This window comes from Kitasatospora sp. NPDC058218, from assembly GCF_042882445.1.
Taxonomy (GTDB): domain Bacteria; phylum Actinomycetota; class Actinomycetes; order Streptomycetales; family Streptomycetaceae; genus Kitasatospora.
This window is the reverse complement of record NZ_JBHVWC010000077.1, coordinates 1-49,148: the sequence shown is the minus strand read 5'-3', so window position 1 is coordinate 49,148 and position 49,148 is coordinate 1. Positions and strand designations below refer to the sequence as shown.

At 74.3% G+C, this 49,148-nt stretch carries 40 protein-coding genes; 17 read left to right on the top strand and 23 right to left on the bottom strand.

What is annotated here, in order from left to right:
* A partial coding sequence (locus tag ACFVYI_RS36415; protein ID WP_387893565.1) for an amino acid adenylation domain-containing protein occupies positions 1 to 5,629 on the top strand: 5,629 nt, incomplete at its 5' end.
* Positions 5,630 to 5,671: 42 nt separating this feature from the next.
* On the opposite strand, the gene ACFVYI_RS36410 is transcribed toward ACFVYI_RS36415, so the two are convergent.
* From ACFVYI_RS36410 to ACFVYI_RS36330, 17 genes are all read right to left on the bottom strand, one after another.
* Positions 5,672 to 6,319: a response regulator gene (locus ACFVYI_RS36410; protein WP_387893564.1), complete on the bottom strand. Its 648-nt coding sequence runs from the start codon at positions 6,317 to 6,319 to the stop codon at positions 5,672 to 5,674.
* Entirely contained in the window at positions 6,307 to 7,593 is a 1,287-nt protein-coding gene (locus tag ACFVYI_RS36405) for a sensor histidine kinase (protein ID WP_387893562.1), read from the bottom strand. Before ACFVYI_RS36405 ends, ACFVYI_RS36410 begins: the two co-directional genes overlap by 13 nt.
* A 115-nt stretch (positions 7,594 to 7,708) precedes the next feature.
* Positions 7,709 to 8,257 (bottom strand): YbaK/EbsC family protein, encoded by a 549-nt coding sequence (locus ACFVYI_RS36400; protein ID WP_387893560.1) that lies wholly within the window; start codon positions 8,255 to 8,257, stop codon positions 7,709 to 7,711.
* Positions 8,258 to 8,283: 26 nt separating this feature from the next.
* On the bottom strand, positions 8,284 to 9,372 hold the full coding sequence (locus ACFVYI_RS36395; RefSeq protein ID WP_387893559.1) for a zinc-binding dehydrogenase: 1,089 nt from the start codon (positions 9,370 to 9,372) through the stop codon (positions 8,284 to 8,286).
* Positions 9,373 to 9,400: 28 nt separating this feature from the next.
* Positions 9,401 to 9,673 (bottom strand): acyl carrier protein, encoded by a 273-nt coding sequence (locus ACFVYI_RS36390; protein WP_387893557.1) that lies wholly within the window; start codon positions 9,671 to 9,673, stop codon positions 9,401 to 9,403.
* Positions 9,674 to 9,731: 58 nt separating this feature from the next.
* The gene (locus tag ACFVYI_RS36385) at positions 9,732 to 10,643 is read right to left on the bottom strand and encodes an alpha/beta fold hydrolase (protein WP_387893569.1); all 912 of its coding nucleotides are present in this window, start codon (positions 10,641 to 10,643) and stop codon (positions 9,732 to 9,734) included.
* A gap of 37 nt (positions 10,644 to 10,680) precedes the next feature.
* Positions 10,681 to 12,093: a condensation domain-containing protein gene (locus ACFVYI_RS36380; RefSeq protein WP_387893556.1), complete on the bottom strand. Its 1,413-nt coding sequence runs from the start codon at positions 12,091 to 12,093 to the stop codon at positions 10,681 to 10,683.
* A gap of 31 nt (positions 12,094 to 12,124) precedes the next feature.
* Complete coding sequence (locus tag ACFVYI_RS36375) at positions 12,125 to 12,898, bottom strand: enoyl-CoA hydratase/isomerase family protein (RefSeq protein ID WP_387893555.1); 774 nt, start codon at positions 12,896 to 12,898, stop codon at positions 12,125 to 12,127.
* Positions 12,899 to 12,955: 57 nt separating this feature from the next.
* Positions 12,956 to 14,674, bottom strand: coding sequence for an acyl-CoA dehydrogenase (locus tag ACFVYI_RS36370; RefSeq protein ID WP_387893553.1), 1,719 nt, complete (start codon positions 14,672 to 14,674; stop codon positions 12,956 to 12,958).
* Positions 14,671 to 16,431: an acyl-CoA dehydrogenase family protein gene (locus ACFVYI_RS36365; RefSeq protein ID WP_387893551.1), complete on the bottom strand. Its 1,761-nt coding sequence runs from the start codon at positions 16,429 to 16,431 to the stop codon at positions 14,671 to 14,673. The genes ACFVYI_RS36370 and ACFVYI_RS36365 overlap by 4 nt, the downstream gene beginning before the upstream one ends.
* Complete coding sequence (locus ACFVYI_RS36360; protein ID WP_387893550.1) at positions 16,428 to 18,179, bottom strand: fatty acyl-AMP ligase; 1,752 nt, start codon at positions 18,177 to 18,179, stop codon at positions 16,428 to 16,430. The genes ACFVYI_RS36365 and ACFVYI_RS36360 overlap by 4 nt, the downstream gene beginning before the upstream one ends.
* Before the next feature lie 99 nt (positions 18,180 to 18,278).
* Positions 18,279 to 19,067 carry a thioesterase II family protein gene (locus ACFVYI_RS36355; protein WP_387893548.1) on the bottom strand — a complete coding sequence of 263 codons (789 nt, stop codon included), beginning with the start codon at positions 19,065 to 19,067 and terminating at the stop codon, positions 18,279 to 18,281.
* Positions 19,068 to 19,197: 130 nt separating this feature from the next.
* Positions 19,198 to 20,019 carry an integrase gene (locus tag ACFVYI_RS36350; RefSeq protein WP_387893546.1) on the bottom strand — a complete coding sequence of 274 codons (822 nt, stop codon included), beginning with the start codon at positions 20,017 to 20,019 and terminating at the stop codon, positions 19,198 to 19,200.
* A gap of 342 nt (positions 20,020 to 20,361) precedes the next feature.
* Entirely contained in the window at positions 20,362 to 21,705 is a 1,344-nt protein-coding gene (locus tag ACFVYI_RS36345) for an amidase (protein ID WP_387893544.1), read from the bottom strand.
* Between the two features lie 24 nt (positions 21,706 to 21,729).
* Complete coding sequence (locus tag ACFVYI_RS36340) at positions 21,730 to 21,960, bottom strand: hypothetical protein (RefSeq protein WP_387893542.1); 231 nt, start codon at positions 21,958 to 21,960, stop codon at positions 21,730 to 21,732.
* Between the two features lie 65 nt (positions 21,961 to 22,025).
* On the bottom strand, positions 22,026 to 23,114 hold the full coding sequence (gene alc / locus ACFVYI_RS36335; RefSeq protein ID WP_387893540.1) for an allantoicase: 1,089 nt from the start codon (positions 23,112 to 23,114) through the stop codon (positions 22,026 to 22,028).
* 59 nt (positions 23,115 to 23,173) lie between these two features.
* Complete coding sequence (locus tag ACFVYI_RS36330; RefSeq protein WP_387893567.1) at positions 23,174 to 24,082, bottom strand: LysR family transcriptional regulator; 909 nt, start codon at positions 24,080 to 24,082, stop codon at positions 23,174 to 23,176.
* Positions 24,083 to 24,241: 159 nt separating this feature from the next.
* Between ACFVYI_RS36330 and ACFVYI_RS36325 the strand changes: the two genes are divergently transcribed.
* Positions 24,242 to 25,195, top strand: coding sequence for an LAETG motif-containing sortase-dependent surface protein (locus tag ACFVYI_RS36325; protein WP_387893538.1), 954 nt, complete (start codon positions 24,242 to 24,244; stop codon positions 25,193 to 25,195).
* A gap of 58 nt (positions 25,196 to 25,253) precedes the next feature.
* On the opposite strand, the gene ACFVYI_RS36320 is transcribed toward ACFVYI_RS36325, so the two are convergent.
* Entirely contained in the window at positions 25,254 to 25,892 is a 639-nt protein-coding gene (locus ACFVYI_RS36320) for an ATP-binding protein (RefSeq protein ID WP_387893537.1), read from the bottom strand.
* Positions 25,893 to 26,177: 285 nt separating this feature from the next.
* Between ACFVYI_RS36320 and ACFVYI_RS36315 the strand changes: the two genes are divergently transcribed.
* The 10 genes from ACFVYI_RS36315 to ACFVYI_RS36270 all read left to right on the top strand — a co-directional run bounded on the left by ACFVYI_RS36315 (position 26,178) and on the right by ACFVYI_RS36270 (position 38,546).
* Positions 26,178 to 27,020, top strand: coding sequence for a hypothetical protein (locus ACFVYI_RS36315; RefSeq protein WP_387893536.1), 843 nt, complete (start codon positions 26,178 to 26,180; stop codon positions 27,018 to 27,020).
* Positions 27,021 to 27,212: 192 nt separating this feature from the next.
* A complete protein-coding gene (locus tag ACFVYI_RS36310; protein WP_387893534.1) occupies positions 27,213 to 27,974 on the top strand; it encodes a YcnI family protein in 762 nt (253 codons plus the stop codon).
* Between the two features lie 81 nt (positions 27,975 to 28,055).
* Positions 28,056 to 28,724 (top strand): SCO family protein, encoded by a 669-nt coding sequence (locus tag ACFVYI_RS36305; RefSeq protein WP_387893533.1) that lies wholly within the window; start codon positions 28,056 to 28,058, stop codon positions 28,722 to 28,724.
* Positions 28,721 to 29,221: a copper chaperone PCu(A)C gene (locus ACFVYI_RS36300; protein WP_387893531.1), complete on the top strand. Its 501-nt coding sequence runs from the start codon at positions 28,721 to 28,723 to the stop codon at positions 29,219 to 29,221. Before ACFVYI_RS36305 ends, ACFVYI_RS36300 begins: the two co-directional genes overlap by 4 nt.
* A 13-nt stretch (positions 29,222 to 29,234) precedes the next feature.
* Complete coding sequence (locus ACFVYI_RS36295; protein ID WP_387893529.1) at positions 29,235 to 31,346, top strand: FixH family protein; 2,112 nt, start codon at positions 29,235 to 29,237, stop codon at positions 31,344 to 31,346.
* 5 nt (positions 31,347 to 31,351) lie between these two features.
* A complete protein-coding gene (gene efeB, locus ACFVYI_RS36290; protein WP_387893527.1) occupies positions 31,352 to 32,689 on the top strand; it encodes an iron uptake transporter deferrochelatase/peroxidase subunit in 1,338 nt (445 codons plus the stop codon).
* A gap of 140 nt (positions 32,690 to 32,829) precedes the next feature.
* Positions 32,830 to 33,765, top strand: a complete 936-nt coding sequence (gene pheA / locus ACFVYI_RS36285; RefSeq protein ID WP_360636448.1) for a prephenate dehydratase — start codon at positions 32,830 to 32,832, stop codon at positions 33,763 to 33,765.
* A 636-nt stretch (positions 33,766 to 34,401) separates the two neighbouring features.
* Positions 34,402 to 35,676, top strand: coding sequence for a serine--tRNA ligase (gene serS / locus ACFVYI_RS36280; RefSeq protein WP_387893525.1), 1,275 nt, complete (start codon positions 34,402 to 34,404; stop codon positions 35,674 to 35,676).
* Between the two features lie 49 nt (positions 35,677 to 35,725).
* The gene (locus ACFVYI_RS36275) at positions 35,726 to 36,574 is read left to right on the top strand and encodes an HAD family hydrolase (RefSeq protein ID WP_387893523.1); all 849 of its coding nucleotides are present in this window, start codon (positions 35,726 to 35,728) and stop codon (positions 36,572 to 36,574) included.
* Between the two features lie 178 nt (positions 36,575 to 36,752).
* Complete coding sequence (locus tag ACFVYI_RS36270) at positions 36,753 to 38,546, top strand: LCP family protein (protein WP_387893521.1); 1,794 nt, start codon at positions 36,753 to 36,755, stop codon at positions 38,544 to 38,546.
* 59 nt (positions 38,547 to 38,605) lie between these two features.
* Here ACFVYI_RS36270 and ACFVYI_RS36265 read toward each other — a convergent pair whose 3' ends face one another.
* A complete protein-coding gene (locus ACFVYI_RS36265; protein ID WP_387893519.1) occupies positions 38,606 to 39,373 on the bottom strand; it encodes a sporulation protein in 768 nt (255 codons plus the stop codon).
* A 165-nt stretch (positions 39,374 to 39,538) separates the two neighbouring features.
* Here ACFVYI_RS36265 and ACFVYI_RS36260 point away from each other — a divergent pair, with 165 nt between their 5' ends.
* Both ACFVYI_RS36260 and ACFVYI_RS36255 read left to right on the top strand, forming a co-directional pair.
* On the top strand, positions 39,539 to 40,279 hold the full coding sequence (locus ACFVYI_RS36260; RefSeq protein WP_387893517.1) for a FadR/GntR family transcriptional regulator: 741 nt from the start codon (positions 39,539 to 39,541) through the stop codon (positions 40,277 to 40,279).
* Between the two features lie 59 nt (positions 40,280 to 40,338).
* Entirely contained in the window at positions 40,339 to 41,673 is a 1,335-nt protein-coding gene (locus ACFVYI_RS36255) for a CynX/NimT family MFS transporter (RefSeq protein ID WP_387893515.1), read from the top strand.
* Between the two features lie 63 nt (positions 41,674 to 41,736).
* On the opposite strand, the gene ACFVYI_RS36250 is transcribed toward ACFVYI_RS36255, so the two are convergent.
* The 4 genes from ACFVYI_RS36250 to ACFVYI_RS36235 all read right to left on the bottom strand — a co-directional run bounded on the left by ACFVYI_RS36250 (position 41,737) and on the right by ACFVYI_RS36235 (position 45,349).
* Positions 41,737 to 42,453 (bottom strand): ABC transporter permease, encoded by a 717-nt coding sequence (locus ACFVYI_RS36250; RefSeq protein ID WP_387893513.1) that lies wholly within the window; start codon positions 42,451 to 42,453, stop codon positions 41,737 to 41,739.
* Positions 42,454 to 42,518: 65 nt separating this feature from the next.
* Positions 42,519 to 43,466 (bottom strand): ABC transporter ATP-binding protein, encoded by a 948-nt coding sequence (locus ACFVYI_RS36245; RefSeq protein ID WP_387893511.1) that lies wholly within the window; start codon positions 43,464 to 43,466, stop codon positions 42,519 to 42,521.
* Between the two features lie 25 nt (positions 43,467 to 43,491).
* The gene (locus ACFVYI_RS36240) at positions 43,492 to 44,394 is read right to left on the bottom strand and encodes an ABC transporter permease (RefSeq protein ID WP_387893510.1); all 903 of its coding nucleotides are present in this window, start codon (positions 44,392 to 44,394) and stop codon (positions 43,492 to 43,494) included.
* A complete protein-coding gene (locus tag ACFVYI_RS36235) occupies positions 44,378 to 45,349 on the bottom strand; it encodes an ABC transporter ATP-binding protein (protein WP_387893509.1) in 972 nt (323 codons plus the stop codon). Before ACFVYI_RS36235 ends, ACFVYI_RS36240 begins: the two co-directional genes overlap by 17 nt.
* 190 nt (positions 45,350 to 45,539) lie before the next feature.
* On the opposite strand from ACFVYI_RS36235, the gene ACFVYI_RS36230 reads away from it, so the two are divergent.
* The 3 genes from ACFVYI_RS36230 to ACFVYI_RS36220 are packed head-to-tail and all read left to right on the top strand — an operon-like array spanning position 45,540 to position 48,953.
* Positions 45,540 to 45,968, top strand: coding sequence for a hypothetical protein (locus ACFVYI_RS36230; protein ID WP_387893508.1), 429 nt, complete (start codon positions 45,540 to 45,542; stop codon positions 45,966 to 45,968).
* 13 nt (positions 45,969 to 45,981) lie between these two features.
* Positions 45,982 to 48,270 (top strand): hypothetical protein, encoded by a 2,289-nt coding sequence (locus ACFVYI_RS36225; protein ID WP_387893506.1) that lies wholly within the window; start codon positions 45,982 to 45,984, stop codon positions 48,268 to 48,270.
* Positions 48,267 to 48,953, top strand: coding sequence for a hypothetical protein (locus ACFVYI_RS36220; protein ID WP_387893504.1), 687 nt, complete (start codon positions 48,267 to 48,269; stop codon positions 48,951 to 48,953). Before ACFVYI_RS36225 ends, ACFVYI_RS36220 begins: the two co-directional genes overlap by 4 nt.
* Positions 48,954 to 49,148 lie beyond the last annotated feature (195 nt).

Genomic DNA, 49,148 nt, shown 5'->3' with positions numbered 1-49,148 from the left:
CCTCGCCACCATCTGGGCCGACGTCCTCGACCTGCCCCAGGTCGGCATCGACGACAGCTTCTTCGACCTCGGCGGCGACTCCATCCGCGCCGTCCGCCTCGTCGGCGCCCTCCGCTCCGCCGGCCACGACGTCACCATCCGCGACGTCTTCCAGCAGCGCACCATCGCCGCCATGGCCAGCGCCCTCCCGGGCAACACCACCGGCGCCTCCCTGATCACCGCCGTCGAGCCCTTCGCCCTCATCGGCGACGAGGACCGCACGGCCCTCCCCGCCGGCGTCGTCGACGCCTACCCGCTCTCCCAGATCCAGACCGGCATGCTCGTCGAGATGCTCACGGCGGACGGCGGCAACAGCTACCACAACATCAACTCCTTCCGCCTGCCCGACTCGAAGCCCTTCGACGCCCCGGCGATGACCGAGGCCATCGCCATCCTGGCCGGCCGTCACGAGATCCTCCGGACCTCGGTCGACCTGACCGGCTACAGCCGGCCGCTCCAGCTCGTCCACGCCACCGTCGAGATCCCGTTCGCCGTCGAGGACCTGCGCGGCATGACCGGGGCCGAGCAGGACGCCCACGGCCGCGCGTTCGTCGCCGCCGCCCGGACGGCCGGGTTCGACCTGGTGAACGGTCCGCTGCTGCACCTGGCGGTCCACATCGAGTCGGCCGAGGCCTGGCGCCTGACGGTCAGCCACCTGCACGCGGTGACCGACGGATGGACGATCAACTCCTTCCTGATGGAGCTGGTCGGCTGCTACCAGGCGCTGCGGGACGGCCGCGAGCCGGCTGCCTACGAGGCCCCGGCGGTCCGGTACGCGGACTACGTCGCCGCCGAGGAGGCCGCGCTGGCGAGCAGCGAGGAGCAGGCCTTCTGGCAGGACGTCGTGGACGGGCACACCCCGCTGCGGATCCCGGCCACCTGGGCCGGCGCCGAGGACTCGGAGCAGCGCCACGCGATCCGCGTGCCGTTCGCCGACCTGGAGGACGGCCTGACCCGACTGGCCGCCGAGGCGAAGACCTCGATCAAGAGCGTCATGCTGGCCGCGCACCTCAAGGTGATGGGCAGCCTGACGGCCGAGGACGCCTTCCACACCGGCGTGGTCTACCACGGCCGCATGGAGGCCCCCGGCGCCGACCGGGTGCTCGGAATGCACCTCAACACCCTTCCCTTCCCCGCCACCCGTGGTGCCCGCACCTGGCGCGAACTGGTCGAGCAGACCTACGCCACCGAGACCGCCATCTGGTCCCACCGCCGCTACCCGCTGCCCGCCGTCCAGCGCGCCGCCGGGAACACCCGCGACCTGCTCACCGTGCTCTTCGACCACCAGGACTTCCACCAGGTCGACACCGGCACGGTGGACACCAGCGGTGGTCTGAACGACGGCCGCAACGAGTTCGGCCTGATGGCGATCGCCGGGGTCGGCCAGCTCAGCCTCGGGGCCGCGGTCTCGACGATGAGCCGGGAGAACCTGGAGCGGCTGGGCGCGATGTACCGGCTGGTGCTGGAGGCCATGGCCGCCGACGCCGACGGCGACGCCCTGGTCGTCCCGCTGGCCGAGGCCGACCGTCGGCTCGTCCCGGTGCGCCGGGCGCAGGCCGAGCAGCCTGCCCAGCCGTCGGACGAGCAGCAGGCCGCCCGTTGCCTGCACGAGCTGTTCGCCGCCCAGGCTGCCCGCACCCCGGACGCCATCGCCCTGACCAGCGGCGACCAGAGCCTGACCTACGCGGAGCTGGACGAGCGGGCCAACCGCATCGCCCACCACCTCATCGCCCTGGGCGCAGGCCCCGAGCGGATCGTCGGCCTCTCCCTGGAGCGCGGCCCCGACCTCATCCCCGCCCTGCTGGGCATCCTGAAGTCCGGCGCGGCCTACCTGCCGCTGGACCCGGCCAACCCGGCCGACCGCCTCGCCTACATGCTGGCCGACGCGGGATCGCCGATCCTGATGACCCACTCCGCCCTGGAGCCGATCGAGTTCGCGGGCGCCCGCGTCCTCATCGACGCCGACCAGGGCGCGATCGCCGCCCGCCCGGCCACCGCCCCGGTCACCGGCGTGCGCCCGGACAACCTGGCGTACGTCATCTACACCTCCGGTTCGACCGGCCTGCCCAAGGGCGTCGGCACCGCGCACGCCAACGTGCCGCGGCTGTTCACGGCGACCCGTGCGGACTTCCCGTTCGCCGCGGACGACGTGTGGGCGCTGTTCCACTCCTACGCCTTCGACTTCTCGGTCAAGGAGATCTGGGCCCCGCTGCTGCACGGCGGCCGCCTGGTGGTCGTCCCCGCGATGGTCGCCCGGTCGCCGCAGGAGCTGGTCGAACTGCTGGTGGCCGAGCGGGTCAGCGTGCTGTGCCAGACCCCGTCCGCGTTCCGCTCGCTGACCGGGCTGGTGCAGGAGGGCGACCCGCGCGTCGACCGACTGGCCCTGCGCGCGGTCGTGTTCGGCGGCGAGCGCCTGGACATGTCGCAACTGGCGGCGTGGACGGCGAAGTTCGGCGTGCAGCGGCCGGCCCTGATCAACATCTACGGGCCGACCGAGACCACCGTGCACTCGATCTACCACCGGGTGACGGAGCCGGACCTGACCCGGACGGCGTCCCCGATCGGCCTGCCGGTCGCCGACACCGTGATCCACCTGCTGGACGCCAACGGGCACCTGGTGCCGGACGGCGTGCCGGGCGAGATCCACGTGGGCGGCCCGGGCGTGGCCCGCGGCTACCTGAACCGCCCCGAGCTGACCGCCGAGCGGTTCGTGCCGGACCCGTACGGCCCGGCCGGCTCCCGCCTGTACCGCACCGGCGACCTCGCCTGGCGCCTGCCCGACGGCCGTTACGAGTCGCTGGGCCGGATCGACGGCCAGGTGAAGGTCCGCGGCTTCCGCATCGAGCTGGGCGAGATCGAGGCCCGGCTGCGCGAGCACCCGCTGGTGGCCGAGGCGACCGTGATCGTGCACCAGAACGAGGCCGGCGAGAAGTCGCTGGTCGCCTACCTGGTGCCGGCCGGCTCCGACACCCCGGACCTCGCGGCGGTGCGGTCGGACCTGGCGACGGCGCTGCCCGGCTACATGGTCCCGGCGGCGTTCGTCACCCTGGCGCAGATCCCGCTGACCACCAACGGCAAGGTGAACCGCCGGGCGCTGCCCGCGCCGGAGCAGGCGGTGAGCGTCGTGGGCGAGCACCACGTCGCGCCGCGCACCGAGCTGGAGGCCGCTCTGGCGGCGGTCTGGGCCGAGGTGCTGGGCCTGCCGCCGGTCGGCGTCGAGGACAGCTTCTTCGACCTCGGCGGCGACTCGATCCGCGCGGTGCGCCTGGTCGGCGCGATGCGCGAGGCCGGCCACGACGTGACCATCCGCGACGTGTTCGAGCAGCGGACGATCGCGGCCCTGGCCGCGGCACTGCCCGGCGGCGACGGCCGGTCGCTGATCACCGCCGTCGAGCCGTTCGCCCTGATCGACGAGGAGGACCGCCGGGACCTTCCGGCCGACGCGGTCGACGCCTACCCGCTCTCCCAGATCCAGACCGGCATGCTGGTCGAGCTGATGACGGGCGAGGGCGGCACGGCCTACCACCACATCAACTCCTTCCGGATCCCGGACACCCTGCCGTTCGCCGAACCGGCGCTGCGGCGGGCCCTGGAACTGCTGGCGGACCGCCACGAGCTGCTGCGCACCTCGGTGCACCTGACCGGGTTCGGCCGGCCGCTCCAGCTGGTGCACGCCGCCGCCGAGGTCCCGGTCACCGTGCACGACCTGCGCGGCCTGACCGAGGCCGAGCGGGCCGAGCGGGCGCGCGGTTACGTGGCCGAGGAGCGGGCCCGCGGGTTCGAGCTGACGGCCGCGCCGCTGCTGCGGATCGCCGTGCACGTCGAGTCGGACGAGGCCTGGCGGGTCACCGCGAGCCACATCCACGCCGTCACCGACGGCTGGACGCTCAACTCGCTGCTGATGGAGCTGCTCGACACCTACCGGACGCTGCGCGACGGCGGGACGCCGGCCGCCCACCAGGCCCCCGCGGTCCGGTACGCGGACTACATCGCCGCCGAGCTGACCGCCCTGTCCGACCCGGCCGACCAGGCCTTCTGGCAGGACGTGGTCGACCGGCACAGCCCGCTGGAGCTGCCCGCCACCTGGCGGGACCGGAGCGCCGGGTCGCAGCTGCTCAACGTCGAGTACGCGGACCTGGAGGAGAGGCTGCGGGCGCTGGCCACCGGCGCGAACACCTCGCTCAAGACGGTGCTGCTGGCCGCGCACCTCACGGTGATGGGCTCGCTGAGCACGGCTCCGGCCTTCCACACGGGCGTGGTCTACCACGGCCGTCTGGAGGCGCCGGGCGCGGAGCGGGTGCTCGGCATGCACCTCAACACCCTGCCCTTCCCGGCCGCCCGGGGCGCGAGGACCTGGCGCGACCTGGTGGCGCAGGTCTTCGGCACCGAGACCGAGCTCTGGTCGCACCGCCGCTACCCGCTGCCCGCCATCCAGCGGGCGGCCGGGCACGGCCGGGCGGCGCTGAGCGTGATGTTCGAGTTCCTCGACTTCCACCAGGTCGACCGCGACACGGTGGACGTCCGGGCCTCGCTGAACGACGGCTCCAACGAGTTCGCCCTGACCGTGATCGCCGCCGGCGGCCGGATCGGGCTCAGCACCGGGGCCGGCGCGCTCGGTCGGACGCAGCTGGAGCAGCTCGTCGCGATGTACCGGCTGGTGCTGGAGGCGATGGCCGCCGACCCGGACGGGGACGCGACCGCCGGCTACCTGCCGGCCCCCGCGGTGCCCGTGCGGGCGCCCGCAGCCGAGGTGGAGCAGCCGATGCTCGTCGGGCTGATCGCCGAGCAGGCGGCCCGCACGCCGAAGGCGGTGGCCGTGGTCACGGGTGAGCGCACGCTGAGCTACCGCGAGGTGGACGAGTACGCCAACCGGATCGCGCACCACCTGACCGCCCTCGCGGTCGGTCCGGGTGCGGTGGTCGGGGTCCTGCTGGCCCGCGGGGCCGAGCTGGTCCCGGTGCTCCAGGGCGTGTGGCGCGCCGGCGCCGCGTACCAGCTGATCGACCCGGCCGCCGCGACGGAGCCGGTCGACCCGCGGGTCACCTTCCTGATCACCGATCGGGCGGTGGCCGGGGGCTTCACCGGCGGGGTGCTGCGGCTGGACGCCGAGGCGGCGCAGCTCGCCGCCCGACCGGCCGGAGCGCTGCCGGTCGCGGCCTCGCCGGAGGGGGCGGCCTGCCTGCTGGACGGCGTACTGGTCGACCACCGCGAGCTGGGCCGGCTGCTGGAGAAGGTCCGGGCCGAGCTCGGCGGGATCCGGCGCGGCGCCTGGCTGGCGGCCGCTCCGGGGGCCGGGGTCCGGGCGGCGGCGGAGCTGCACCTGCCGCTCACCGGCGGCGCCCGGGTGGTGCTGGCGTCCGAGGCCGCGGCCGCGGACCCGGCGGCGCTGGTCGCCCTGGTGGACGCGCAGCGCGTCACCCACGTCCAGGCCACGCCGGAGGACTGGCGGCAGCTGCTGGCGGCGGGCTTCGACAGCCACACGGTGACCGCCCTGGTGGCCGGCGGGTCCGCGCCGGACTCCGAGGACGTGCTCGACGAGCTGCGGACCCGCGCCCAGCGGGTGGTGGCCGGCGTCGGCACCGTCCACTAGCGGTGGAAGGCCCGAGGGCCGGACAGGCTTCGGAGGGGCCGGTCAGCGGCCTTCCAGGAAGCGCAGCACGGCGCGGACCCGGCGATGGCCGCCGGCGTCCTCCCGGGGCAGGTCGAGCTTGGTGAGGATGCTGTTGATGTGCTTGCCGACGGCGCTGTCGCTGATCCCCAGCGCGGAGGCGATCGAGGAGTTCGACTGGCCCTCGGCCATCAGCGCGAGCACCTCCCGTTCCCGCTCGGTCAGCCGGTCGAGCGGGCCGCTCTGCCGGCGCAGCAGCAGCTGGGAGACGACCTCGGGGTCGAGCGCGGTGCCGCCGGCGGCGACCTTGCGCAGCGCGTCCACGAACTCCTCGACGTGCGCGACGCGTTCCTTCAGCAGGTAGCCGATGCCGCTGGGGTTGGTGGCGACCAGCTCCGCGGCGTAGCGCTCCTCGACGTACTGGGAGAGCAGCAACAGGGCAGTGTCCGGCCAGCGACGGCGGATCACCAGTGCGGCCCGCACGCCCTCGTCGGTGTGCGAGGGCGGCATCCGGACGTCGAGGATGGCGACGTCCGGCCGGTGCTCCTCGACGGCGACGAGCACCTCCTCGGCGTCGCCGACGGCGGCGGCCACCTCGAAGCCCATCGTCTCCAGGACGTTGGTCAGGCCGACTCGCAGGAGGACGGAGTCCTCGGCGATCACGACGCGCACGGCAGCTCCACGGTGATGGTGGTCGGGCCCCCGACGGGGCTGGTGATCTGGAAGGTGCCGTCCACCGAGCGGGCACGACGGCTCAGGCCGGCGATGCCGGTGCCCCGGCTCTGGTCGGCGCCGCCCACGCCGTCGTCGGTGACGACGATGCGCAGCCGGTCGGTGACGCGGTCCACCCGCACGGCGGCGCGTTCGGCGCGGGCGTGCTTGGCGACGTTGTTGAGGGCCTCGGCGACGACGAAGTAGGCGACGGACTCGATGGCCGTCGGGGGGCGGCGGTCCACCGCCACCTCCAGGTCGACGGGCAGCGGGGCGCGGGCGGCGACGCCGGACAGCGCGGCGTCCAGGCCGCGGTCGTCCAGCACCGCCGGGTGCAGGCCGCGGACGAGGTGCTTCAGCTCGGCGATGGCCTCCAGCGCCTCCTGGTGCGCCTTGACGATGACGCCCGCGGCGTTCGGCCCGGCGTCGGTCAGGGTGGCCCGGGCCAGGCCGAGGTTCATCGCCAGGGCGACCAGGCGCTGCTGGGTGCCGTCGTGCAGGTCGCGCTCGATCCGGCGCCGTTCGGCGTCGGCGGCGGCCACCATGCCGTTGCGGCCCTCGGTCAGGTCGTCGACGCGCTCGGCGAGGCGCTCGGCCCGGCTGGGCCCGAGCAGTCGACGGGCCAGGTAGCCGTCCGCGCCGACCACCAGCGCCGTCACCCAGGGCATCGCGAGGACGAGCAGCAGGCCGCCGACGGTGAACGCCGCGGCGCGCGACCGGACCTGGTCGGGCAGCGCCCAGATCCAGCCGTAGGCGCCGGCCAGGGCGATGCCGTAGAGCCAGCCGGCCAGGACGGCGAGTCCGGCGAGCCCGAGCACCGGCCCGGCCAGGACGTGATAGCCGAGCTGCCGCCAGGCGGCCTGCGAGCGGAACGAGGTGGCGACCCCGCGCCAGCTGAGCCGGATCGTGCTGTGGCCGGCACGCGGGATCGACTGGCCGAGCAGGTAGCGGAACCGGCGGTGCTGGGCCTCGTTCAGGGCGGTGACCGAGAGCAGCAGGAAGGCGAGCGGTCCGACCACGGTCAGCATCAGCTGGGTGATCTCCAGCGGCCAGTAGAGCCAGTCGTCCGCGGGTTCGACGAACAGCAGCCAGGGCACCGCCACGAGCGAGAAGGAGACCAGCTGGAGCGGGACGCCCAGGCAGAGGAACACGATGTCCCGCCAGACCAGCACCGACCACGGCGCGCGGCCGAGCGCGAGGGTGAGCAGCCGCCGCGGGGCTGTGCCGGTTGTCATGCGCCCACCGTAGTTGGCAGGCCGAAGGAGTGTCATGTCGCGCCTGTTCCGGGGAAAGGGGAAGGTGGCACCCCTTGTCGAGAAGGAGTGCCACCTGTGTGGAGCCCTGTGGTGATCAGGTGATCGGGACCACCTGGGGGCGGGCCAGCCGCAGGTAGTCGGCCGACCTGATCGCGACCGACCGGTCCAGCCGGGCGGCGTTGAAGTACAGCTCCGGCACGTCGAAGAGGGCCGGGTCGGCGAGGACCTGGAGGTCCGGGTGGAAGGAGAACGGGGTGATCGTCCCGCTCACCGTCGCGCCGAGCGCTTCGGCGGCGTCCTGTTCGGCGAACCGTGCCTTGCCGCCGCCGGCCACCCGGGCGACCTGCTTGAGGTCGACCCGGCGGTCGCCGGGTATCACGGCCAGCACGTGGCGGGCGGGCCGGCCGCCCTTGGTGACGGTGACCACCATGCACTTGGCGGCGGCGGAGAGCTCGTGGCCCCGCAGCTCGCTGGCGAGCGTGGTCTGTCCCTCCGGCGGGTGGTCCATCAGCCGGTAGGCGATGTCCCCCTGGTGGAACAGGTCGAGGAGTCGTCGGTAGGTGGACGGCGGGGCGAGGTCGGCCGGGTCGGGGCGTTCCAGCAGGCCCACCGCCGCGGACTGTTCTGACGTGTCGACGAGCATTGGTCCTCCACGCTTGGTTGGCTGGGTCAGACGACGGGCCGGTCCAGCGAAGGATCGACGATGATCTTCGCGTGCCGGTCCGGCTCACTGAGTTCTGCGATCGCCCCGGTCAGTCCGTCCAGGCCGGTCACCCCGGTGATCACGGCACCGGCGTCTATCCGGCCTTCCGCGATGTCGCGCAGCGTCTGGCGGTACTCGGTCGGGCTGCCGCCGAAGGAGCCGCGGATGTCCAGCTCCTTGCCGACGGCCACCCCGGGGTCGAAGGTGTCCGGGCGCAGGCAGACGCCGACGAGCACGATGCGGGCGCCGGCCGGTGCCCCGTCCACGACCCGGGCGAGCATGCCGGGCGTGCCGACGCACTCGAAGATGACGGCGTCCTTGATCCGCACGCCCCGGTACTCGGCGGCCATCCGGTCCATCATCCCGGGGATCACCCCGAGCGAGGTCCAGCGGTCGTACGGGGACTCGACGGCCGGGTCGATCAGGATGTCGGCGCCGAGGCGCTCGGCCAGTGCCCGGCGGCGCGGCGAGAAGTCCACCGCGACGACCGGGCCCAGGCCCCTGGCCTTGAGCACCGCGACGATGCCCAGGCCCACCGGGCCCAGGCCGATCACCACGGCGACCGAGCCGGGGGCCGCCTCGGCCCGTCGGACGGCCCGGGCGGCGATCGAGAACGGCTCGGTGAGCGCGGCCGTCTTCGGGTCGAGCCCGTTGGGCACCGGCATGGTGAAGGCCTCGGAGAGGATCATGTACTCGCCGAAGCCGCCGGGGAAGGCCGGCGTGTAGCCGATGATCCCGCTGCCCTGCGGTCCGAAGCCGATCGGCGGTCCGCACACCACGGTGCCGGTCGGCAGAGCCCGGACGGTGCCCGGGCCGTAGTCGACGATCTCGGCGGCGAACTCGTGGCCGAGCACGAGCCCCTCGCGGATGTCGTGGGTGCTCCCGCCCGTGCGGCGCATGACGTCGCCGAACGCGTCGGGGTCGTCGAGGGCGTGCAGGTCCGAGCCGCAGATGCCGCAGGCCAGGGTGCGGACCAGCACCTGTCCGGCCTGCGGCACCGGGTCGGGGACCTCCTCGACGACGAGTGCGCCCCCACGGGTGATGGCGGCACGCATGGTCGGTCTCCTCTCTGTCGGTGCGGGGTCAGGCCTGCTCGGCGATCTTCTCGGCGAGCAGGCCGGAGAGGGCGTCGATGGTGGGGTAGTCCCAGGCCAGGGTGGGCTCCAGCTCGACGTCGAACTCGTCCTCCGCGTCGCCGCACAGGGCCAGCGCGTAGACCGACTCCAGGCCGTACTCGACCAGCTTGACGTCCGGCCGGATCTGCTCGACCGGGATCTCCAGGTAGAAGGCCACCCGGTCGGTGAGCCAGGCGCGCAGCTCGGTGAGGTCCTGGGTCTGCTCGATGGACGTGGTCATGGTGGTAACTCCTCGGGAAGGTCGGAAATCGTGGGAAGGCGTGGTGACGGATGTCGGGTCAGTCCAGTGCGGCCGCGAACTCGGCCAGGGCGGCGGTGACTTCGGCCGGCCGCTCCTGCTGGGTCCAGTGGCCGCAGCCGGGCAGCAGCACGCTGCGGTGCAGCCGGGGTGCCCAGCGCCGCAGTTCGTCCTCCAGCCGGTCGGGGTCCTGGCCGCGGATGACGAAGTCGTCCGTACCGGCCAGGTAGAGCGCCGGGACCTGGATCGCGGCCTTGTTGAGCGGGGCGGTGAGCTCCCAGTTGCGGTGCAGGTTCCGGTACCAGTTCAGGCCGCCGGTGAAGCCGGTGGCGCCGAGCGCCCCGGCGTAGACGGCGAGGTCCTGCTCGGTCAGCCAGTCGGGCAGCCGGTCGGGCTCCGGGTACAGGTCGAGGAAGCCGCCGCCGTCCGGGACGACCGGATCGAAGGGCGCCGCGCCGCCGCTGGTGCCGGCCAGCAGCCGGCGCAGTGCGGCGGGTACGTCGCGGCTCAACTCCCGCTCGGCCGCGCCGGGTTCCTGGAAGTACAGCATGTAGAAGCGCTCGCCCATGGCGCGCCGCATCGCGGGCAGCGGCGGCAGGCCGGGCCGCGGCCGGTAGGGGATGCTCATCCCGGCCACGCCGCGGACCAGGTCCGGGCGCATCAGCGCGGTGTGCCAGGCGACCTGGGAGCCCCAGTCGTGTCCGGCCACCACCGCCCGGTCCTCGCCGAGCGCGCCGATCAGCGCGACGACGTCGCCGACCAGGTGGTGGATGGTGTACTGGCCGGCCTCGGCGGGGCACTCGCTGAGCCCGTAGCCGCGCATGTCGGGGGCGACCACCCGGTAGCCGGCCTCGGCCAGCCCGGTGAGCTGGTGGCGCCAGGAGTACCAGAGCTCGGGGAAGCCGTGCACCAGCACGATCAGCGGCCCCTCGCCGGCCTCGGCGACGTGCATCCGCCGGCCGGCCACCCGCAGGGTCCGGTGGACGATCTCAGCCAACGCGCCGCCCTCCCCCGCCGGTGGCGAAGCCGAGCATCAGGTCCATCGCGGCCGCGTCCACCAGGGCGAGGCGCGCGACGGCGGCGTCCGGGTCGGCCAGGGCCGCGTCGACGGCCCGGACGAAGTAGCCGGCGAAGCGCTCGATGGTGGCCTCGTCGAACAGGTCGACGTCGTAGCGGAAGTCGACGGCCAGCGAGTCGACGCTCTGCCGCACGTTCACCGCGAGGTCCAACTGGCCTTCGGCCTGCGGGAGTTCGAAAGGTGCGATGCGCAGCCCGGCGAACTCGGCCGGCGCGCCGTCGGCGGCGTCCAGCAGCAGCCGCAGCAGCGGGTCGGGGCTGCTGGTGCCGATCATGTTGAAGGTGATCCGGCAGAGGGCGGAGCCGGCGCCGACCCGCGGCCGGTTGACCGTCCGGGTGAGCAGCTCGAACGGGTAGCCGACCCGGCCGAGGCCCGCCTTGACCTGCCCGTCGACGGCCCGGGCCGCGTCGCGGAAGCTCGCCCCCGGCGCCAGGTCGGCCCGGAACAGCAGGGTGTTGATGAAGTTCCCGACCACCTCGCGGGTCGCCGGGCTCAGCCGGGTGGTGGTCGGCGCGCCGACCAGGAAGGCGTTCTGCCGGGTGTAGCGGTGCAGCAGGCCCTGGAAGATCCCGAGCAGGAGGGAGAACAGCGAGACCTCGTCGGCCAGCGCCAGCTCGCGCAGCCCGGCCACCCGCGGGCCGCTCAGGTCCAGGTGGTAGGTGCTGCCGGTGTGGCTCGAACTCGCCGGACGGGGGCGGTCGGTGGGGATCTCGGCCGGGGCCGCCCCGGCGCAGAACCCGTGCCAGTACTGCTCCATCCGGGCGCCGCGCGGCGAGCCGAGCAGGTCGCGCTCCCGGGCCGCGTAGTCGTCGTAGTCCGCCGCGAGGGGGGCGAGGTCGGGCTCCTGGCCGTCGACCACGCGCCGGTAGCTCTGCAGCAGGTCGCGCAGGATCAGCCAGTTGGAGGTGGCGTCGGTGCCGATGTGGTGGCCGGCCATCAGCAGGACGGCGTCCTCGGCGCCGCGGCGCAGCAGGACGAAGCGGAACGCGCCGTCGCGCTCCAGCCGGAACGGCTCGCGCAGCGCGTCGCGGACCGCGGTGCGGAGCTGCTCGTCGCCCAGGCCCGGCAGCTCGCGCAGCTCCAGGCCCAGCGGGTGCCGGTCGGTGACGGTGCGGGCGGCCCCGCCGTCGTGCTCGGCGAAGAGCGAGCGGAGCATGTCGTGCCGCTCGGCGGTGGCCTCGATCGCCCGCTCCAGGGCGGGCAGGTCGACGGCGGAGCGGACGGTGAGGGCCACGCCGGTGTTGTAGACCGCGGCGTCCGGCGCCAGCCGGTAGAGGAACCAGAGCGACTGTTGCGCGTGGGAGAGGGGGTGCGGGCTCGACATCGTCGTCCTTCGTTGCGGTGGGGTGGGCGGGTCAGCGGCCGATGAACCGCGGAGGTTCCCCGGCGAGGTGCGCCCGCAGGCCCTCCCGCTGGTCGGCGGTGGCGAACAGGGCGGCGAACCGGTGCCGTTCGAGGTCCAGACCCTCGGCCGGCGGTCGACCGAGGCCCTCGTCGACGGCCTGCTTGGCGGCGCCCAGGGCGGCCGTCGGCCCGTCGGCGAACCGCTCGGCCAGCCGCTGGGCGCAGGCGTGCACCTCGGCGTCGGGGACGACCTCGTCGACCAGGCCGATCTCCAGCGCCCCGGCCGCGTCCAGCTGCCGTCCGGTCATGATCAGCCACTTGGCCCGCGCCGGGCCGACCAGCCGGGGCAGCCGCTGGGTGCCGCCGGTGCCGGGGATGATCCCCAGTCCGATCTCCGGCAGGCCGAGCACGGCCCCGGCCCCGGCCACCCGGAAGTCGGCGCAGAGCGCGAGTTCGAGCCCGCCGCCCAGGGCGAAGCCGGCGATCGCGGCCACCACCGGCTTGGGGATCGCGGCGATCGCGGCGAACCCGGTGTGCAGCCGGGCGGTGTACGCGTCCACCTCGGCGGGGGTGCACGCGGCCATCGCCGCGACGTCCGCGCCGGAGCCGAAGACCCGCCTGCCGCCGGTGAGGATCACGGCCCGGACGGCCGGGTCCGAACCGACCCGCTCGGCGGCCCCGGCCAGCTCCGCGGGCAGCACCGGGTCGGCGCCGCTGATGGTCGGGCGCAGCAGCCGGATGGTCGCCACCGCCCCGGTCTCCTCGACCCGTACGAACTTTCCCATGCTCTCTTCCTGTCACTGGGCGGCACCGGCGGCTCCCGCCGGGAGCCGGCGGGATGCTCAGGCGAGGTGTCGGCCGATCAGGTCGAATCCGGCACCGCTCTCGTAGCGGTCCATCAGCTCGCGGAACACCGCCGGACGGACCGCGTCCACCCCGGGCACCGGCGGGCAGCCGAGCCGGGCGGTGAGCCGGGCCAGCGCCGCGACGACCCAGTCGGGCCGGCGCGCGAACCCGCCCGGGTGGTCCGGGTTGTTCAGCCACACGCCCAGGCAGCAGGCGGCGGCCAGCAGCACCGCGTAGCGGTGGGTGAGTTCGAAGCTCACCGGACCGGCCAGCGGGGTCCGGTCCCGGGGCGCGAGCTCCTGGCAGGCCTGCTTGAGCGCGGTCAGCTCGTCCACCAGCTGGGCGGCGAGCCGGCCCAGGACCGGTTCGTCGCGCACCCGGGCGGCCGCGTCCACCAGGCTCCCCAGCAGCGGGTCGTGCCGCCCGGCGGTGGTGCTCAGCCGGTCGAAGTCCAGCTCGGGCAGGTCCCCGGCCAGGTGGAAGACGGCGGCCGGGGCCGGTTCGCCGACCAGCCAGGCGGCGCGGGCCAGCCGGGGCAGCTGCGGGATGACGGTGGCCTGGCAGACCGTGCCGCCGGCGTGCACCAGCGAGGCGACCGGGAGGTCCCGGGCGTGCTTCTGGAACACCGCGTGCGGCCCCTCGCGCAGGAACGAGCGGGCGCCCAGCACCTGGCCCAGGGCGTCGACGGTGTCCTTGAAGAGCAGCGGCACCAGGTACTTGACGGCCGCCGCGTAGACGCTGGTCTGCCCGGGCAGCAGGTGCAGCGCCCGGCAGACCGTGGTGGCGAAGGCGTCGGCCGCCTGGAGGTCCACGAAGGCGTCGGTGAGCACCGAGCGGGCGTGCGGCAGGTCGGCCACCGTGCGGTGGTACAGGTGCCGGCCCACCGCGAAGCCGGTCACCGTGCGCAGCTGCTGGTCCACCGCGCCGAGCGCGGCGGCGGGCAGCACCGCCCGGGTGACCTGGAAGGACCGCAGGATGGTCTCCATGGCCCCGCCGACCTCGCCGGCCACCGCGGTCACCGGCACCGGGCAGTCGTCGAACTCCAGCCCGCCCAGGTACATCGCGCGCACGCCGACGGTGCGGTAGCGCGGCAGGAAGCGCAGCCGGTCGCGGGGCGCGGTGGCCATGTCGACCAGCACCATCGAGTGGCTGCGGCTGCCGGGCTCCGGGCTGGTGCGGGCCAGCACGGTGACGGCCTCGGCGCGGGCCAGGTTGTTGATGATCTCCTTGCGGCCGTCGAGGACCAGGTGGTCCTGCCGCAGGGTGCCGCGGAAGGCGGTGTTCGAGACGTCGTTGCCGGTGGACATGTCGGTGTAGGCGGCGGCGATCCGGCCGTTGCGGCACAGGACGTCCGCGAGCCAGCGCTGTTGCTGATCGCCGCCCTGGGCCCACACGTTGACCGCGCCGACCAGGTTGCTGGCGCCGTGACCGAGGCCGAGCGCGGCGTCGCGGCGGAACAGCGGGCGCAGCACCCGGGCCAGCCGGTCGGCCCGGTCGAGCCGGCCGCCGAGCCGCCGCGGCACGAACTCGGCGCCCAGCCCGTAGGCGTCCAGGACGCGCTCGCCGGCCGAGAGCAGGTCGCCGCGCTCGTCGGCGGCCACGAAGGCGGCGAAGCCCAGCGGGTTGTCCTGGTACTCGGGGTCGCCGAACAGGGTCTCCAGCGGTGCCGGGGTGCCCAGATCGCCGTAGCAGTCGGGGATGGTGACGGTGGTCATCGGCTGCCCTTCACCAGGGGGTAGTACAGCAGGGACGGGAGGGTGCCGGTGCGTTGCTGGTCCTCCAGGAACGGCACCAGGCGCTCCAGCAGGTCGTCGCCGGGCACCGGGCGCCGCGGGCCGTGGCCGAGCCGGGTCAGCACCCGGGCCAGCGCCGCCTCCAGCCACAGCCCGTCGGCCCACAGGCCGTGGCCGTGCTCGGGCGCCTCGCGGTTGCGCAGCCAGAGCTGGACGGCGGCCGCGGCCGCGTACAGCAGGGCGTACCGCTCGGCCAGGTCGAAGGCCGCGCGTGGCGCCTCGACCGGGGTCGGCCGGTGGGCGGCCAGTTCGACCGCCAGGCCGTCGACCGCGGCCAGCAGCGCCTCGGCCCGCCGTCCGAGCGAGGCCGGGACGGTGCCCTGCGCGGCCAGCCGTCCGAGCTCGGCCACCGCGGCGGGCAGCGCCTGCAGCACGCTGGAGCCGCCGCGCGGCAGCAGGCTGAGCCGCTCGCGGGCGAGGGGCGCCAGCGGCGCGCCCAGGTCGGCGGCCGCGGCCAGCCCGGCCTCGTCCACCGTCCGCTTGCGCAACTGGCGGGCCAGCAGCGGGAAGTGGTTGATCAGCGCGTGCAGGTTGACCAGCGAGTTGCCGTCGAAGATGCCGACGATCCGGTGGTCGCGCTGGACCTTCTGGAAGCGGCCGTGCTGGTAGGTCTCGCCGACCAGCAGCGAGCGCGACCCGAGCACGGTGCCGAGCCGGTCGATCACCTGGTCGACCAGGGTGGGCACCAGGTACTTGGTGACGGCCGAGGAGACGGCCAGCTCGCCGGGCAGCGCGTGGATGCTGCGGACGGCCACCGTGCTCACCGCCTCGGCGAGCAGCACGTCCGCGTACGACTGCGCCAGCAGCCTTCGGGTCTGCGGGAGTTCGGCCAGCAGCCGGCCGTAGGCCTGCCGCTCCAGGGCGTAGCCGGTGGCCAGCGTGAGCGCGTTGTCGGCGGCGCCGAGCGACAGCGCGGCGCACATGGTGCGGGTCAGCTGGAGGCTCTTGAGGACGATCTCGGCGCCGTCGCCCTCGCCGCCGACCAGCGCGTCGGCCGGCACCCGGGCGTCGGTGAAGGCCACCCCGCTGATGTCGGCGCCGCGGATGCCGTGCAGCTTCACGGCCGGCAGCGGCCGGTAGCCGGGCTGCGCGAGGCCGGACTTGTCGATCATCAGCAGGCTGAAGCCGCGCGCGTCGCCGGCCTCGCCGGTGCGGGCCAGCAGGCAGACCAGCCGGCCCCGGTTGGCGTTGTTGATGAGCCACTTCTCGCCGCTCACCCGGTAGCCGTCCCCGGTCGGCACGGCGACGACCTCGCCGGCCAGCAGGTCGCTGCCGTGGTCGCGCTCGGTCAGGCCCCAGGAGACGACCGTCCCGTCGAGCACCCGGGCGGCCAGCTGCTCGGCCTGCTCCCGGCTGCCGCCGACCCAGACCGACACCGCGCCCAGGAAGGTCTTGCCGTGCGCGATGGCGACGGTGAGGTCCCGGCGGGCGACGGCCCGCATCAGCTGCAGGACGTGCTCGTAACTCTCCAGCGCCCCGCCGTACTCGGCCGGGACGTAGTGCCGGGGCAGCCCCAGCAGGTCCAGCTCGCGGCAGATCTCGACCGGGAACTCCTCCCGGTCGTCCAGGGCGCCGCAGCGCGCGTAGGAGAACAGCCGTCCGCCGTCCTCGGGGTCGCCGAGGGCGCGGTCCAACTCCTCGGCGATCCGCCGGGAGGCGTGGGTCGCGGCGTGGGTCATCGCGCACCGGCCGTGCTGCGGTAGCGGGCGGCGGTGGCCGGGTCGAGGTCCTCGACCACGGGCTCCAGCGCTCCGGTCATGAAGAGCTCGCGCATGAGCGAGCGCTGCACCTTGCCGCTGGTGGTCTTGCGGACCTGGCCGGGCCGCAGCAGCACCAGGTTGGGGATCCGCACGCCGACCCGCTCGGCGAGCCGGCCGCGCAGCTGCCGGGCGAAGTCGGTCAGCTCCTCGGGGGCGCCGGGGCGGCGGCGTACCTCGTGCATCACCACGATCTGCTCGCCGGCTCCCGGCACCGTGCAGACGCTGCCGCTGAGTCCGTTGAACGCCTCGTCCAGCGAGGCGAGTTCGCGCTCGATGTCGTGCGGGTAGAGGTTGCGACCGTTGATGATCAGGACCTCCTTGATCCGCCCGGTGACGTACAGCCGGCCCTCGTGCAGGGCGCCGGTGTCGCCGGTGCGCAGGTAGCCCGCCGCACCCTCCGCGGTGACGGCGCGGAAGGTCGCCCCGGTCGCCTCGGGGTTGCGCCAGTAGCCGGCGGCCACGCTGTCGCCGCGGACCCAGATCTCGCCGATCCCGCCGTCCGGGAGGGTGGCGGCGGTGGCCGGGTCGACGATCCGCACGTCGAGGTCGTGGACGGTCCCGCTGCTCACCAGCAGCGGGCCGTCGGCGCCCGGGGCGACCGGGCGCAGCTCGTTGGCGGCGAGCGCCTCGGCGTCGACGGCCGTCAGGGCCGGTGTCTCGCCGCGCGTCGTGCCGGAGACCAGCAGGGTGGTCTCGGCCATGCCGTAGCAGGGGTTGAACTGGTCGAGCCGGAAGCCCGCCGGGGCGAACCGCCCGGTGAACCGCTGCAGGGTGGCGGCGCTGACCGGCTCCGCGCCGTTGCCCGCGCTGACCAGGCTGCCCAGGTCCAGTCCGGCCAGCTGGGCGTCGGTCACCCGGCGGGCGCACAGGTCGTAGGCGAAGTTCGGGGCGACCGTGTGGGTGGCGCGCCGGCTGCTGATCAGCTCCAGCCACACGTGCGGGCGGCGCAGGAAGGCCATCGGTGCGAGCTGGTAGCCGACGGCGCCGACGTACAGCGGCGCGATCAGGGCGCCGATCAGGCCCATGTCGTGGTGCTGGGGCAGCCAGCAGGCGCCGCGGCTGTCGCGCTCCAGCGCGAAGGCACGCGCGATCAGGCCGATGTTGTGGCGCAGCGAGCGCTGGGTGACCATCACGCCCTTGGGCGAGCTGGTCGAGCCCGACGTGTACTGGATGAACACCAGGTCGTCGTCGGCGGTCGGCGGCACCTGCCAGTCGGGGGCGGGCGCCAGCTCCAGCAGGTCGGTGGCCACGCAGGGCAGCTCCGTGTCACCGGCCTGCTCCAGCATGGCGACGGCCGTCCCGTGGTTGGCCGCGTCGGTCAGCACCAGGCGGATGTCGGCGTCCCGCACGATGCCGTCCGTGCGGGAGCTGTGGCCGCGCTGGGTGCTGGGCTGGGGCGCCGGAACGGCCACCACGCCCGCGTACAGACAGCCCGCCAGTGCGGCCACGAACTCGGGCCCGGCCCCGTACAGCAGCATCACGCGCTCGCCGACGGCGCACCGCTCACGCAGCCAGGAGGCGACCGAGCGGGCCTTGCGGTCGAGGTCCCCGAAGCTCAGCGGCTGCTCCGACCAGCCGTCGGAGGTGGCCTCGACGAAGACCAGGGCGGTGCGGTCGGGGGTTTCGCGGCCGTGCCGCTCCAGTCGGGTCACCAGGTGATCGGCCATCAGGGCGGCCTCATTTCGGTCAGGGGTGGACGATGGCGTGGGGGACGGCGGCGCCGGCGGGACGGCGACGGGGGGACCCGGCCGGGGGCGGGGCGGGGTTCAGGCGCGGCCGGCGCCGAGCACCTGGCGCAGCCGCAGGTCGGACCGCAGGTGGCCGGCGATGTGGGCGAGCAGCTGCTTCTCCTGGGCCTGCAGGTAGAAGTGGTCGCCGGGGAAGATCCGCAGTTCGAAGCCGGCGCTGGTGGTGTCGGACCAGGCGGCGACGTTCTCGGGCTCGCACTCGGCGTCCCGGGCCCCCACGTAGGCGACGACCGGCACCCGGTGGCGGCCGGCGGCGGGGTCGGGCCGGTAGGCGGCCGACAGCCGGTAGTCGGCCCGGATGCTGGGGAGGACCAGCTCCAGGAGGCCCGGGTCCATGTCGGCCAGCGAGTTGTGGCCGAGCTGGCGCAGCTCGGCGAGGAACTCGGTGTCGTCCGCGGCCGCCGACTCCTCGCGCTCACGGCGGTGCGGGGCCTCGGAGCCCGAGACGAACAGCCGCACCGGGCGCACGCCGTGCTGGGCACCGAGCCGCAGCGTCACCTCGTGCGCGACCACCGAGCCCATGCTGTGGCCGAACAGCGCCAGCGGCACCCCGTCGGCGGCCAGCCCGGCCAGGGCGGCGGCGATCTCGTCCGCCATCGCGTGGACGGAGGGGGCGTAGGGGTCGCCGAGGCGGTCCTGCCGGCCCGGGTAGCAGGCCGACAGCACCTCGATGTCCTCGGGCAGCTCGCGGGCCCAGGACCAGTAGGCGGTGGGTGCTCCGCCGGCGTGCGGGAAGCAGACCAGCCGCAGCCGCGGGGCCGGAGCCGTGTGGTAGGTGCGGAACCACAGCGCCACGGAGTCGGTCATGAGCGTCCTTCGGGGGAGGGGTGTGGCCATGGAGATGCCGATCTATCAGCACCGCCACGGTGCCGCCCGCTCCTATACCGCGCCCATATCGGGCGGACGGCCCCGCCGTTCGCCGCCCCGCCGCGGTCCGCTACAGCAGCGCGTAGAGGGCCGAGGCGTCGTCGTGCGCCTTGCCGCGCGGCCAGCGCTCGCAGGCCGCGTCCGACCGCTCGACCGCCCGCACCTGGGCGATCAGTTCGCCCGGCCCCGACTCGGCGAGCACGTGCAGGGCGTCCGCCCAGCTGCCCAGGCCGAAGCGCTCGGTGTAGCGCGAGGCGCCGTCGCTCAGCGCGGCCACCGCGTGCAGCCGGTCGAGGTCGACGAAGCCGGTCTCGGCGTGCTGCGCGGCCTTGGGGCTGGCGGCGGCGATCCACGGGCCGCCGCCCGAGTTCCGGACGGCCCGGACGGCCAGCGCGTACTCCAGGTGCAGTGCGGCGCGCTCGGTCGAGCCGGGCACCGTCGACCAGACCTGGCGGCGCAGCTCCTCACCGCTGGGGAAGCGCTGGTTGTCCCCGATCACCCTGGGCGGGCCGTCCTTGTACTGCAGCACCAGCAGCGAGTCCCCGAGCACCAGGTACTCCAGTGCGGCGCCGTGCCGCCGGGCGGCGACCACCATGGCGGCGGGCGTGTTGGGGTGGGCGAGGTCGCAGCGACCGCCGTGCAGCGCGGCCGTCTCCACGATGGCGTCGGCCAGGCACTCGGCGATCGAGCGGTCCGCCCGGTCGGTGAGCCGGGCCAGCAGGTGCACCCCCAGCCGCCGTACGTACCACGGGGTGCCGTGGCGGCACCCGGACTCCAGGCCGGTCGGCGAGCTCGCCCCGTCGAGCAGTACGAGCGCCTCCGGCGAGGCCGCCGCGAAGTCCTCGCTCTCGTGGTCCGGCCGCCGTGCTTCCCCTGCCAGCTGTACCTGCATCCCGACAGTGTGGACGTCGGGTGGGGCGTGCGCCCAGACCCGTGCACGCCGCGTGTCCGGGCTCGGCCGGGGCTGTCCGGTGGCAGTGGGGGCAATTCACCCATACCGTCGGATATCGACTGGACAATTCGGCCAATCAGGGCCCGTCGGGTTTGCGCGCTCCTTCGAGGGGCCGACCGGCACGGGACTGACGAGGACGAGGAGCGACGGATGTTCTGGGAGTTCATCGTGCTGGTGGTCGCCTCGATCGGCTTCCCGACCGCAGCGCTGCTGTTCCTGATCGGCGGCCCCCGCTTCCCCGACGAGCAGCGCGACCGGCGCTGACCGTACCCGCCGCGCCGCTCAGCCGACCGGCCCGCCCAGGGCCCGCTCCAGCGGGGCCGCCCGGGCGAGCAGCAGCTCGTCGGCGCCGGCCGCGCCGACCACCTGGAGACCGAACGGCAGGCCGTCCGCGCTCACCCCGGCGGGCAGGCTGAGCGCCGGCAGCCCGGCGTAGCTCCACGGCAGGGACATCACCGCGTCACCGGTGCTGCCCAGCCCGAGCGGGGCCGGCCCGGTGGCGGAGGGCGCCACCAGCAGGTCCACCCCCGCGGCCGCCCAGGCGTCGGCCAGCCGGGCGCGGGCGTGCTCGCGGGCCCGCAGCGCCGTCCCGTAGTCCTCCGGCCGGACGGACTGGCCGTGCCGGATGCCGGCCGCCGTCTCCGGCCGGTAGAGGTTGCCGAACCGGGCGAACCAGTCGACGTGGCTGCGCGCCTGCTCGAAGCGGTTGATCGTCCGCACCTGCCGCACCAGCCACGCGAAGTCGGGCAGCAGGTCGACCTCGCGCACCGTCGCCCCCGCCGCGGCGAGCCGGTCCAGCTGCTCCCGGAAGGCCGCCCGCGCCGCCGGCCCGGCCTGCTCCAGGTACGGCCCGACGGGCACCCCGAGGACGGGCGGCCGGTCCTCGGGGTGCCCGTCGCCCCGGCCGACGCCCCGCCAGTCGCCCCGCCAGTCGTCGCAGAGCAGCGGCGCCGCCAGCGCCGCACCGGCGAGGTCGGCGGTGAACAGGCCGAGGGTGTCGAAGCTCGGCGCGTTCGGCAGCACCCCGTCCGTCGGGATCCGCCCGTACGTCGGCCGGAAGCCCACCACCCCGCAGTAGGCGGCCGGCCGGATCACCGAACCGACCGTCTGGGTGCCGATCGCCAGCGACACCAGCCCGGCCGCGACCGCCGCCGCCGAACCGCTGCTGGAGCCGCCCGGGGTGTGCCCGGGGCGGTGCGGGTTCCGGGTCGGGCCAGGGGCGCCGCCGGCGAACTCGGCGGTGACCGTCTTGCCCGCCACCAGCGCGCCCGCGGCCCGCAGCCGGTCCACCACGGCGGCCTGCGGCCCGGCCAGCACGCCCGGCGGCAGCGCCGATCCGGCGTGCGTGGGCAGGCCGTCGACGTGGACGATGTCCTTGATCCCGACCGCCACCCCGTACAGCGGCGGCGCGGCGCGCGGATCGGGGTACCGCGCCACCAGCGCGCGGGCCTCGGCCCGCAGCCGCTCCGGGCGCCCGGGCTCGGGCACGAAGGTGTGCAGCAGCGGGTCCAGCCGCTCGATCCGGCCGCAGAGCCGGTCGGCGTGCGCGGCCGGGCCGGGGCGCCCGGCCCGCAGCCGAGCGACCTCGTCGGCCAACGACCGCGGGCGGACCAGGGATTCGTCCATGCCGACCAGGCTAGGACGTCCGGGCTACGGGTGCTCGGTCGCCAGGTACGGCGTCTCGCGCAGGTAGTACGCGCCGCAGGTGTGGCAGCAGAGTTCGGGCGTCTTGCCCCAGTCCACCGGATCCCGCAGCTGCGCACCCGCGTCCAGCTCCCGACCGCACATGGCGACGGCCTCGGAGCCGCGGACCACGTGCCAGAGCCTCACCCCGGCGGACGGGCCGCCGTCACCGTACTCGGCGCGCATCTGGTGCATCATTCCTCCATCGTCCGGCGGCCGTCGGACACCGGCAACCGGGGCCGGGGACGGCGCCCGCCCTCCGATCAGACGAGGCTGCCGTGCAGCCGCAGCCGGGCGATGCCGCCGTCCGGGAAGACGTCGAGCCGGACGTGGGTGGCCGGCCGGGGCGCGTCGAGCACCAGACGGTGGACGGCGTCGGGCTGGAGCCGGGTGCGGGGCACCAGCTCGAACCACTCCTGCGGGTCGGCGGCCCGGTCGTCCCGGCCGTAGAGGGCGGCCCAGCCGGCCGCGTTGCCCACGTAGTAGCCGGTGTCGATCTCCACGGCGCGGATCGCGCCGCGTCCGGCGAGCCGCAGCAGGACCCAGTCGTGGCCGTCGTCCCGGCGCCGGCGGTTCTCCCAGCCGTCGCCCATCGCCCGGGACTTGCCGGGCAGAGCGAGGTTGGCCGGCGGCGAGAAGAAGCGGTCCGAGGCGTCCTCGACCGCGCCGCCGTGCTCGATCGCGGCCAGGTCGAAGGTGCCGAGGGCGGCCAGCCAGGCGGTGTCCGGCCGGGCCTCGCCGTGCACCCGCAGCCGGGCGATGCCGCCGTCGGGGTACTGGCTGAGCCGCAGGTGGGTGAAACGACGGCCGTCTTCGACCGCGAAGCCGTTGGCGGCGTGGCCGCGCACCGGCGAGCGGGGCACCAGCGGGTGCCAGACGGTGGAGTCGGCGAGCAGCTCCTCCGGGCCCGGGGTGCCGGGGAGCTCGGTGCCCTCCAGGCCGATCTGCTGCGGGTAGTTGCCCCGGAAGTGCGCGGTGTCGACGATCACGCCGTGCACGACTCCCGGCACTCCCAGGCGGATCAGTGCCCAGTCGTGGTCCTCGGCGGTCGGGTGCGGGCGGCCGGCGGCGGCGCCCCGGCGCCGGCGGGTCTCCCAACCGTCCATGATCTGGCCCTTGTTGCCGAAGGTGTGCGGGCGGAACTCGGCGGGCTCGGGCAGCAGCAGGTTCTCCCGCTCGGCGAACAGCTCGTCGTTGGCGGCGATCACGGCGCCACCGAGCCGGCGGTCCGCCAGGTCGGTCAGCGTGGTGAAGGCGAAGGTGGCGGAGCGGTAGTCGGCGTACGGGTTGCCGCCCGCGTAGGGCAGCGCGTCGGCGTCGGGCAGGGTCCGGGCAGTGGTGTCGGTGGCCATGCGTCCACCATGACCCCGGGGGACTGATCAGGTCCATCACAAAGAACTGAGCAAACCGTTCACTCCGACTGAACGGTCGCCGCCACCTCGGCCAACGCCGCCAGCACCCGGCGCAGCGGCGGCGTCCCCTCCGTCCCCGTGCGCACCGCGGCGACCACCCGGCGGGTCGGCAGGTCGGCGGGCAGGGCCCGGACCACCGCCCCGCCACCGCGCCCCGCCGAGGCCAGCCGGGGCACCAGCGCCACCCCGAGGCCGGCCGCCACCATCGCCAGGATCGCCGACCAGTCCGCCGCGGTGTGCGCCCGCTCGGGCACGAACCCGGCGTCCGCGCACGCCGCCAGTGTGATCTCCCGCCAGGGGCCGGCCGCGCCGTAGATCCACGGCTCGTCGGCGAGGTCCGCGAGCCGCAGGCCCGAGGAGTCGGCCCGCGGGTGCCCGGGCGGCAGCGCCACGTCCAGCGGGTCGCTGAGCAGCACCGACTCGACGAACCGGGGGTCGCCGCCGGCCGGTTGCACCGCGAGCGAGAGCGCCAGGTCGACGTCCCCCGCCGCCAGCAGCCCGTACGCCCCGGCCGCCTCGGCCTCCACCACCCGCACCGCCAACCGCGGCGCGTCCTCGCGCAGTCGGGCGATCGCCGGGACGAGCAGCCCGCCGATCGCGGTGGCGAAGGCGCCCACCCGCACCTCGCCCGCCTCGCCGTGCAGATACCCCGCGAGCTCCGCCTCGGCCCGCTCCAACTGCCCGAACACCAGCTCCGCGTGGCGCAGCACCAGCCGCGCCGCACTGGTCAGCCGGACCCGCCGCCCGTACGGCTCCAGCATCGGCGCGCCCAACTGCCTGGCCAGCGCCGACACCTGCTGGGAGACCGCGGACGGCGAGAGGCGGAGCCGCTCCGCCGCCGCCGTGACCGTGCCGCACTCGTCGACCGCCCGCAGCACCCGCAGTCGCCGCAGATCCCACTCGCCCACCGCACCCATCGCGCCAGCGTAGTCGGCTTTCGGCCACCCCGGCCGGAACCCTTCGCCGGGCCCCCGATAGGGTGCGGCGGCGCGACCCGCCGGCGATCATCGCCAGGCCCCAAGTCGCCCTCATTCAGACACAATTCACCCAAAGCTGGAGCAATGATCGTGCGCTCTTCCCGCCTCCTGGCCGCCTCCACGCTGCTCGCACTGTCCCTCGGTGCGACGGTCGGTGCGGCCACCGCCGGTGCGGTCGCCGTCTCGCCGAGCCCGACCGCGACCAGCACCCCGTCGACCCCGCCGACCGGCACGGCCACGCCGACCGCGCCGACCACCCCCTCGACGGGCGCCACCGCCTCGCCGAGCGCCGGCGCCACCACCACCGCCACGCCGACCGTCCGGCCGACCACCCCGGCGCCGACGCCCACGGTCGGCAACCGCTGCCACGGCGGCGTGTACCAGAGCTCGCTCCTCAAGGTCACCGGCACCGGCCTGTACGGCACCACCCTGGTCAAGGGCGGCCCGGCCGCCGAGATCACCGTGACCTGGGAGAACAACAGCGGCGTCGAGCTGCCCGCCGTCCACAACTCCTTCTACGTCACCGACGAGTTCGACGGGGACCGCCCGGTCGAGTGGAGCACCGAGTTCTTCGACGTGCAGCTGAACACCGGCTCCGGCTGGAAGCCCGCGAAGCTCGACGACCGCCACCTGCCGGCGCCCGACTTCAAGCTGGCCAAGGGCGAGAAGCACACCGTCCAGATCCGGATCGCCGCCACCGCCAAGGCCCCGGCCGGGAAGTACGGAGCCAACTACGACTCCGGCTCGGACGCGTTCGACAACGACAAGGTCCCCACCCCGGCCAACGACAAGCCGAACGCCTGCACCCAGTTCTACGGCTACTACGAGGGCGACTTCAAGGTCGCCGAGACCGGCGCCGCGACCACCCCCGCGAGCGCCGGGTCCCCCAAGGCCTCCGCCTCCCCCGCCGCCGGCCCGCACCTGGCCGAGACCGGCTCCAGCTCCAACACCCTCCCGATCGCCCTCGGCGGCGCCGCCGTCCTGGCCGCCGGCGCCAGCACCCTGCTCGTGCTGCGCCGCCGCAAGGCCGGCTCGCACAGCTGACACCGGCAGCGATGACCGGAGAAGGGGTACGGGCGCACCGCCCGTACCCCTTCTCCGGTCAGCAGGCCCGCAGCAGGGCGTCGTCCTGCCACTTGAGGACCTTGTCGAAGCTGACGATCGCACCGCGCAGGGGGTGGTTGCGGAGCTGGACGTGGTCGGTCAGGGCGTGGATCAGGAACAGGCCGCGACCGGACTCGGCGGTGAGGTCGGGGAGGGTGTCGAGGTCGACCGGGCGGAGGGTGGGCGCCGGGGCCCCGGGGCGACAGGGCGGCAGGACGTGGGTGTCGTAGGGGCGGTCCTCGCGGCGGGAGCGGTGTGCGGTGAGGACCGGGCCGGGGACGCTGGCGCGGCCGCGCCGGGCGCGGCGGTGCGGGGCCGGGCGGGCCGGCGGGGCGGCCGGCCGGCGCAGCGGGAGCGGCGCGGGGGCCGCCGGCGCCGGGAGGCCGGGGCCTGAGTCCGTCACCTCGATCCGCAGGAGGTCCCCGCTGATCGACGCGGTGACCTGGAAACCGTCGTCCGCCCGCCCGCCGGCACCGTGCTCCACCGCGTTGGCGCAGGCCTCGCTGAGGGCGACGCCGAGGTCGTCGGCGATCTGCGGGTCGACGCCCGCCGTCGCCATGGCACCGAGCAGGATGCGCCGGGCCAGCGGCACGCTGGCCGGGTCGCGCTTGAGGTGCAGAGTCCACCAGATGTCCACGGGAGGTCCCTCCTGGCTGCGGCTCCACATACAACTAGGTATCTCCGGGCGATCCCGCGGTGAACCGTGCAGGAGGTCCGCTACCGCCCGTTCGGCGGATGGACTGGGGCCGTGGTCTGTGCCGAGCGGCGCACACCGGGGGCCGCACGCCGGGGCCGAACGGGGCATTCGTGGGGCTTGTCCGACAATCCGCGTCGCCCGCCCGGCGGGAACCGTCGAACCGGCCCCCGGGATTTCCCACCCTGCCAACGACGGCGCGGTGGGCGATGAGATGATGGCCCGGCCATGACTGCCCTCGCCACCGCCCCGCACCCGGGCGCCCTCGCACCGGACGCGCCGGTGGGGGCCGCCGCCTGGGACCTGCGGCTTGCGCGGGCCGTCCCGTTCGCCCTGGTCTGCACGCTGATCGCGGCCACCGGGCACGCCCTGGCCGGCGGCGGGAACGTGGCACCGCCCGCGCTCGCGACCGGCTTCGCGGCCGTCCTGGTGCTCGCGGTGGCCCTCGGCGGGCGGGAGCGTTCGCTCGGCGCCATCGCCGGTGCGCTCGGTGCGGGCCAGCTCGGGCTGCACTGCCTGTTCCACGCCTTCGGCGGGCACGCCACCGCGGCGGCCGGCGCGATGGCCGGGATGCACCACGGTGGCGGCTCCGGCCCGCTGACCCTGCCCCAGGTGGCCGGGCGGCTGATCTGCAACGAGGCCCGGCCCGGCACGCTGGCCGGCCTGCCCGGCAGCCCGTCCGCCGAACAGCTGGTCGCCAACGCGGGCCTGGACCCGCAGGCGTACGCCGTCGCGCCCTGGTGGCAGGGCGGCCTGCTGGGCATGACGCCGTCGATGCTCGCGGGCCACCTGGCCGCCGCCCTGGTGGCCGGCTGGTGGCTGCGGCGCGGCGAGGCGGCGCTCTGGCGGCTGGTCAGGATCACCGCCACGGCCGCCCGGGAGCACTGGGCCACTCCGCTGCGGACGGCGTTCGCGCTGGCCGCGGCAGTGCTGGGCGGTCTGCTCGGCACGCCCGGCGGGCCCGCCCGCCGGTCCGGCGCACGCGCCGGGGACAGCCGGCCGCCGGCTCGCACCGCGCTGCGGCACAGCGTGGTGCGGCGCGGCCCACCGTTCGGGGCCCTCGCGTACTGACCCGCCGTCGACGGTGTGCCCGCCAGGGCCGCCGGACCGGGCTCCGGGCGTACGCGGCAGCCGAGCCGTCCCCGCCGCGTCCCGCGGCCGGCGGCCCCCCACTCGTCCCCACGCCGCGCGGCCCCGCCGAGGCACGGATCACCGTGTCCGGGAGCGGTCCTGCCGCCGAGCCTCCGAACGGAGACCCGAATCATGCGTTCCCTTCCCGCCCGCCGCATCGCCGCCGTCGCCCTCACCGCCGCCACGTCCGTCGTGGTGCTGGCCGGCCCGGCCTTCGCGCACGTGACCGTGAACCCGGGCAGCGCCCAGCAGGGCGGCTACACCGCGGTCGACTTCCGGGTGCCGAACGAGAACGACACCGCCTCCACGGTGAAGCTGGAGGTCAACCTCCCGCTGGACCACCCGCTGGCCTCCGTCCGCACCCTCCCGATGCCGGGGTGGACCGCGGTGGTCGAGAAGTCCAAGCTCGACAAGCCGATCAAGGTGCACGGCAACGACGTCAACGAGGCCGTCTCCAAGATCACCTGGACCGCCGACGCAGGCACCAAGATCGCCCCCGGCCAGTTCCAGGAGTTCCGCGTCTCGCTCGGCCCGCTGCCGACCGACACCGACAAGATGATCTTCAAGGCGCTGCAGAGCTACGACAACGGCGACGTCGTCCGCTGGATCGACGAGGCCAAGGACGGCCAGCCCGAGCCGGCCAAGCCCGCCCCCGTGCTGACCCTCTCCAAGGCCGCCGCCGGCGACGGCCACGGCGTGACCGCCTCCCCGTCGGCCGCCGCCGACGGCCACGGGCACGGCGACGCCAAGGACGAGGCCGCCGCGGACTCCTCGGACAAGAGCAGCGACTCCACCGCCCGCGTGCTCGCCGTGGTCGGCATCGTGGTCGGCCTGATCGGCGCCGCGTTCGGCGTCCTCGGCCTGCGCCGCAAGAACGGCGGCTCGGCCTCCTGACCCCCGCACCGGCGGGGCCGCACCCGTACCGCACCCGGGTGCGGCCCCGCCGGTGATCCACCGCGCACGATCGGATCCCCCATGCCCCGCACCCTCCGCACCGCCCGTCTGGCCGGCGCCGCCGCCGTCGCGCTCGCCGCGGCCCTCACCCTGACCGCCTGCGGCTCCGACGGCGGCGGCACCGGCCCCGCCAAGGTCACCCAGCAGAAGGCCGACTCCCCGTACCAGGGCACCGTGCTCAACAAGCACTTCGACAAGCCCGACCTCCAGCTGACCGACACCGCCGGCCAGGCCTACGACCTGCGGCAGAAGACCGCCGGCCGGAGCACCCTGCTGTTCTTCGGCTACACCAGCTGCCCGGACGTCTGCCCGACCACCATGGGCGACATCGGCGTGGCGATGACGAAGCTCTCCCCCGAGGAGCGGCAGAAGGTCGACGTCGTCTTCGTCTCCACCGACCCGCAGCGCGACACCCCCCAGGTGCTGCGCAGCTGGCTGGACTCGATGGGCAAGGACTTCATAGGCCTCACGGGGGACCTGGCCAGGGTCAAGGCCGCCGCCAAGTCGCTCGGCATCCTGATCGAGGACCCGGTGGTCAACGCGGACGGGACGGTCACCTCCACCCACGGCGCGCAGGTGCTGGCGTTCCTGCCCTCCGACGACAAGGCGCACGTCCTCTACCTCAGCGGTACGGAGGAGAAGACCTACGAGCACGACCTCCCGCTGCTCGCCCGGGGGGTCGCGGCATGAAGGGCATCGGCGGCGCGAGGGGCTTCCGGCGGACCGCGCTCGCGGGGACAGCGCTGGCGACGGCACTGGGCGCCGGCGCCATCCTGGTCGCCTGCGGCGCGGGCGGCGGGGGCGACACGGCCGACGGGCCGGCCCGGCTGAGCGTCGCCGACTCCTACATCCCGCTGCCCCCGGCGGGCGGCATGGCGGCCGGCTACCTGACCGTGCGCAACGACGGCGGCGAGGACCAGCTGGTCAAGGTCTCCAGCCCGGCCGCGCGGTCGGTCACCATGCACCGCTCCACCGAGTCCACCATGGAGCAGGTCGAGCGCCTGGACGTCCCGGCGCACGGCGCGTTGGAGCTCGCGCGCGGCGGCAACCACCTCATGATCATGGGATGGCAGAAGGCCCCCGCCCTCGGTGACGAGCTCGAACTCGACCTGACCTTCGCCAAGACCGGCACCGTCTCGGTCAAGGTGCCGGTCAGGGAACTCACCTACCGCCCCGGCCAGCAGTAAAGGGATCCAGGAGATGCTGACGGCCGCGTTGCCGAACCCCACCACCCGCCGCCGGCTCGTCGGGCTGCTGGGCCTGCTCGGCGCGGTGCTCGCGCTGATGCTCGCCGGCGCCGGGCCCGCCGCCGCCCACGCCACCCTGCAGTCCACCGACCCGGCGCAGAACTCGGTCGTCGCGACCGCGCCGCAGGCCGTCACGCTGACCTTCAGCGAGGCGGTGTCGCTCTCCGGGGACTCGGTCCGGGTCCTCGACCCGGCCGGCAAGGCGGTCGACACCGGCGGCCCCGCGCACGCGGACGGCAAGGACAACACCGCCCGGGTCGGGCTGAACAGCGGCCTGGCCAACGGCACCTACACGGTGGCCTGGCGCGCGGTCTCCGAGGACTCCCACCCGATCGGCGGCGCGTTCACCTTCTCCGTCGGCGCGCCCTCGGACACCTCCGTCTCCACCACCGCGCTGAGCGGCGCCGAGGCCGACGACGTGGTCGCCGCGCTGTACGGCACCGGCCGGGCCGTCGCCTACGGGGCGTTCGCGCTGCTCATCGGCGCGGCCGCGTTCGTGCTGGCCTGCTGGCCGGCCGGGGCGGCGCACCGCGCGGTGCAGCGGCTGCTGATGACCGGCTGGGTGGCCCTGCTGGTCTCCACCGTCGCGGTGCTGATGCTGCGCGGCCCGTACGAGCGGGGCTCGGGGCTCGGGCAGGCCTTCGACCTGTCGCTGGTGCGCGCCACCCTGGACGAGCGGATCGGCACCGCGCTGGCCGCCCGGCTGCTGCTGCTGGCGGCGAGCGGGGTCTTCCTGTCGCTGCTGGTCGGCCAGCTCGGGCAGCCGGCGACGCCGCGCCCGGCGCAGGCCGGGGACGGCCGGGCGACGGGCGACGAGCCCGCGACCGACACCGACACCGACACCGACACCGACACCGACACCGACCGGACCGCGCTTCAGGAGCGGACGACGGAGGACGCTCAGGACGCCGAGGAGGCGGAGGAGGCCGAGCTGCGGCAGCTGGAGCGGCGCGCCGCCGAGCGCCCGCAGCACGAGGCCCGGCTGGGCCTCGGCGTGGCCGGGCTGGTGCTGGCCGTCGCCCTCTCGGCGACCTGGGTCGGCGCCGACCACGCCTCGGTCGGCATCCAGGTCTGGCTGGCGCTGCCGCTCGGCGTACTGCACCTGATCGCCATGGCGCTCTGGCTCGGCGGCCTGGCCGGGATGCTGGTCGGCCTGCGGCACGGGATCGGCGCGGACGCCGCCGACCGGTTCTCCCGGATCGCCTTCGGTTCGGTGGCGGTGCTCACCGCCACCGGGATCTACCAGTCCTGGCGCGGTCTCGGCAGCTGGGGCGCGCTGACCGGTACCGAGTACGGGCGGCTGCTGCTGGTGAAGACCGGCTGCGTGGTCGCGATGCTCGGCGTCGCCTGGATCTCCCGCGCCTGGCTGGCCCGGCTGCGGGCCGCCCCGGCGGAGGCCGAGGCGGTCGCGCCGGTCGAGGCGCCGGAGCCGGTCGCCGTCGCGGCCCACAGCGACGACCCGGTCCGGCAGGCCCAGCTGGCCCGCCAGCAGGCTGCCCGGGCGAGCGCCGGCCGCGCGCGCGGACTCACCCCGACCCGGGCCGGGCTGCGCCGCTCGGTGCTGGTCGAGGCGCTGGTGGCGGTGGCCGTGCTGGTGGTCACCACGATGCTCACCAACTCGCCGCCCGGCCGGGTGGCGGGCGAGGTCGCGGCCGCCGGGACCGCGAACGGCGCCGCCGTGCCCGCGCCGGGCGTGCCCGCCCCGCAGACGGTGCCCGGCCAGACGCTGGAGCTCAAGCTCCCGTACGACACCAAGGGCCGCACCCCGAACGCCAAGGGCACCGCGACCGTCACCCTCAACCCGGCCCGGACCGGTCCCAACGAAGTCCACCTGAGCCTGGACGGGGTGGACGGCCGGCCGGTCGACGTCCCCGAGGTGGAGCTCGCCTTCACCCTGCCGGACCGCGACCTCGGCCCGCTGCCGGTGCCGCTGACCGCCGAGGGCGCGGGACGCTGGAGCGGCACCGCGCAGCTGCCGCTGGCCGGGAACTGGGTGGTGTCGGTGCAGGTCCGCTCCTCGGACATCGACCAGACCACCGAGATCAAGCAGCTGAAGATCGGGTGAGGGCGATGCGCAACGCCACGGGCACGGGCGGGACCACGAGTGCCGGGAGCGCCGCGGGCACCGGCGAGGCCACTGGTCCCGGGAGCGCCCCCGGCCGGGCCCCGCGGGCCGGTGTCACCCGGCGGGCCCTGCTGGGCACCGCCGGGGCCGGGCTGGTGGTCGGTGCGGGCGCCGGTGCGGCCGGGGCGGTCGCCCTGGACCGGGCCCCCGCGGCCGTGCCCGCCGCCGGCCCGAACGGCGCGCTCGGCGCCGGGCGGGTGCCGTTCCACGGCGAGCACCAGGCCGGCATCCTCGAACCGCAGCAGGCCCGGGTCCAGCTGGCCGCCTTCGACCTGGCCGGCGGCGTCGGCCGGGACGGGCTGCGCACCCTGCTGCGGAGCTGGTCCCGGACGGCCGCGCTGATGGCCGCCGGCGAACCGGCCGACGCCTTCGAGAACCAGGTGGCCCTGGACGCCGGCCCCTGCTCGCTGACCGTCACCTTCGGCTTCGGTGCCACCCTGTTCGACAAGGCCGGCCTCGCCGACCGCCGCCCGGCGGCGCTGGAGCCGCTGCCCGCCTTCCCGGCGGACGCGCTGGACCCGGCCCGCGGCGACGGCGACCTCTTCGTCCAGATCGGCGCCGACGACGCGCTGGTCGCCGTGCACGCCCTGCGGGTGCTCCAGCGCCAGGCGGCCGGCACGGCGGCGCTGCGCTGGCAGGCGGCCGGGTTCGCCCGGACGCCCGGCGCCACCGCGCACCCGATGACCGGGCGCAACCTGATGGGCCAGATCGACGGCACCAACAACCCCAGGCCCGGCGAGGACGGCTTCGCCGGCAAGGTGTTCTGTGCCGGCGGTGACGACCGCGGCGCCTGGCTGACCGGCGGCTCGTACCTGGTGTTCCGGCGGATCCGGATGCTGCTGGACAACTGGGAGGCGCTGCCGGTCGACCGCCAGGAGCGGGTGATCGGCCGCCGGAAGGCGGACGGCGCACCGCTCTCCGCGCCCGCCTCCGGTGGCGAGACCACCCCGGTGGACCTGGCCGCGCAGGGGGCGGACGGCACGCTCGCCGTGCCCGCCGACGCGCACGTCCGGGTCGCCGCACCGGCGGCCAACGGCGGGGCGGCCATGCTGCGGCGGGGCTTCTCCTACCACGACGGCCTGCTGGCCGACGGCTCACCGGACGCCGGGCTGCTCTTCCTCGCCTTCCAGGCCGACCCGGGCCGGGGCTTCACCCCGGTGCAGCGCAAACTCGCCCGGGGCGACGGCCTCTCGCGCTTCCTGCGGCACGAGGCCAGTGGCCTGTACGCCGTGCCGCCCGGTGCGCCGGAGGGCGGCTACGTGGGGCAGCCACTGCTGGAGTAGGCACCGCCGTGGACCGGTCAGGACCCCGGCCCGCGTCTCACCGGCCCCGCCCGGGCTTCCCACGGACCGGAACGCCGCCGTGGGCAGCGGGTGAAGTGGCTAAGGTGATCCGTTCGGTAACCCTTTCGCATGGAGGCGGCATGTCGGCCACCCGCTACACCTACCTCGGCCCGGCGGGCACCTTCACCGAGGCGGCCCTGCGCACCCTGCCCGAGGCGGCGACCCGGGAGCTGGTGCCGCTGGCCTCGGTGCCGCTGGTGCTGGACGCGGTACGCGGCGGCGAGGCCTCGGGCGCGTTCGTGCCGATCGAGAACTCCGTCGAGGGCGCCGTCACCGCGACCAACGACGAACTGGCCGCCGGCACCCCGCTGATGATCTACCGCGAGGTGCTGCTGCCGATCTCCTTCGCGCTGCTGGTGCGGCCCGGCACCGAACTGGCCGACATCAAGACCGTCACCAGCCACCCGGTGGCCCAGCCGCAGGTGCGCCGCTGGCTGGCCGCCAACCTGCCGGACGCCCGCTGGGAGTCCTCGGCCTCCAACGCCGACGGCGCCCGGCTGGTCGCCGAGGAGCGGTTCGACGGTGCGTTCGCGGGCGAGTTCGCGGCGCCGATCTACGGGCTGGACCCGCTGGTCAAGGACATCGCCGACGCGCAGAACGCGACCACCCGCTTCATCCTGGTGGGCCGGCCCGGGCGGGTGTCCTCACCGACCGGCGCGGACAAGACCTCGATGGTGGTCTGGCTGCCGGACGACCACCCGGGCGCCCTGCTGGAGCTGCTGCAGGAGTTCGCGGTGCGGGGGGTCAACCTGATGCGGATCGAGTCCCGGCCGACCGGCGAGGGGCTCGGCAGCTACTGCTTCCTGATCGACTGCGAGGGCCACCTCGCCGACCGCCGGGTGAGCGAGGCGCTGATGGGCCTCAAGCGGATCTGCCCGCACGTGCGCTTCCTCGGCTCCTATCCGCGCGCCGACCGGCAGGGCTCCAAGCACCAGCGGCCGGGCACCTCGGACGCCGACTTCACCGAGGCGGCCGACTGGCTCTCCCGCTGCCTCGACGGGCGCGGCGACATCTGAGGCGTCCGGGCGTCCCGGGGTCCGGGCACCGGGACGCCCCGGGCACGCTCCGGGCCGAGGGCATCCGGGACGGCCGGGGACGGCGAGGCGGTTGCGGCATCCGGGTGACCTGGGGATCCGGGACATTTGATCGCCGACTTTCGTTTCCCTGTTCTTTCTCGACTGTTTTCGACTGCGCCCGGACGTCGGGGCGGGTGACCGCACCCGTCGTCCACAGGCACCGCACCGGTGGAACCGGCTGTCCACAGGCCCCGGGGCTGTCCACAGCCGAAAGTTATCCACAGACCTGGGGACGAGTCGACAAAACGGTATAGCCACTGCCGGTTTCGGTCGGAACATCGGTTAGCGGCGTAGAGATGACTAATCGGACCAGAGTCACCCGTGTGCCAGCAAATCACCCGTCTGAGTGCTTCAATTCCCTCACTCGGGAAGGTCAAATGAGGTTTGAAACCTCAATTCTTCGGTTGTGTGCACCGTCCCCACCCGAAGCCCGTCCATCCACAGCCCACCGGATCCTCCTGTGGATAACTCGGCCCCGGGCGATTGCCCACAGAAGTTATCCACAGGCTGCGGCGAGTTATCCCCAGGGAAAATCCCCTACCGGTGGACGGGGCCCCGCCCGGTAGGCTTGGGCCCGTGATTGACCTTCGCCTGCTCCGTGAGGACCCTGACCGAGTGCGCGCCTCGCAGCGCGTCCGTGGCGAGGACGTCGACCTGGTCGACGCCCTCCTCTCCGCCGACGAACGGCGGCGGTCCTCGGGCAGTCGCTTCGACGAGCTCCGCAACGAGCAGAAGACGCTCGGCAAGCAGGTCGCCAAGGCCCAGGGCGAGGAGAAGACCGCCCTGCTGCAGCGCACCAAGGCGCTCGCCGAGGAGGTCAAGGCCGCCGACGCCGAACAGGGCGTGGCCAAGGAGGAGGCCGAGCGCCTGCTCCGCTCGCTGGCGAACCTCATCGACCCGGCCGCCCCGGTCGGCGGCGAGGAGGACTTCGTCACGCTGGAGGAGATCGGCACTCCGCGCGACTTCGCCGCCGAGGGCTTCGAGCCCCGTGACCACGTCGAGCTGGGGCAGATCCTCGGCGCGATCGACACCGAGCGCGGCGCCAAGGTCGCCGGCGCGCGGTCCTACTACCTGACCGGTGTCGGCGCGCTGCTGGAGCTCGCCCTGGTCAACATGGCGATCACCCAGGCCACCGCGGCCGGCTTCATCCCGATGATCACCCCCGCCCTGGTCCGCCCGGCCGCCATGGACGGCACCGGCTTCCTCGGCCAGGCCGCCGAGAACGTGTACTTCCTCGAAGAGGAGGAGCGCTACCTCGTCGGCACCAGCGAGGTCCCGCTCGCGGCGTACCACATGGACGAGATCATCGACGCGGACAAGCTGCCGCTGCGCTACGCCGGCTACTCCTCCTGCTTCCGCCGTGAGGCCGGCACCTACGGCAAGGACACCCGCGGCATCATCCGCGTCCACCAGTTCGAGAAGGTGGAGATGTTCGTCTTCACCACGCCCGAGGACGCCGAGAACGAGCACCGTCGCCTGCTGCAGTGGGAGAAGGACTTCCTCAACGCCCTGGAGCTGCCGTACCGGGTGATCGACGTCGCCTCCGGCGACCTCGGCTCCTCGGCCGCCCGCAAGTTCGACATCGAGGCCTGGATCCCGACCCAGGGCAAGTACCGCGAGGTCACCTCGACCTCCAACACGACCGAGTACCAGTCGCGCCGGCTCTCCATCCGGATGCGCGAGGAGGGCAAGGTCCGCCCGCTGGCCACGCTGAACGGCACCCTGGTCGCCGTCCCGCGCACCATCGTGGCGATCCTGGAGAACCACCAGCAGGCCGACGGCTCTGTGGTGGTCCCGGAGGCGCTGCGGCCGTTCCTCGGTGGGCGTTCCGTCCTGCCCCCGGTCAAGTAACGCCCACCGCACCACCGCCCGAAAGCAACTCCCGGGAGACGCACGGCCCATGAGCAGTACCAGCCCCAGCCCCGTCTCCCCCGTCGCCGGTGGCGACCTGCCCTTCCGGCTGGTCGCCACCGACCTCGACGGCACCCTGCTGACCGGCGAGGAGACCGTCTCCGCACGCACCCGCGCCGCGCTGGCCACGGCCACCGGCCTCGGCGCGGTGCACATCATCGTCACCGGCCGCTCGGCCGCCTGGGCCCGTCCGGTCTTCGACGAGATCGGCTACCGGGGCATAGCGGTCTGCGGCCAGGGTGCACAGGTCTACGACGCGGGCGCGCACAAGCTGCTCACCTCGCTCACCCTGGACCGCCGACTGGCCGCGCTGGCCGTCGCCAAGATCGAGGCGGAGACCGGCCCGCTGGCCGTCGCCGCCAACCAGGACGGCCTGGACGGCGACGTCCTGGCCGGCCCCGGCTACGAACTGCTGATCGGCTCCGACCTGCCGGTGGTCCGGGTCGACAAGGGCGAGCTGTTCGCCTCCCCGCTCAGCAAGCTCTACATCCAGCACCGCGGCCTGACCGACGACGCTCTCGCCGAGACCGCCCGCCGGGTCGCCGGCGACCTGGTCGGCGTCGTCATGGCGGGCGCCGGCATCGTCGAACTGCTGCCGCTGGGCCTCTCCAAGGCCACCGGCCTGGCCGTCGCCGCCCACCGCCTGGGCCTGCGCGCCACCGACACCATCGCCTTCGGCGACATGCCCAACGACGTGCCGATGTTCGGCTGGGCCGCGCACGGCGTCGCGATGGCCAACGCGCACGCGGAGCTGCTGGCGGTCGCCGACGAAGTGACCGTCAGCAACGACGAGGACGGCGTCGCCGCCGTACTGGAGCGGCTCTACCCGCAGCGGTGAGACGGGGCGGGGCCGCTCCACGGCACCCGGATGCTGACCGTCACAGGAAGAGTTTGTATGCTCCGCTGAAGCTCCGCGTCTCCCGGTGCGGTGCTCCTGTGCGGTTCTCCCGGCCGACCCGGGCCGTGCCCGCCGGACACGCACAGGATTGCTGCTTCCGCCGCTGAGAGGTACGCGCATGTCAGGCCAGTGGGACGAGAGCACGTCGGGGGCTGAAGGGCGGCGGCGCGCCGCGAACGGCCCCCGCAGCACCGGCGCCGCGCGCGCGGCCGGCACCCCGCGGGCCGGCAGCGGCTCACGCGGTGGGGTCGGCACCGAACGACCGGCCGACGCCACCGCTCGCGTCCCCGCCCCCCGGCCGGGCGGCCGGGCGGAGGCCCGGCGGGCCGCCCAGGGCAAGGGCGGCGGCCGCGGCAAGGGCGACGGCGGGGCCTCCGACGGCGCCGCGACGGGCGGCCGGGCGGCCGCGCGCAACAGCCGCAAGCCCAAGCGGAACGTCAAGAAGGTCGTGGCCTGGTCGGTGGCCGGCGTCCTGGTGGTGCTGGCGGGCGCCGGCGGCGCGATCTACTACAAGCTGAACGGCAACATCAAGTCCTTCGACGCGGACGCCATCGCCACCGACCGTCCGCCGGAGGCGGTCGCCGACGCCAACGGCAACAAGCCCGTCAACATCCTGCTGATCGGCTCCGACTCGCGGGCCGGCAAGAACAGCGACCTCGGCGGCGGCAACGAGGGCGGTGCCCGTTCGGACACCACGATCCTGTTGCACGTCTACGCGGACCACAAGCACGCGGTGGGCATCTCCATCCCCCGCGACGCCCTGGTGACCATCCCGGCCTGCAAGCTGCCGAACGGCAAGTGGACCAAGGAGTCGCCCGGGCAGATGTTCAACTCGGCGTTCTCGGTGGGCAACAGCGAGTCCGGCAACCCGGCCTGCACGCAGAACACGGTGGAGAAGCTCACCGGCATCCGGGTCGACCACACCATAGAAGTGAACTTCGAGGGCTTCGCGGCGATGACCGAGGCCGTCGACGGCGTCGACGTCTGCCTGCCGAACGACATCTACGAGGGGCACCTCAACCCCAACCTGGGCAAGAAGGGCAAGGTCGTCCTGCCCAAGGGGAAGCAGAAGCTCTCCGGCCAGAAGGCGCTGGACTACGTCCGGCTGCGGCACGGCATCGGCGACGAGTCGGACGTCGGCCGGATGAAGCGCCAGCAGGCCTTCCTGGCCTCGCTGATGACCAAGGTCAAGGGCGAGGGCCTGAACCCGACCACGCTGCTGCCGCTGGCCGACGCCGCCACCAAGTCGATGACGGTCGACCCCGGACTGGACTCGGCCAAGAAGCTGATGGACTTCGCGCTGTCGATGAAGAACATCGACCTGCACGACGTCAAGTTCCTCACCACGCCGTGGCGCTACAACGGCCCCCGGATCGACCTGGTCCACCCGGCCGTCGACAACCTCTGGAAGACCCTCCAGGCCGACCGCACCATCGACGGTGAGGACGCCACGGGCAAGCAGGAGGACGCGCCGCAGACCCCGACCGCCGCCCCCGAGACCACCCCGGCCGCGCCCTCGCCGGCCGCCGTGGACGGGCCGGTGAAGGTCGCGGTCTACAACGGCACCACCGCCACCGGGCTGGCCGCCAAGGCCGCCGAGACGCTCAAGGCCGCCAAGGTCACCGTCACCGGGGTCACCACCGCCAAGAACACCACCAAGGCGACCACCACGGTGGAGTACGGCGCCGGTCAGAAGGCCAATGCGGAGAAGGTCGCGGCGCTGTTCCCGGGCGCCGTCCTGACGCCCACTTCGGCGGCCGGGATCAGCCTGGTCCTCGGCAAGGACTACGCCGCGGCCAACGCCACCGCGGCCACCGCCGCCCCCAGCGTGCCGGCCCCGCTGCCCAGCGAGGTGGTCAACGAGGCCCGCTCGGCCGACGACGACATCTGCAGCAACGTCTCCTACGGATAGCCGCTGCCGGGCCCACCGCCGCCGGCCCCGGACGCCCGGGACCGGCGGCGGCGCGGGTGTCAGAGCGCGGCGCGGATCCAGCCGTCGACCAGGGCGGTGAGGTCCTGGTCGGCCTGGCCGTGCTCGACCACGTGGGTGCGGATGACGTCGCCGCCGCCGTGGCCGAAGAGACCGCCGCGCTTGTCCGCCTCCAGCACCACCTCGACCCGGTGCCCGGTGGTGACGAAGCTGACCTCCAGCGAGTTGCAGGCGTGCGCGTACTGCGGCGCGGCGGAGAACTCGATCTCCTGGTAGAACGGCAGCGTCTGGCCGGTGCCCCGGATGTGGCCGGCCTCCAGGTCGGCCGAGCGGAACCGGAAGCCGAGCTGCAGCAGGGAGTCCAGGATCCGGCGCTGCACCGGCAGCGGCTCGATCTCCAGCGGGTCGGAGTCGCCCTTGTCGAGCGCGCCCGCGATGTCGACCTCCGTCCGCACGCCGAGCTGCATGCCGTGCAGGTGCTGGCCGGCGACGACGGTGACCGGCGCCTCCCACGGCACCTGGACGGCGAACGGGATCGACCGGTTCTCGCCGGGCGCCAGCACCAGCGGCGCGGTGACGGAGAACCGCGCGAACGGGTAGAGGCCGGTGCTCTCGCCCTCCTCGTGCTCGATCTCCACCCGGGCGACCAGGGTCAGCGTGATCCCCCGGATGTCCGCCTCGACCGTCCCGCCGGTCAGCTCGACCGTCCCGTGCAGGGTGGCGCCGGGCTGCACGACCGGCGTGGTCAGGACGGTGTCGACGCCGGGACCGCCGACGCCCAGGGCACCGAGCAGCTTCTTGAACACCATGGGGGCGCTCTCCTCGAAATAGGGGTGGACCGAAGTCGTCGGGAGGAACGCCAGGACGGCCCGGACGGTTCCCCCGGACCGGCCAACGGCCAGTTGTAGGATGACCGGGCAAGCGGTTGTAGGATGACCGACGACCACCGAACGGGAACCGAGGGGAGCTCCGCCATGACCGCGCCCGGCCACAGCCAGGACACCTTGCAGGCCGCCGGCCGGCGCTCCCTGGTGGACACCGCCATCGACCAGCTGCGCGAGCAGCTCGCCGCCGGCGCCTGGCCGGTCGGCTCGCGGATCCCCACCGAGCACGAGCTGGCCGAGCGGCTGCAGGTCGGGCGCAACACCGTGCGGGAGGCGATCCGGGTGCTGGTGCACGCCGGCATGCTGGTCTCCCGGCAGGGTGAGGGCACCTTCGTGCGCAGCACCAGCGACCCGGCCTCCGTCCTGCGGGGTGTCCAGCGCTCCGGCGTCCGGGACGTCCTGGAGGTCCGGGCGGCGCTGGAGGCCGAGGGCGCCCGGCTGGCGGCCCTGCGGCACACTCCCGAGGACATCGTCCGGATGCGGGCCGCGCTGGCCCGCGAGGCCGAGGTGATCGCGGCGCACCCGGAGCGGGCCGGCCGCGAGGCGACCGTCGAACACGACCTGGAGTTCCACACCGCCGTGGTCGAGGCCGCGCACAATCCCGCGCTGACCGAGGTCTACCGCTACTTCGGCGCCTCGGTGCGGGAGTCGATGCGGACGGCCTTCGGCGACCACGAGATGCCCGAGGTGGTCGTGGCCACCCACGCGGCACTGGTCGACGCGATCGAGAGCGGCGACCCGGACCGCGCCGAGGCCGCGTGTCGGGCGCTGCTCGCCGAGCCCACCGCGGCCGTCGAGCAGCTCCTCGCGGCCATCGCGGCCCGGAAGTAAGCGGCGCCCCGCCCCCTTCCGCGCCCCGCACCCCCGTTCACGAAAGAGCAGCACGCCCCATGGCCGTCACCCGTGCCCAACAGCCGGTCGTCACCCACTCCCCGCTCCCCGTCCGCACCCGGCTGGCCCACCCCGCCCTGCTGCTGACCGGCATCCTGCTGGTCGCCCTCAACATGCGGGCCTGCCTGGCGGCGATCTCGCCGATGGTCGGCGAGATCCAGCACACCTTCGGCCTCTCCGCGACAGCGAGCGGTCTGATCACCACCGTGCCGGTGCTCTTCCAGGGCGTCGGCGCCCCGCTCACCCCCCGGCTGACCAGGCGGTTCGGCACCGAGCGGGTGGTGCTGGGCGCCGTGCTGGTGCTCGGCGCCGGCGTGCTGCTGCGGGTGCTGCCCTCAGTGGCCGCGCTGTACGCCGGCTGCGTGGTGATCGGTGTCGCGATCGCGGTGCTGAACGTCTCGATGCCCGGCCTGGTGAAGCGCGAGTTCCCGGGCCGGGCCGCGGCCATGACCGGCGTCTACTCGACCACCATGCTGGTCGGCGCGACGCTCGCGGCGGGCACCTCGGTGCCCCTGGAGCGCGCCCTCGGCGGCGGCTGGCAGGCCTCGCTGGGAGCCTGGTCGCTGCTGGCGCTGGTCGCGGCGGTCGCCTGGCTGCCGCAGGTGCTGCGCACCGCGAGCGAGCCAAAGGGCGCGCCGACGCCGAAAGCGACGAGCGACAAGCGAGCGCTGGGGGCACCCCCGGCCGAAGGCTCGGGGAGAGTGCCGGAGGGAGGAGTGTCTGCGTCGGGCCAAGAGCGCCCGGCGGCCAGCCGAGCGGCGGAGGGCAGCCTCTGGCGTTCGCCGCTGGCCTGGCAGATCAGCCTCTTCATGGGCATCTCGTCGCTGCTGGTCTACACCCTGGTGGCGTGGATGCCGACCATCCTGGCCGACCACGGGATGGACCGCGGCGAGGCCGGCCTGGTCTTCGCCTTCTCCAACCTGGTCCAGGTGGCCGGTGCCTTCCTGGTGCCGCTGCTGGCCGGCCGGATGACCCGGCAGCGGACGCTGGCCGTGGTGATGGCCGCGCTGAACGCGGTCGGCATCACCGTCCTGCTGGTCTCGCCGGTGCCCGGCGCCTGGGTGGCGGCCACCATCCTGGGCATCGCCCAGGGCGGCTCACTCGGCCTCGCGCTCGCCTTCATCGTGCTGCGCACCGACAGCGCGGCCGGCGCCGCCCAGCTGGGCGGCATGTCGCAGGCGGTCGGCTACCTGGTGGCCGCGGCCGGGCCGGTCGGTGCCGGGGCACTGCACCAGCTGACCGGTGGCTGGAACCTCCCGCTGGTGCTGCTGCTGGTGCTGGCGGCGGTCGCCGCCGTGGCCGGCTGGGGCGCGGGCCGCAACCGGACGCTCTGAGGCACCGGGACACCCGGTCTGGCACCCGGTCCGCCGGGCGGGCCGGGCCCGCCCGGCGGCGGGCTACTCCTCGGCGGCCAGGGTCAGCCCGGCCAGCCGCACCGAGGCGAGCACCGTGGCCGCCACCGTGAGCACCAGCAGCAGCGGGACGGCCACCCCGAGCGCGACGTCCGCGGTGATCGCGCCCTTCCCGGCCACCGCCTCGGCCACCGACAGCCCCCACTGCTGGACGCTGAGCGTCTTGGCGCCCTTCACGAAGTTGCCGATCAGGGACTCCCAGATCAGCGCGTACACCAGACCGGCCACCACCGCGTGCCGGGTGACCACGCCGAGCAGCAGGAACAGCGCGCTGTACGCCGCACCGGCCACCAGCGCGGCGACGGTGTAGCCGAGCGCCAGGCCGTCCTCGGTGCCGTACAGCAGCAGGCCGGCCAGCAGGATCGGGATCGCCGAGAACACCCAGGTGGTGCCGACCGCCACGGCCAGCTTGGTGGTGATGATCTTCCAGCGGGGCAGCGGCTTGGCCAGCAGGTAGACGATCGAGCCGTCGTCGATCTCGGTGGCGATGGCGCCGGTGCCGACGACCAGGCCGAGGATCGGCAGCAGCGTGCCGAGGCCCAGCTGGCCGAGGATCTTGACGGTCAGGTCGTGCTTGTCCCCGCTGGAGCCGCTGGCGATCGCCGAGACGAGCAGCAGCAGGGCGGGGACCACCAGCAGCAGGACGCCGCGGCGGCGGCCCAGCAGGCCGCGCAGCGTCAGCCTGGCGACGGTCGGGTTCATGGTTGGTCGGCCTTCCTGGGGTCCGGTTCCGGGGGTGGTGCAGGTCCTGTCCGACCGGACGGGGCCTAGGCGGAGACGAGGTAGGAGAAGACGCTCTCCAGCGACTCGTCGGCCGGAGCGACGGTGTACAGCCGGACGCCGGCCTGCTGGGCGACCTTCGGCAGCAGGGTGGTGAAGCCCTGGAAGTTGACCGCCTGGATCCGCAGCCCGCCCGCCTCGCCCGGCACCGCCCCTCCGTCGGGGCCCTGCCGGTCCAGCTCGATGCCGGCCGTGGACGGGTCCGCGATCAGCGCGGCCGCCAGCCGGCGGTCGTCGCTGGAGCGGACCAGGTAGCGGTGCGGCCGGTCGGTCATCAGCCGGCGGATCTTGCGGAAGTCCCCGGAGGCGGCGTGCCGGCCGGCCACCACGACCTCGATGTGCCGGGCCAGCTGCTCGACCTCCTCCAGGATGTGCGAGGAGAAGAGCACCGTGCGTCCGTCGGCTCCGAAGCGGCGCAGCAGCTCCATCAGCTGCAGCCGCTGGCGCGGGTCCATGCCGTTGAACGGCTCGTCGAGCAGCAGCACGGAGGGGTCGTGGACCAGGGCCGACGCCATCTTGACGCGCTGCTTCATGCCCTTGGAGTACGTCCCGGTCTTCCGGTCCTGGGCGTACTCCATCTCCACCAGGGACAGCGCCCGCCGGGCGGCGGCGGCCGGGTCGGCGAGGCCGTGGAGTTCGGCGTTGGCGAGCACGAACTCCCAGCCGCTCAGGTAGTCGTACATCGACTCCCGCTCGGGGACGAGCCCGATCTGCCGGTACACCTCCTGGTTGCGCCAGATCGGCGCGCCGTCCAGGGTGACCGCCCCGGTGGAGGGGGCGAGGAAGCCGCTCATCATGTGGATGAGGGTGGACTTGCCCGCGCCGTTGGGCCCCAGCAGGCCGGTGACGCCGGGACCGATCGCCATGCTGACGTCGTTGACGGCGACCACGTTGCCGAACCAGCGGGAGACCTTGTCGATGGTGATGGTGGCCATGACGCCCTCTCAGATCCTGCGGTTGTCAGATGTTGCGGTAGCGGCGCAGCAGCAGCGCGTACGAGCCGGCCACCATCGCGGCGGCGGTGGCGGCGAAGACCACCACACCGAGGACGCCGGGCGCGTGCATCCGGCCCGGGTCGCTCCCGAGGTCGAACAGCTGGTTCACCAGGCTCTCCACCAGCCCGTTGGGCGAGAGCAGGGCCACCCACTGCGCGGAGTCCGGCACGTTGCCGGGACCGCCGCCGCTGATGCCGACGACGACACCGACCACGGCGGTGCTGATCGCCAGGTAGCCCATGATCGCGGCCACCCCGAAGCCGCGCCGCGGCGTGGTGGCGGCGATCACCAGCGCGACCGAGGTCGGCACCAGGGCGTACAGCACGGCCGTGACCAGGCCGTAGAGGAAGTGCGCGGTGTTGTGCCCGAAGTCCAGCCCGCCGAGCAGTGCGCCGAGGTAGAGGACCAGCAGCGGCGCGGCCATCAGCAGCAGCTGGGCGCAGGCCATCGCGGCGAACTTGGCCCGCACGTAGTCGGCCCGGGTGATCGGGCGGGAGAAGTACAGCGGGACGGTGTGGTGCCGGAGGTCCCGCGAGAGCAGGACGGGCGCCTGTGCGGCCAGGAAGATCGAGACCAGCAGCCCGAGCATCCCGAGGTACTCCGGGTAGTCGACCGGCAGCTCGTCCTGGTGCTGGCTGAGCGCGAGCGCCACCATGATCGCGGCCGGCACGGTGACCACACCGAGCAGCAGCATCGGCAGCACCTTGGACCGGCCGGAACGCCCGAGGCCGTACGCGGCGCGCAGGCTCTGGGTGAACAGCGCGCGGGTGGCGTAGGCCCGGCCGAGCCGGGGGCCGGCGTAGCCGCGGTAGCCGATGTCGTGGATGACGCCGGTGTCGAGCGGCCTGGCCTCAGACGGCAGCGCCATCTGCGGTACCTCCCTTGCTCTGCGTACCGCTGGTGTCCGTGAACAGCTCGGCGACCCGGTGGCGGCGCTGCTCCAGCCGGACCAGCCCGAGGCCGAGGTCCGCGACCGCGTCGCGGATGGTGTCGTAGGTGTCGTCGCCGGCGAGCCGCACCAGCAGGATCCGCGCGCCCTCCGGCTGCACCGACAGCCCGGCGGCGGCCAGCCGCTCGTGCACGGCGGCGCTCGCGTCGCGGGTGTGGTCGTCCGGGAAGTCCGTCACCTCGACCGCGAGGGTGGCCGTCACCCCGGTGAACGAGGCGGTGGACGAGGAGCGCAGCAGCTTGCCCCCGTCGATGATCACCAGGTGGTCGCAGGTCCGCTCCAGCTCACCGAGCAGGTGGGTGGTGACCAGCACCGAGATGCCGAAGTCGGTGTGCACCCGGCGGATCAGCGCCAGCATGTCGTCCCGGCCGACCGGGTCCAGGCCGTTGGTGGGCTCGTCCAGCAGCACCAGCTTCGGGTCGTGCACCAGCGCCTGGGCCAGCTTGACCCGCTGCTTCATGCCCGTCGAGTACCCGCCCATCGGCCGGTACCGCTCCTCGTACAGCCCGACGTGGCGCAGCGTGTCGGCCGTCCGCTCACGGGCGGCGGCGGCCGGCAGCCCGGCCATCCGCGCCATGTGCACCACGAACTCCGTCGCCGAGACGTCCGGCGGCAGGCAGTCGTGCTCCGGCATGTAGCCGACCTGCTCGCGGATCAGCGACCCCTGGGTGGCGACGTCGAGCCCGAGGACCTGCCCCGTGCCGGAGGTCGCCGGGGCCAGCCCCAGCAGGATCTTGATGAGTGTGGACTTGCCCGCCCCGTTCGCCCCCACCAGGCCGACCACCCCGGGCTCCACCTCAACGGTGAGCTGATCGAGGGCAGTGACCCGGGGGAACCTCTTGGTGAGGCCGTCCGTCTTGATGACAGTGGACACGTGCCCCACCGTAGTGTGGCCGCCCCGTGCAGGTCATGAGCTCGAATGACGACGCCCCGTGATGCTGCGGTATGACATCGGCCCGATGATCCCCTAGGGGTTCCGGCGCACCACCTCCCTTGTATTCTTTGCGAATTCCTAACACGGGGGCCGCCGGGGAGAGTGCCCGGCAGGGAGGGACGAGAGCACCATGTCGGATCGCGCGACCGCATTTGACCGGATGATGAACCCCTGGGCGTACGACGCCGACGGGAACCTGACCGCCGCGGCCAAGCAGCAGGAGGGTGCCCGCACCCGGATCAACTCGGCGAACGCCCCCGGCGACGGCGGCACCGTCGGAGTCGATCCCGCCGCGCTGGACTCCGCCGCCAACTCGTCGGACCAGATCCACGGCCGGCTCAACGGGGACGGCCGGGCCGCCGACGACGAGACCACCCAGGTGGCCACCTCGCTGGCCAACTGGAGCACCGGCAAGGCGGCCGCGCAGACCGCCGCCACCTGGGACCAGCAGATCGCCGCACTGAACAGCACCATCGGCGAACTCACCCAGGCCCTGCGGGACAGCGCCACCAACTACCGGAACAACGAAACCGCCGTCAAGCACGACATGAAGGGCTGAGGGGGCGGACGACATGGTCGACTTCCACGAACTGAGCACCGCCAAGCTGGACGTCCTCGGCACCGCCGCCACCGCCTGGGAAGACGTCGTCAAGAAGCTGAAGTCCATGGACGAGGAGTGGGACAGCGCGGTCATCGCCAAGGTCAACTCCGCCAACTGGAGCGGGCCCACCGCCGACCAGGCCCGGCCCAAGCTCCAGCGGGCCAACGAGCAGCTGACCGCCGCCGCCACCGAGGCCGGCGCGATCGCCTCGATCCTCAAGGACGCCGGACACGACTTCCAGGCCGCCAAGACCAAGCTGGACAAGGCGGTCGCGGACGCCAAGGGCGCCGGACTGACCGTCACCGACGACGGCACCGTCAGCTGGCCGCCGGCCGACAACGCGACCAGGCACGACCCGGACGCCAGCCGGGCCTACAACGACGAGTACCGCGGCAAGGCCGAGGCGGCCCGCAAGGCGATCGACGCGGCCGTCCAGGAGGCCACCGCCGCCGACGAGCGCGCCGCCTACGCGCTGCGCTCCGACACCTCCACCGACAACGTGAAGTCCTTCAACGCCAAGGCCGTCGGCGGCGGCCCCGAGGCGGACGGCATCCGGGCCGCCCAGCTCGCCGGCAAGGGCGGGAAGATCTCGGACGCCGAACTCACCGAGCTCAACTCGTTGTTGGCCGCCAACTCGAACGACCCGAAGTTCTCCACCCGCTTCTACCAGGACCTCGGCCCCAAGGGGACGCTGCAGGCCTGGAACAGCATGGTCGGCGACGAGCAGCAGTTCAACGGCGCCAGCGACGCCCGGTGGAAGCAGTACCAGGAGCTGCAGAAGAACCTCGGCCTCAACCTGGCCACCGCCACCCGCACCACCAACGAGCCCCACCTGTCCGACCAGTGGGCCGCCGACCTGCGCAAGGCCGGCTCCGAGACGATGTGGGACAAGCCGTACCGCCAGAGCGGCCTGGACTACTCGCCCTACGGCTACCAGGTCCTCTCCGGGATCCTGCGGACCGGCGACTACGACCCGCACTTCCTCAACCCGATCGCCGAGCACATCACCCAGCTGGACACCGACGACAAGTACTGGCCGGCCCCGGTGATGGGCCCGCGCAGCGACCGGCGCGGCTACAACCTCCTCGGCCAGGAGGGCGGTTCGGGCTGGGAGCCGACCACCGCCATCCTGGAGGCGATGGGCCACAGCCCGGAGGCGGCCACCAAGTTCTTCCACGACCAGCCGACCGCGTACAACACGGACGGCACCGTCAACCCCAACGGCAAGGCCAAGCCGTCGGACTACCTCACGTACTTCACGCACGACAAGGAGTACACGCCCGACACCGTCTCGCAGAAGAACGAGTTGCGCCAGCAGGGCATGCGCAGCGGTCCGGACGCCCTCGGCCACGCCCTGGAGGCGGCCACCACCGGCCGGCCGTACGACGACCACTCCGGCGTGTCGCCCAAGCACACCGCCGACCAGGCCGAGGTCATGAACCGGGTCGTGCAGACCTTCGGCACCCACGGCAACGGCGGCGTGCTCGACGACCTCAAGGGCGAGGACGCCAAGTTCGCGCCGCTGCGGGACAGCCTCGGGCACATGACCGCCGAGTACATGGGCGACACCCAACGCGCGCTCTCCCCGCACAAGGACGACCTGCCGGTCAACGGCGCCCCGGCCGGGCTGAAGGAGGCTCCGGTGCGCGGGCTGCTCGACGCGCTCGGCCGCGACCCGGACGCGTACGGCGCCGTGGTCAACGCCAACCAGGCGTACTCGACCGCGGTGGTGCGCGGCCACATCGACAGCGGACAGACCGACTTCGCCCGGCTGGAGTCGGAGATCGACTCCACCTCCCGGGCCGGCGGCGTCATCAGCGGCATCCTCAACGAGGCCCGGGTCAACGAGGTCCACCAGGAGCACGCCTCCTCCGACAAGGAGTACAACGAGGCCCTGGAGAAGAACGCCGGTTACGCGTCGACGGCGTTCACCACCACGATCGGCCTGGCCACCGAACGGGTCCCGATCGCGGGCGAGGCGGCCAACTTCATCGTCGAGCAGATCACCGACAGCGTGGTCAAGGCCAACGAGCGCGACACCAGCGAGGACGGCCGGCAGGAGGGCCGCGACTTCGTCGCCGAGGGCCGCGAGGGCGCGGCGGTCGGTGCCAAGCAGGCCGTCATCGACGCCGCCAACGGCACCAAGCTCAGCCCCGAGGACATCCAGCGGCTGGCCGACAGCGCCGGGGACCGGGCCCTCGACGGCTACACCGACGGCTCCTCCGGCAGCCAGAGCTCGAACGGGAAGGTCTCCGGATGAGGGCGGTGCGGCGCCGGACGGCGGCGGCCGCGCTGGCGCTGGCCGCCGCCGCGGTCCTGGCCGGCTGCGGCAGCGACGGTGGCGGCAACGGCGGGGACGGATCGGCGGCGGGGACGGCCTGCGACGGCGTCGTCCGCACCGGCGACGCCGAAGCCCTGCTCGACGAGGGCGCGAAGGCCTCCTACCGCCTCGACCGGCAGCTGGACGCGGCGCAGCAGCCCGGGCTCCAGCTGCTGGACTGCTCCGTCGAGGCCGCCAAGGGCCTGGGCCTGACCGTCCGGCTGACCGGCAGCGAGACCCCGGCCGGCGGCCTCCGGGCCCCGGCCCCGCCGGCCGGCGAACCGGTCTACGCGCTCGGCCTAGGCGACCGCGGCGGGGCCACCCGCTGGGGCGCCGACCTCACCTTCCGCTGCGACGGCCGCTATCTGAGGGCCGGTGCCAAGGCGCTGTACTTCACCGTCCAGGCCGGGCCGACCCCGCCGGGCGGGGACGGCGGGCAGGCGGCCTCGCCGCGCTGGACGCCGCAGGCCTGGGCCCGCCTCGCCGCGGCCACCGCCGAGCGTGCCGCGCGCGGTCCGCTCGGCTGCACGGCCGCGGTCGGCTGGCCGACCGGCGATCCCGTGCTCACCCCGGCGAGCCCGACGGGCGGCGCCACGGCCGGTCCGTCCGGCACCCCCGCGTGACGGAGGGGCGGCCGGCCTGACGGTCGGCCGCCCCTCCGGGCCACCCGGTGGGGGGGGGGGCCGGCGGCGCGCCCCCCCCCGCGGGCCGGGGGGGGCCCCGCGGGGGGGCCGGTCCCGGGGCGGGGCGCCGGGCGCGACGACGAGTGGCACGGCCTGCTGCTCAGCGGCTGCCCGAACGAGCGCCTGCTCGACCTG

Excerpts from the sequence above, each read along its gene's own strand:
- ACFVYI_RS36260 (WP_387893517.1), top strand. The coding sequence starts at position 39,539 with ATGACCGCGCCCGGCCACAGCCAGGACACCTTGCAGGCCGCCGGCCGG.
- ACFVYI_RS36365 (WP_387893551.1), bottom strand. The coding sequence starts at position 16,431 with ATGACCCACGCCGCGACCCACGCCTCCCGGCGGATCGCCGAGGAGTTG.
- ACFVYI_RS36250 (WP_387893513.1), bottom strand. The coding sequence starts at position 42,453 with ATGAACCCGACCGTCGCCAGGCTGACGCTGCGCGGCCTGCTGGGCCGC.
- ACFVYI_RS36295 (WP_387893529.1), top strand. The coding sequence starts at position 29,235 with ATGCTGACGGCCGCGTTGCCGAACCCCACCACCCGCCGCCGGCTCGTC.
- ACFVYI_RS36350 (WP_387893546.1), bottom strand. The coding sequence starts at position 20,019 with ATGCAGGTACAGCTGGCAGGGGAAGCACGGCGGCCGGACCACGAGAGC.
- ACFVYI_RS36255 (WP_387893515.1), top strand. The coding sequence starts at position 40,339 with ATGGCCGTCACCCGTGCCCAACAGCCGGTCGTCACCCACTCCCCGCTC.
- ACFVYI_RS36225 (WP_387893506.1), top strand. The coding sequence starts at position 45,982 with ATGGTCGACTTCCACGAACTGAGCACCGCCAAGCTGGACGTCCTCGGC.
- pheA (WP_360636448.1), top strand. The coding sequence starts at position 32,830 with ATGTCGGCCACCCGCTACACCTACCTCGGCCCGGCGGGCACCTTCACC.
- ACFVYI_RS36300 (WP_387893531.1), top strand. The coding sequence starts at position 28,721 with ATGAAGGGCATCGGCGGCGCGAGGGGCTTCCGGCGGACCGCGCTCGCG.
- ACFVYI_RS36370 (WP_387893553.1), bottom strand. The coding sequence starts at position 14,674 with ATGACCACCGTCACCATCCCCGACTGCTACGGCGATCTGGGCACCCCG.
- ACFVYI_RS36245 (WP_387893511.1), bottom strand. The coding sequence starts at position 43,466 with ATGGCCACCATCACCATCGACAAGGTCTCCCGCTGGTTCGGCAACGTG.
- ACFVYI_RS36390 (WP_387893557.1), bottom strand. The coding sequence starts at position 9,673 with ATGACCACGTCCATCGAGCAGACCCAGGACCTCACCGAGCTGCGCGCC.
- ACFVYI_RS36315 (WP_387893536.1), top strand. The coding sequence starts at position 26,178 with ATGACTGCCCTCGCCACCGCCCCGCACCCGGGCGCCCTCGCACCGGAC.
- ACFVYI_RS36265 (WP_387893519.1), bottom strand. The coding sequence starts at position 39,373 with ATGGTGTTCAAGAAGCTGCTCGGTGCCCTGGGCGTCGGCGGTCCCGGC.
- ACFVYI_RS36375 (WP_387893555.1), bottom strand. The coding sequence starts at position 12,898 with ATGGGAAAGTTCGTACGGGTCGAGGAGACCGGGGCGGTGGCGACCATC.
- ACFVYI_RS36355 (WP_387893548.1), bottom strand. The coding sequence starts at position 19,067 with ATGACCGACTCCGTGGCGCTGTGGTTCCGCACCTACCACACGGCTCCG.
- ACFVYI_RS36305 (WP_387893533.1), top strand. The coding sequence starts at position 28,056 with ATGCCCCGCACCCTCCGCACCGCCCGTCTGGCCGGCGCCGCCGCCGTC.
- ACFVYI_RS36240 (WP_387893510.1), bottom strand. The coding sequence starts at position 44,394 with ATGGCGCTGCCGTCTGAGGCCAGGCCGCTCGACACCGGCGTCATCCAC.
- ACFVYI_RS36275 (WP_387893523.1), top strand. The coding sequence starts at position 35,726 with ATGAGCAGTACCAGCCCCAGCCCCGTCTCCCCCGTCGCCGGTGGCGAC.
- ACFVYI_RS36395 (WP_387893559.1), bottom strand. The coding sequence starts at position 9,372 with ATGCGTGCCGCCATCACCCGTGGGGGCGCACTCGTCGTCGAGGAGGTC.
- ACFVYI_RS36270 (WP_387893521.1), top strand. The coding sequence starts at position 36,753 with ATGTCAGGCCAGTGGGACGAGAGCACGTCGGGGGCTGAAGGGCGGCGG.
- ACFVYI_RS36400 (WP_387893560.1), bottom strand. The coding sequence starts at position 8,257 with ATGCTCGTCGACACGTCAGAACAGTCCGCGGCGGTGGGCCTGCTGGAA.
- ACFVYI_RS36360 (WP_387893550.1), bottom strand. The coding sequence starts at position 18,179 with ATGGCCGATCACCTGGTGACCCGACTGGAGCGGCACGGCCGCGAAACC.
- ACFVYI_RS36380 (WP_387893556.1), bottom strand. The coding sequence starts at position 12,093 with ATGTCGAGCCCGCACCCCCTCTCCCACGCGCAACAGTCGCTCTGGTTC.
- ACFVYI_RS36230 (WP_387893508.1), top strand. The coding sequence starts at position 45,540 with ATGTCGGATCGCGCGACCGCATTTGACCGGATGATGAACCCCTGGGCG.
- efeB (WP_387893527.1), top strand. The coding sequence starts at position 31,352 with ATGCGCAACGCCACGGGCACGGGCGGGACCACGAGTGCCGGGAGCGCC.
- ACFVYI_RS36345 (WP_387893544.1), bottom strand. The coding sequence starts at position 21,705 with ATGGACGAATCCCTGGTCCGCCCGCGGTCGTTGGCCGACGAGGTCGCT.
- ACFVYI_RS36220 (WP_387893504.1), top strand. The coding sequence starts at position 48,267 with ATGAGGGCGGTGCGGCGCCGGACGGCGGCGGCCGCGCTGGCGCTGGCC.
- ACFVYI_RS36310 (WP_387893534.1), top strand. The coding sequence starts at position 27,213 with ATGCGTTCCCTTCCCGCCCGCCGCATCGCCGCCGTCGCCCTCACCGCC.
- ACFVYI_RS36385 (WP_387893569.1), bottom strand. The coding sequence starts at position 10,643 with ATGCACGTCGCCGAGGCCGGCGAGGGGCCGCTGATCGTGCTGGTGCAC.
- ACFVYI_RS36340 (WP_387893542.1), bottom strand. The coding sequence starts at position 21,960 with ATGATGCACCAGATGCGCGCCGAGTACGGTGACGGCGGCCCGTCCGCC.
- ACFVYI_RS36405 (WP_387893562.1), bottom strand. The coding sequence starts at position 7,593 with ATGACAACCGGCACAGCCCCGCGGCGGCTGCTCACCCTCGCGCTCGGC.
- alc (WP_387893540.1), bottom strand. The coding sequence starts at position 23,114 with ATGGCCACCGACACCACTGCCCGGACCCTGCCCGACGCCGACGCGCTG.